This window comes from Myxococcus sp. CA040A, from assembly GCF_013336725.1.
Classification (GTDB): domain Bacteria; phylum Myxococcota; class Myxococcia; order Myxococcales; family Myxococcaceae; genus Myxococcus; species Myxococcus llanfairpwllgwyngyllgogerychwyrndrobwllllantysiliogogogochensis.
Genome location: NZ_JABUMR010000002.1, coordinates 995791 through 1053171, shown reverse-complemented (window position 1 = coordinate 1053171; position 57381 = coordinate 995791). Strand labels below are relative to the sequence as shown.

Here is a 57381-nt window from a genome sequence, read left to right as displayed (position 1 = left end):
CAAGGAGACCGGCACCCCCGAGGCCCACCGGGCCGCGCTCGAGTCCTGCGTGGACCGCTGGCTCAAGAAGCACAAGCTGGACGAGTACGGCAACGCCGAGGGCACCATGTACGCGGGCGGCACGCCCCTCTTCGACGAGCGCACCGGCGAATCCACGGACCGGCTGACCTACGTGTTCAACCACAAGCCCGAGGCCCGCAAGGTCTGCATGCAGCCCTCATCCCCCCGGTGACAACGCCGTCTCGCATGCCTCCCCGCCCGCCGGGGAGGTGGGCGAAGCACCCCAGGGATTCCCGCACACCCGGCGGCTCTCGTAAGCTGCCACCCAATGAATTCGAATCTCGCCCTCGGCGAGGAGACCCCGGCCAATGACCTCCGCGCGCGAGTGCGCGAGGTCCTCCTGCGCCGCAAGCTGACGGACAGCGTCTCCACGGAGCAGGCCACCGCGTCCTGGGAACAGGACCGGTTCGTCGCCCGGGCCCGCGCCCTCTTCTATGCGCGAATGATGTTCCTCACGCTGGGATTGCTCATCCTGGCGGTGCCCACCTGGAGCGGCTACTTCGGTCTCACCGGAGCCTTCTCCTTCCTGGGCTACTTCACGATGCTGCTCTACAGCGTCGCGAACCTGCTCGTCATCGACCACCCGAAGGCCGGCCGCTGGGTGACGTACACCACGCTGTGCCTGGACCTGGTCATCCTCGTGGTGCTCATCGCCAAGCCCGTGGTGGGAGGTGGCCTCCAGAGCCCCCTGCTGGCCACGCAGCTGCTCTTCACCACCCTCTTCTCCATCCTCTACCCCAAGCCGCTCGCCATCCTGCCGCCACTGCTGGCGCTGCCGATCACCACGCGGCTGGACCTGCTCCTCAACCGCTCCGTGACGGCGGTGGAGCTGCTCACGCTGCTCTGGTACCTGGCGCTCAACTTCATCATCGTCTACGTGCTCGTGTACCTGAACGAGCGCGAGGCCGCCGCGCACCGCGAGGTCGTGGCCCTCCAGGGAGACCTCAAGGAGCTGGCCGTGGTGGAGGAGCGCAACCGGCTGGCGCGCGAGATTCACGACGGCCTGGGCGCCTCGCTCTCGTCGATGATCATCCAGGCGGAGTACATCCTGAACCTCGCGAACGAGGACGGACTGCGCTCGGAGATTCGCGAGCTGAAGGCCACCGCCGAGGAGTCCATCGACGAGCTGCGCCGCAGCCTGCAAATGATGCGCGAGGACTTCGAGCTGTCGCAGGGCCTGGAGGACTACGCCAAGACGTTCCAGGAGCGCACGGGCCTGTCCATCCAGTTCGAGCGCACGGGCCCGCAGCGCAAGCTGTCCCCCGACACGCAGCTCGCCCTCTTCCGCATCCTCCAGGAGTGCCTCTCCAACGCGGTGAAACACGCCGAGGCGAAGCTCGTGCAGGTGAAGCTCGACTACGCCGAGGAGCACGTGCACCTCATCGTCCACGACAACGGCAAGGGCTTCGACCCGCAGCGCACCCCGCGCGGACACTACGGCCTGCTGAACATGCGCGAGCGCGCCATGAAGCTCGGCGGCCAGCTCATCGTGGATTCGTCACCGGGCTCGGGCGCCCAGGTGGCCTTCTCCCTCCCCAGCCCCCCGACATGACCGGAGCCCCCGTGGATGCCCCGCAGCCTCCTTCCACTCCCGCGCAGCCGCCCATCCGCGTCTTCGTCGTGGAAGACCAGACCAAGATCCTCAAGAACCAGCTGCGCCTCTTCGAGGGCCACGCGGAGATCGACATCGTCGGCACCGCGCTGTCCGGCGAGGCCGCCCTGGAGGAAGTCCCCCGCGTCATGCCCGACGTCCTGCTCTTGGACCTGGGCCTGCCCCGCATGAGCGGCATCGACGTGACGCGCGAAATCAAGGCCGTCTACCCGAAGATGGAGATCCTCATCTTCACCATCTTCGACGAGGAGGACAAAGTCCTCGAGGCCGTGAAGGCCGGGGCATCCGGTTACATGCTCAAGGGCTCGCCGGTCGACAAGATCATCGAGGCCATCAAGGAAGTCCGCGCGGGCGGCACCGTCATCCAGCCCAACCTCGCGCGCAGACTGCTGCGTCACTTCCGCGTCGACCCGGATGCCACCCCCATCCCTTCCGAGCCCGCGTCGCCTCCTCCCGCGGCCCCCACTCCCGCCGCGGCGAACCCCTCCCTCGAAGAGCCCCTGCTCAAGCCCCTGTCGGACCGCGAGCGCGAAATCCTCCAGCTCATCGCCAAGGGCGTCTCCAACAGCGAAGCCGCCCGCCTCCTCAGCCTCAGCAAGGCCACCATCCGCACCCACCTGGAGCACATCTACCGGAAGCTCGAGGTGACCAACCGCGTCGAGGCCGTCACCGAGGGCATCCGCAAGGGCCTCATTTCGGTGTGACGCGACATTTTCAAGCAGGGTCTAAAAACAGACATTCCCCGCTTTATCCCACTTAAGCCGCAACTCACGGACATGGGCACCGATAACCCTCTTGTACGAAGCCTTCCGCCTTCGGCGAGAGAAAGAGGCCCTCCATGCTCCAGGTCGGTACGCGCGGTTCGGATGTGACGCGGCTGCAGAAGACCCTGGCCAAGGCCGGTTACAACCCCGGCACGGCGGACGGAATCTACGGCGCGAAGACGAAGGCGGCGGTGACGGCCTACCAGAAGCAGCACGGGCTGAAGGCGGACGGCGTCGTGGGCAACAACACGGGCCGCTCCATCTTCAACTCGCGCAACCAGGACATGTGGGACGGCAAGCCGGATGGCACCAAGGGCCCCGGCGGCGTCCCGGGCAATTTCCCGGTGAACGGCACCAACCGCCAGAAGCTCGACTTCGCGTCGAACCTGGCCCGGCAGATGGGGCTCACCATCACCTCCACCACGGGTGGCCAGCACACGCCGGGCTCGTACCACTACAAGGGCCGCGCCATCGACGTGGCGGGCAGCCCGGCGAAGATGGCCGAGTACTACACGCGCCTTGCGGGCACGAAGCCCACCGAGCTGTTCTATGACCCGAAGGGCGGCATCAAGAACGGCACGCCCATTGGCGCCATCGGTGGCCACGGCGACCACGTGCACGTCGCGTACTGAGTCCCCGTCACTGTCGTGACACCTTTGGCCCGGTGGGAGCACGACTCCCAACCGGGCCTTCGTGTGTCAGGGCCTCGCCGCGCCCGCCGCTTCCACGACGAGGTCGGCATAGCGGTTGGCCGGGTCCTCCGGCCGCGTGCCATCGCGGAAGTAGAACGTGTGTTCGTCCCACGCGTCGGGCCGCGCGTCGTTGGCGAACATCCACAGCGCGCCAGCGCCCACGCCTGATTTGCGCATGCACTCCAGCCAGCCGCGATACAGCGCGCGGCGCTGGGACAAATCCAGGGCCCCTTCGTTGCGCAGCCCCAATTCGCCCACGAACAGTGGCTTGCCCAGCCCCCGGGCGATGTCCGCGTGCTCGCGAATCCACCGCGCTCCCGCCTCGGCCATGTCCGCGTCGTCCAGGCCCCAGGACTCCGGATAGAAGTGCACCGACGCGAAGTCGATGTACGGCGACGCGGTGTTGCGCGTGAAGCTGGAGCCGGGCGTGCGCAGCATCGTCGTGCCCGCGCGAGCCCAGAAGGCGCCGTCGTAACCCTCCGACGACGGCTCGAAGCCCTCCTCTCCCGTCCCCACCAGGTGGCCTGGCGCGCGGGACTTCACCTCGCGCGCCACCTCATCCACCCACGCCCGCATGCGCGCGCCCTCCGCGTCCAGGCCCCGGCCGCGCGGCTCGTTGAGCAGCTCCCACGCGAGCACCGCCGGATGGTCGCCATAGCGGATGCCATCCTCCGTGTTCACCCGCTCCAACATCCGCGCGATGTGCTCCTTGTAGAGCGCCACGACGACGGGGTCGGTGAAGAAGCGCGGGTCGCCCTGAATGGGAGAAGGCAGCCCCGCCCACGTCACATACTGGCGAGTGCCACCGTAGGCATCCCAGTAGTTGCCGAGCGTGAGCACCAGCCTGACGCCATGCACTCGCGCGCGGGCGAGCAGCCGGTCCAACCCTCGCAGGGCGACCTCGTCGTACTGGAGCGGCCCCACCTGGATGGTGCTGTCGCCCACCTTCTCCGGCGCTTCGTTGTGGCCATTGGTCCGCAGCGCCACGGCGCCGAGCGCCGCCGCCTTGGCCAACACCTCCTCGACGATGGGTGACTCATGCAGCCCACGGCGCACGTCGCGTGCGGCCTCCTCCTGGAGGAAATAGGAGTTGAGCACCATGCTGCCCACCGGCAGGCGCTCCAGGCGCAGGGGCTCGGCGCTCCCACAGTCGGCCGCCGCTGCCTCCAACATCACCGGCTCCCCCTCTCCACACGCGCACAGCAAGAGGACGGGCGCGAGGCAGGGACTCCAACGCGGCGAGAACATGGAGCGCATGGTAACGGATGGGCTAGGTTGATGCCCGACATGGAGCTCCGACTCGAAGGCGTGTCCAAGACGTACCCCAATGGAACGCGGGCGTTGCACGACGTCTCCCTCACCATTCCGCGCGGCATGTTCGGACTGCTCGGCCCCAACGGTGCCGGAAAGTCGACGCTCATGCGCAGCATCGCCACGCTGCAGGACGTCGACGGCGGAACGATGACCTTCGACGGCATCGACGTGCGCCGCGACAAGGACAAGCTGCGCGACGTGCTGGGTTTCCTGCCCCAGGACTTCGGCGTGTATCCCAAGGTGACGGCCTGGGACATGCTGGACCACCTCGCGCAGCTCAAGGGCCTGTCTCAGCGCGGCGCGCGCCATGACGCGGTGAAGGCGCTGCTCACCAAGACGAACCTGTGGGAGCACAGGGACCGACGGCTCGGCGGCTTCTCCGGCGGCATGAAGCAGCGCTTCGGCATCGCCCAGGCGCTGCTGGGAGACCCCAAGCTGCTCATCGTCGACGAGCCCACCGCCGGCCTGGACCCGGCCGAGCGCTTCCGCTTCCACAACCTGCTCGCGGAGATCAGCGCGGACGTCGTGGTACTCCTGTCCACGCACATCGTCTCGGACGTGGCGGACCTCTGCCAGAACATGGCCATCCTCGCCCAGGGCAACGTCGTGGCCAGCGGACACCCGCTGCGACTGGTGGACGCGCTGCAAGGGCGCGTGTGGAAGCGCTTCGTCACGAAGCAGGAGGAACTGGACGCGTTGACGAAGGAGCTGGAGGTCATCGCGGTAAGACGCGTGGCCGGCCAGCGGTTGGTGCACGTCCACGCGGAGAGCGCACCGGCGGGCTTCGAGCCCGCGAGCCCCGACCTGGAAGACGTCTACTTCCACGCGCTCTCACGCGCGTCGAAGAAGGCGTGAGCGAGGACACCCCATGTTCAGCGCTCTCGTGACATTCGAATTGCGGCGCCGGGTCAAGATGCTCTCGACCTGGATCTACGCCGCCGTGCTGGCGGGCGCCGGCATGCTGTTGATGATGGCCACCGGTGGCGTCTTCCGCAGCGTCTCCGCCAGCTCCGGCTCCGAGCGCGTGCTGGCCAACAGCCCGCACACGCTCCTGGGATTCACCACCACCATCGCCCTGTTCGGCCTCTTCATGGTCGCGGCCATCTTCGGACAGGCCGCGCACCAGGACTTCGGCCACGGGACGTGGATGCTCATCTTCACGAAGAACGTGAAGAAGACGCCGTACCTGCTCGGCCGCTTCCTGGGCGCGTATCTCTTCAGCGCCGGACTGATGCTGGCCATCATTCCCGGCCTGCTCGTGGGCGCCGGCGTCGTGTGGCTGGTCGACAAGACGCAGCTCGCGCCGCACCAGACCCTCGCCTACGTGTGGCCGTACCTGGTGGGCGTGTGGCCCACGCTGTTCTTCGCGGGCACGGTGTTCTTCTCACTGGCCGCGCTCACGCGCCGCATGGCCCCGGTGTACGTGGGCATGGTGGTGCTGGTGCTGGGCTACCTGGTCATCAGCTCCGCCATGTCGGACGTGGCCAACCAGGAGCTCGGCTCGCTGTTGGACCCGTTCGGGTTCACCACCATCGAGACGGTGACCCGGTACTGGACGCCCGCGGAGCGCAACCGGGACCTGATTCCGTTCACCGGCTGGCTGCTCATCAACCGGCTCGTGTGGAGCGCCGTGGGCGCCCTGCTGCTCGGCCTCACGGTGGCGCGCTTCCGGACCACCGTGGAGGAGCACAGTGGTGCTCGCCCCGCGGCACGCGAGGAGGCGCCCGCCGCGCCCGTGGCCATCCCCACCACGCGGCCCGCGCCCACGTTCGGAAGCTGGGTGCGCACGGCCATGTCCTCCGCGTGGCTGGCGTTCCGCGACGTGCTGCGCTCGCCGGTGTACTGGTCCTTCGTGGTGGCGGGCCTGGCCTTCGTGACCATCGCCTCGCTGATCTCCAAGCAGATCTTCGGCACCGCCACCCTGCCCGTGACGTGGCAGGCGCTGGAGATGGCCACGTCCACCTTCCATCCCTTCGTACTCATCACCCTGACGTTCTACGCGGGGGAGCTGGTGTGGAAGGAGCGGGACGCGGGCCTGGGTGACATCGTCGACGCGACGCGGGCTCCGACGTGGGTCGGCTACTCCGCGAAGTTCGGGGCGCTGCTGCTGGTGGTGCTGTCGCTCAAGGGCGTCGTCGCGCTCGCGACAATCATCTCCCAGGTGAGCCGGGGCTTCTTCGACATCGAGTGGTGGCTGTACTTCACGGACATCCTGCTGCTCGACTTCACGCACAACATCCTCCTGTGCGTGCTCGCCTTCTTCGCGCAGGTGCTCATCCACCACAAGTACGTCGCGTACCTGGTCATGGTGCTCTACTTCGCCTCGCAGGCCGCGTTGGGGCTGCTGGGCATCGAGGACCCGCTGGTGCGCTATGGCTCGGAGCCTGCGGCGCCCTACTCGGACCTGAACGGCTATGGCCACTTCCTGGCCTCGGTCGCCTGGCACCGCCTGTATTGGTACGGACTGGCCACGCTCATGGTGGCCGCGGGCGCGCTGCTCGTCGTTCGGGGACGTGGGACGGCCTGGAAGGAGCGGCTCGCTGAAGCGCGGGCCCGCCGCACCCCGGCCTGGACGGTGACCGCCATCCTCGCGGCGCTCGTGTTCGTGGGGACTGGCGCGTTCATCACCTACAACACGCGCTTCCTCAACCCGTACGTCACGGCGAAGGACAGCGAGCGCGCGCTCGCCCGCTATGAGAAGGACTACAAGTCCTTCGCCGCCCTGCCCCATCCGCGCGTCACCGCGGTGGACGTCACCTTCCACATCCACCCGGAAGAGCGACGCATGGAGGCGCTGGGCACCTATCGCGTGCGCAACAAGACGGAGCAGCCCATCTCCCAGGTGCTCATGGAGCTGCCGCGCGACGCACGCGTGCGCAAGCTGTCCCTGGCGGGCGTGGACACCCCGGCGAAGCGCGACGAGTCGCTCGGCCTCTTCGTCTTCCAGTTGCCCACGCCGCTGGCTCCCGGCGGCGAGGCGGACCTGGTGTTCGACCTGGAGTACGCGCCACGCGGCATGAGGCATGGCTCGACGCGCACGGACATCGTCGAGAACGGCACCTTCTTCAACAGCGGCAACCTCCCCACGCTGGGCTATCAGGAGGACGCGGAGCTGGTGGAGGACGGTGACCGCAAGGAGTACGGCCTCGCGCCCAAGGAGCGCCTGCCGGACCGGGATGACTCGAAGGCCAAGGGCAACAACTACATCACCCAGGACGCGGACTTCGTCAGCTTCCAGGCCACGGTGAGCACCTCGGCGGATCAGATCGCCATCGCCCCCGGCTACCTGGAGAAGGAGTGGACCGAGGGGAACCGGCGCTTCTTCCGCTACAAGATGGACCAGCCCATCCTCAAGTTCTACTCGGTGCTGTCCGCGCGCTACGCGGTGGCGCGCGACACGTGGAAGAACGTGGCGCTGGAGATCTACCACCACCCCACGCACGTCTATAACCTGGACCGGATGATGCGGGGGATGAAGGACACGCTGGAGTACTGCACGGAGAACTTCGGGCCGTACCAGCACCGGCAGGCCCGCATCCTGGAGTTCCCCCGCTACGGTGCCTTCGCGCAGTCCTTCCCCAATACGATTCCGTACTCGGAATCACTGGGCTTCATCGCCCGCGTGCGCGACGGCAGCCCCGATGACGTGGACTACCCGTACTACGTCACCGCGCACGAGATTGCCCATCAGTGGTGGGCCCACCAGGTGGTGGGCGCGCGCGCGCAGGGCAGCACGATGACGTCGGAGACGATGTCCCAGTACACCGCGCTGATGGTGATGAAGCACCGCTTCGGCGCGACGAAGATGAAGCGCTTCCTCAAGTTCGAGCTGGACGGCTACCTCATGGGCCGCGCGCTGGAGCGGAAGAAGGAAGTGCCGCTGTCCCGAGTGGAGAACCAGATGTACATCCACTACCAGAAGGGCAGCCTCGCCATGTACGCGCTGCAGGACTTCATCGGCGAGGAGCGCGTCAACCGCGCCATGAAGCGCTACGTGGACAAGGTCCGCTTCCAGGGGCCGCCGTACACGGGCTCCGCGGAGCTGCTCGGCTTCCTGCGCGAGGAGACGCCGCCGGAGTATCAGTACCTCCTGGAAGACCTCTTCGAGACCATCACCCTCTACGACAACCGCGCGGTGTCCGCGACGATGCGGCAGAACACCCAGGGGACCTGGGACGTCACGCTCAAGGTCATCGCGAAGAAGTTCCGCAGCGACGACAAGGGCAACCAGACGGAGCTGGAGTTCTCCGACTGGATGGACGTGGGCGCGCTCGACAGCAACGGCGAGGCGCTGTTCCTGGAGAAGCGCAAGGTGGGCAAGGGGGAATCGGAGATCACCTTCACCGTGCCGGTGCAGCCGGCCGAGGTCGGCGTGGATCCCCTCAACAAGCTCATCGACCGCCAGTCACAGGACAACGTGACGGAGCCCAAGGTGGCCGCGGCGCTCGCGATGGGGAGCCCCACCCAGCCCTGAGCAACCCCTCCGAGGGCTTCACCAGCGAATGCGCAGGTCGAAGCCCTCCGTCTCATACCGTTCGACGTCCACGGTGACACTCAGGGCGCCCGCCTGCTTCAGGGCGCCCTCGCACGTGCCGGCGGCGGCCTCCGCGGGGAACGGGTAGTCGCGAAACTTCACCCGATAGTCCTGGGGCGCGAGCAGCGCGGTCTGGATGTTCACCGGCTCGAACACGGAGCTGAAGCTGAGCGCCACGCGCTTCATCGCCCGCTCCGGCCCGGCCACCTTGAGGGCCATCCCCACCACGCGCCCCACCAGCGTGTCGAAGTACTGGCGGAGCAAATCCCGTCCCATCTCCCGCTGCGCCTGCTTGGACGCGAGCCCCCCATACGTCGTGCGCAGCACCAGCGACTGGCAGGCCAGGAACACGGAGCTGGGATAGCTGGCCCGGGGCTTGTCCACGTCGTAGCCCGCGGCGAGGAAGTCGGCGCGCATGGCCGCGTCGGGGTTCGCGCAACGGACCAGCGACTCGAACAACGTGGACTGGACTCTGACCTCGGTCGGCATGTGGGGCGACACCCTAGGGGAGCCGCGTCATCCGGTCATGACGCGGTGGTTCAAGACGTGGGCAGACCTTCGCCCACCCTCGACCGACAGCAGCGAGGCCCCGCTCACTCGGCTCCCGAAGGCGCGCTAGGAATCCACCCGCTCCGAGACCTCGAAGCGTCCCGCCGTGACGACGTGCTTGTTCTCCACGACGAGCTTCGCGGCGCGCAGGGTGCCCCGGACCTCCAGGGCGTAGTCGTTGTACTGCGCCGTGACGTGCGTGGCCTCCAGATTGCCGCCGATGATGACCGGGCCCTGGGACTTGAGCGTCTCGCAGGTGAAGTCACCGCCGACGAACAGCGAGGCGCCTTGGGGGTTTGCGGCCCCACCCTTCACCGTCAGGTTGCCCGTCACCATCAACGCGCCGACCTTCAGCGGGCCTTCGACCTCCAGGTTGCCGTGATGGACGTAGCTCGACTTGGAGACCTTCTTCACCTTCTTGTCCTTGGGCGGCTCCGCGATGGCCGCCTGGATGAGCTCGATGCCCGCGAAGACGAGGTCCGGGTTCATCGAGGACTGTTCCTCGATGCCCTCGAAGAACGCATCGATGGTGACGAAGTGCGCCTCCACGAAGACCGCGTCCATGATGAGGCGAAGCTTCTCCCACGAAGCGGGTCGCACGCCCGGCGGCGCGGTACCTTGGAGAAAGCGGACGACCTTCTCTTCCGACAGGCCCTTGGGCTTCTTGGGTGGAGGCGGGCGCTGGGACTTCGTCGGCAGCAGCAGCTCCACCAGCAGGGCTGGAACCTTGCGGCTGTGTCGAGAGGTACGCGCCGCGCCCAGCACGCTCTGCCCTCCTGGAGTCAGGCCGCGAGGGTCCGCGCCCTGCTCGATGAGGAACCGGACCACGCGGTCCGCGCCGAACTCCGCCGCGCGGTGCAGCGGCGTGTCGTAGCGGTGTGGCGCGAGGAGGTTGGCGCCGTACTCCTTCAAGAGCTGGAGGAGCTCCACGTTGTTCTGGGTGACGGCGAGCAGCACCGGCGTGTGCTGGTTCTGGTCGACGAAGTCCAGGCTCACACCCCCGGCGAGCATCTGACGGATCTTCCCGAGCGCCACCTCGTTCTCCGCACGCTCCTTGGCCAAGCGCTCGTCGAAGCTGTCCGCTTCGTAGACCTGAACATGGTCCTCGAGGTGTTTATGGCTCTGGACTTGTCGGAAGAGTTTGGTCAGCTCGTACTGCTGTTCCGTCATGGTGTGTGGCCTCGGCGCTTCGCGAATCCATCGCGTGACTCGGGCGTGAATGCAACCCCGGACACGGGCCGTGCCTCAGTCCGCGCGCGTTCCACCCAGCGCGGGCAATCGCCGACGGAGGAACTCTCCAGGAGGACCTCCCGTGAACTGCCGGAAATCGCGAATGAGGTGGGCTTGATCGAAGTAGCCCTGCTCCAACGCGAGGCGGGCCTGGCTCTCCGCCGCGCCGGACTTCAGCACCTGGATGACACGGTCGAAGCGGATGAGTCGCGCGAGCAGCTTGGGCGTCAGGCCCAGCTCCTGACCACATCGCGCGATGACGTGCTTCTGGCTGAAGCCCAGCTCCCGGGCCAGCTCACCAATCTCCACCTGTCCGCCACTGGCGCGCAGCCGCTGCCACGTCCAGATGATGACGGGTGAAGCCTCGGGCGCCGTGAGGATGCGTGAGAGGAGGAGCTGGTCCAGCAGCGCGAAGCGGGCCTCCCAGGACGGCGCCTCGACGAGCCGCTCCGTGAGCAGCGGCCCCTCCGCGCCGAGCACCGACTCCAGTCCGACGACCTGCCGCGCGAGGTGATGCAGCGGCATGCCGAAGAACCGTCGTGCGCCCACGGGCGTGAAGTTCACCTGCATGCCGTTCATCGACCCGGCCGTCTCGGTGATGGAGTACCCGTCATCCAGCCCCGCGACGAAGCCGACCGGATGTCGGCCGAGCGGTCGCCCCGTCCTCGGGTCGACGATGCGCAGCGGCGGGCCGAAGTCGATGATGAGCACGACTTGCGGCGCGGGAAGCTCGCGTCGACGCACCGGGCCAGGGGTGGATTCACGATAGCCGCAGTAGTCGTGGACGTGCTCGCGCAGTCGGGCGTCGGGAGTGCCGAACACCAGCTCCCAACCACCCTGCTCGGAGGCCTGCCGGACCACTCGCGCATGGGGGCTTTGCGTGGTCATGCGGCACCCTCCGAAGACACGCCGTGTTGACGCCTTAGCATGGCCACCGGTGCCAATAAGGGACTTCCGGTGCCCGCCAACAAGGACCGGCTTCACCTCGCCATTGCCGCGGCCCGTTTTTGCGCCTATGGGACGGGAACGGCCCGTCTCACGGTGCCACTCCCCTGCGAGGACACAGCATGTCGCAAGTGCCTCTTCACATCGCCACCGAGTTCCCGGCTCGCTCGCTCGAAGAGTGGCGCCGACTCGTGGATAAGGACCTGAAGGGCAAGCCCTTCACGTCGCTCCAGTCGCCGCTGGAAGGCGGGCTGACGCTCCAACCCCTCTACGATTCCCAGGACGCCGCGCCGCCGCCCCCGGGCGTCGCGCCGTACGTGCGAGGCACGCAGGCCCTGGGCCACACCGAGGGTGGATGGCTGGTGTGCCAGGAGTACGCCGAGCCCGACATCGCCGTCGCCGCCGAGGCCATCCGCAATGACCTGGAGCGCGGCACACTGGCGGTCTGGCTCTGCCTGGGCCCCACTCGCGGCATCCCCGTGAAGGACGAGGCCACGATGGAGCAACTGCTGGCCTCGGTGCTCCTGGCCCGCACTCCCGTGCACCTGGAGTCCGAGGCGGCGCCCGTCTCCATGGCGTCCCTGCTGTTGGGCGTCGCCACCAAGGCGGGTGTGTCGCGCAAGGCGCTGAGCGGCTCGCTGGGCATCGACCCGCTGGGCATCCTCGCTCGCACCGGCGCGCTGCCGGGTGGCGTCGACGCGATGTTCACCGAGGCCGCGCCGCTCGTCACTTCGCTGAGCGGGAGCACGCCGGAGCTGCGCGCGCTGCTCATCTCGACGCGGGCGTACTCGGACGCGGGCGCCACGTCGGTGCATGAGCTGGCGTGGGCCATCGCCACGGGCGTCGAGTACTTGCGCGGGATGGAGCGCGCAGGCGTGCCGCCGGAGGTCGCGGCGCGCTCGGTGCAGTTCGCGCTGTCCGTCGGCGGACAGTTCTTCCCGGAGATCGCCAAGCTGCGCGCCGCGCGGCTGCTCTGGGCCAAGGTCGTCGCCGCGTCGGGCGGCTCCCCCGAGGCGCAGGCCATGCGGCTGCATGCGCGCACCGCGAGCGCCACGAAGACACAGCGCGACCCGTGGGTGAACATCCTGCGCGGCACGGCCGAGTCCTTCGCAGCGGTCGTCGCGGGCGCGGACAGCATCAGCACGTCGCCCTTCGACGAGCCGCTGGGTGCTCCCGATGAAGGCGCGCGCAGGCTCGCGCGAAACACACAGCTCATCCTGCGCGACGAGTCCAGCCTCAACCGCGTCGCGGACCCGGCAGGAGGCAGCTACTACCTGGAGCAGCTCACCACCGAAATCGCGCGCGCGGCCTGGACGGAGCTGCAGCGAATCGAAGGCCTGGGCGGCATGGAGAAGGCGCTCACTCAAGGCGATATCGCCCGCGTGCTCACGGAGACGCGCGCGGCGCGGGACAAGGCCGTGCGCACGCGCAAGCAGCCCATCGTCGGAGTGAGCGAGTTCCCCTTCCTGGGTGAGACGCCCGTGAAGCGCGAGGCCCGCAAGGCCTTCGGCGCCGAGGAATCAGGGCGAGTCCCCGGCATCAAGGAGAGCGCGGAGGTGAGCAGGAGTGTGGGCCTCAAGCCCTCTCGCATCTCGGAGCCTTTCGAGCTGCTGCGCGACGCGAGTGATCGCACGCTCGCGGCGAAGGGCCAGCGCCCCACCGCGTTCCTCGCGAGCCTGGGCGCGGTGGCGGAGCACACGACACGGTCCATGTGGGTGGTCAACGCGCTGGCCGCGGGAGGCATCGAGTCGCGCGAGAAGCACGGCTTCGCCGACCCCGCCGCCGCCGTGGCCGCCTTCGCGGAGTCCGGCGCGTCCCTCGCGGTCATCTCCGGACCGGACGCGATGTATCCGGAGTGGGTGCCCGCGCTGACCAGCCAGCTCAAGGCCAAGGGCGCACGCGTGGTCGCCGTGGCGGGTCGTCCTGGTGACAACGAGGCCGCGTTCCGCGCGGCTGGTGTGGACCTCTTCATCTACGCGGGAGCGGACCTGTTCTCGCTCCTGTCCTCGCTGCACGCGCAGCTCGGAGTGGCCTGATGCGCACCCACGTCCCGAACTTCTCCGGCATCGACTTCGACGCACCCGAGACACAGGCGCCCACGCCCGCACTCAATGCGCAGGGCAGCCAGGCCGCCACCAGCCGGCGCGACGCCGAACACTGGGACACGCCCGAGGGCATCCCGGTCAAGCCCGTGTACACGCGCGAGGACCTGGCGGACGTCGAACACCTGGGCTCGCTGCCGGGCCTGCCGCCCTTCGTGCGCGGCCCCTACTCCACCATGTACGTGCAGCAGCCGTGGACGGTGCGCCAGTACGCGGGCTTCTCCACGGCCGAGGCGTCCAACGCCTTCTACCGGCGCAACCTCGCGGCCGGTCAGAAGGGCCTGTCCATCGCGTTCGACCTCGCGACGCACCGGGGCTACGACAGCGATCATCCTCGCGTCGCGGGCGACGTGGGCATGGCGGGCGTGGCCATCGACTCCATCAAGGACATGCGCATCCTGTTCGACCGCATCCCGCTCGACCAGATGAGCGTGTCGATGACGATGAACGGCGCGGTGCTGCCCATCCTCGCGCTCTACGTCGTCGCGGCCGAGGAACAGGGCGTCAAGCCCGAGCAGCTCAGCGGGACCATCCAGAACGACATCCTAAAGGAGTTCATGGTCCGCAACACGTACATCTACCCGCCGGGCCCGTCGATGCGCATCATCGGCGACATCTTCCGCTTCACCGCCGAGAAGATGCCGCGCTTCAACAGCATCAGCATCAGCGGCTACCACATGCAGGAGGCGGGAGCGACGCAGGACCTGGAGCTGGGCTACACGCTCGCGGACGGCGTGGAGTACGTGCGCGCGGGTCTCGCGGCGGGCCTGGGAGTGGATGCCTTCGCGCCCCGACTGTCGTTCTTCTGGGCCATCGGCATGAACTTCTTCATGGAGGTGGCGAAGATGCGCGCGGCCCGGATGATCTGGGCCAGGCTCATCAAGGGCTTCAACCCCAAGAGCGACAAGAGCCTGGCGCTGCGCACCCACTCGCAGACCTCCGGCTGGAGCCTCACCGCGCAGGACGTGTACAACAACGTGGTGCGCACCTGCGTGGAGGCGATGGCCGCCACCCAGGGCCACACGCAGAGCTTGCACACCAACTCGCTCGATGAAGCGATCGCGCTGCCCACCGACTTCAGCGCGCGCATCGCCCGCAACACCCAGTTGTATCTCCAGCTCGAGAGCGGGACGACGCGCGTCATCGACCCGTGGGGCGGCAGCTACTACGTGGAGCGGCTCACCCACGAGCTCGCGCAGAAGGCCTGGGGCCACATCCAGGAGGTCGAAGCGCTGGGTGGCATGACGAAGGCGATTGAAGCGGGCCTCCCCAAGCTGCGCATCGAGGAGGCGGCGGCCCGCACCCAGGCGCGCATCGACTCCGGCCGTCAGGCCATCATCGGCGTGAACAAGTACCCGCCCGAGCGCCCCGACAACATCGAGATCCTCAAGGTGGACAACTCCGCGGTGCGCGAAGCGCAGATCGCCCGGCTCAAGGAGCTGCGCGCGGAGCGCAACGCGGAGGAAGTGCGGCGGAGGCTGGACGCGCTGACGGAGGCGGGCCGACGCAACGAGGGCAATCTCCTGGCGCTGGCCATCGACGCGGCGCGGGCGAAGGCCACGGTGGGAGAGATCAGCGACTCGCTCGAGAAGGTCTTCGGGCGCTACGAGGCCACGGTGCGAAGCGTGTCCGGCGTGTATTCGAGCGAAGCAGGCAAGGACTCCCAGGGAATCATCCAGGCGCGCGCCGCCGCGGACACGTTCCTCGCGCGGTTCGGCCGTCGGCCGCGCATTCTCATCGCGAAGATGGGGCAGGACGGGCATGACCGGGGACAGAAGGTCATCGCCACTGCCTTCGCGGACCTGGGCTTCGACGTGGACATCGGCCCGCTCTTCCAGACGCCCGAGGAGTCCGCGCGTCAGGCCGTGGAGAACGACGTCCACGTCGTGGGCGCCAGCTCCCTGGCCGCGGGCCACCTCACGCTGGTGCCACAGCTCAAGCGCGCCCTGCGCGAGCTGGGCCGCGAGGACATCATGGTCGTCGTCGGCGGCGTCATCCCGGCGCAGGACTATGACGAGCTTCGCGCCGCGGGCGCCGCCGCCATCTTCGGCCCCGGCACCGTCATCTCGAAGGCCGCGGTGGAGCTGCTGGAGAAGCTCTCGGCGGCGCAGGAGGAGGCGTGAAGCTGCTGACGGCGGAGGCCTATGTGGAAGGCGTCCGCTCGGGCGACCGGTCCGTGCTGGCTCGCGCCATCACCCTGGTGGAGAGCGGGCACCCGCGCCACCAGTCGCTCGCCCAGGAAGTGCTCACCCGGTTGCTCCCTCACACGGGTGGCAGCCGACGGGTGGGCATCAGCGGCGTGCCCGGCGTGGGCAAGAGCACCTTCATCGACGCGCTGGGCATGCACCTGGTGGGCGAAGGAAGGCGCGTCGCGGTGCTCGCCATCGACCCGTCGAGCACCATCTCCGGCGGCAGCATCCTGGGCGACAAGACGCGCATGGCCCGGCTGTCGCGTGAGACGGCGGCCTATATCCGTCCCAGTCCCTCCAGCGGAACGCTGGGCGGTGTCGCGCGCAAGACTCGCGAGACGCTGCTCCTGTGCGAGGCCGCGGGCTTCGACGTGGTGTTGGTGGAGACGGTGGGCGTGGGCCAGTCGGAGACGGTGGTCGCCGACATGGTGGACTTCTACCTGGTGCTGATGCTCGCGGGTGCGGGGGACGAGCTCCAGGGAATCAAGCGCGGCATCCTGGAGGTGGCGGACATGCTCGCCATCAACAAGGCGGACGGTGACAACCAGCCCCGCGCCGAGCGCGCTCGCGCCGAGTACCGCGCCGCGCTGCACCTGATGCGTCCCGGCAACGAGCCCGTGGTGACGACGTGCAGCGCGATGGAGGGCACGGGCATCGCTTCGCTGTGGAGTTCGCTGGAAGCGCAACTGGACAAGCGCGTGGCCTCTGGAGCGATGGAGCAGCGTCGGCACGCTCAGCAGGTGGGCTGGATGTGGTCCATGGTGCAGGACGGCCTGCGGGCGGCCCTGCATGCGAACCCCACGGTGGCCGCCCTGTTCCCCCAGTTGGAACATGACGTGCGTGAGGGCCGTGCCACGGCGACGTCCGCCGCACTGCGCGTCCTGGGTGCATTCCTCCCGGAATCGAGGGCTTGACAGTCCGCGTCGAGCCTCGGCCGTCCCCGCTTCAATCGCTTGCCCGACACCCACCGCGCTCCTACTGTACGCGGCGTGCGAAACGTCCAGTTGACCCCGGTCCCCGGGCCCTACAAGCCGCGATTCCATGTGCGAATCGTGACGGCCGCCTCCCTGTTCGACGGGCATGACGCGGCCATCAATGTCATGCGCCGGCTGATGCAGTCCTCGGGCGCCGAAATCATCCACCTGGGACACAACCGCTCGGTCTCTGAAATCGTCGACTGCGCCATCCAGGAAGATGCCCAGGGCATCGCCATCACCTCCTACCAGGGAGGCCACGTCGAGTACTTCAAGTACATGATCGACCTGCTGAAGCAGCGCGGGGCGAACATCAAGGTCTTCGGCGGCGGTGGCGGCACCATCCTCCCCACGGAAATCGAAGAGCTGCATGCCTACGGCGTGACGCGCATCTATTCCCCGGACGATGGCCGCTCCATGGGCCTCCAGGGGATGATCGACCACCTCATCTCGGAGTGTGACTTCGAGAAGCGCCCCGCGGACTACGGGCCGGCCGTCGCGGCCATGCCGGTGCGCGACTCGATGAAGATCGCCTCGCTCATCACCATCGCGGAGAACTTCGCGAGCGCCGGAGACGCGCTGCGCGACGCGATGACGAAGCTGAGCGCGAAACAGCCGCGCGTGCCCGTGCTGGGAATCACCGGTACCGGTGGCGCGGGCAAGTCCAGCCTCGTGGACGAGCTGGTGCGCCGCTTCCTCGCGGACTTCCCGGACAAGACGCTGGCGGTGCTCTCCGTGGACCCGTCGAAGCGCAAGTCGGGCGGCGCGTTGCTCGGTGACCGCATCCGCATGAACGCCATCGACAACCAGCGCGTCTACATGCGCTCCATGGCGACCCGGCAGAGCAACCTCGCGCTGTCCAAGCACGTGGGTGACTCCATCGAGGTGTGCAAGGCCGCGGGCTTCGACCTCATCGTGGTGGAGACCTCCGGCATCGGTCAGTCCGACACGGAGATCATCGAGCACTCGGACGTCTCGCTCTACGTGATGACGGCCGAGTACGGCGCGGCGACGCAGCTCGAGAAGATCGACATGCTCGACTTCGCGGACGTCATCGCCATCAACAAGTTCGACAAGCGCGGCTCGCTGGATGCGCTGCGCGACGTGCGCAAGCAGTGGAAGCGCAACCACAACGCGTTCACCACGGCGGATGACTCGGTGCCCGTGTACGGCACCATCGCCTCGCAGTTCAATGACCCGGGGATGAACCAGCTCTACCGGGCCATCGTCGACACGGTGGTTCGCAAGACGGGTGCTCCGCTCCAGTCGCACCTGGAGCCGACGCCGGGTATGAGCGAGAAGAAGTGGATCATCCCGCCTGATCGCACCCGCTACCTCGCGGAGATCGTCGAGACGTGCGAGGCGTACGACAAGTTCGCCCGCTCCCAGGCTGCGGTGGCGCGGCGGATGTATCAGCTCCACGGCACCATCGAGGCGCTGCGACAGAACGTCGGCAAGAAGCGCCTGGAGATCGTCGAGCCGAAGGACACGTCCGACGTGGTGCACGTCACCGAGCGCGTCGAGGGCGAGCCCGCGTACCTGAGCGAGCTGGTGGAGCTGTACAAGGACCTGGAGTCCCGCCTGGACCCCGACTGCCGTCGGCTGCTGACGGAGTGGCCCGCGACAAAGCGGCGCTACGCGGCGTCCAAGTACCAGTACCAGGTGCGCGACAAGGTCATCGAGCTGGACCTGTTCACCGAGTCGCTGTCCCACCTGCGCATCCCGAAGATCGCCCTGCCCCGCTACGAGGACTGGGGCGACATCCTCATCTGGCTGCTGCGGGAGAACGCGCCGGGCGCGTACCCGTTCACCTCCGGCGTCTTCCCGCTCAAGCGCGAGGGTGAGGACCCGGCGCGCATGTTCGCGGGTGAAGGCGGCCCGGAGCGCACCAACAAGCGCTTCCACTACGTGTCACGCGGCCTGCCCGCGAAGCGCCTGTCCACCGCGTTCGACTCCGTGACGCTGTACGGCGAGGACCCGGACCACCGGCCGGACATCTACGGCAAGGTCGGCAACTCCGGCGTGTCCATCGCCAACGTGGACGACGCGAAGAAGCTCTACTCGGGCTTCGACCTGGCGGATCCGGCCACGTCGGTGTCGATGACCATCAACGGCCCCGCGCCGATGCTGCTCGGGTTCTTCCTGAACGCGGCGGTGGACCAGCAGTGCGAGAAGTGGATTCGCGCCAACAACAAGGTCGACGAGGTCGAGAAGAAGATCGACGCGATCTACCGGGAGCGCGGGGTGCCTCGGCCCCGCTACCAGGGTGACCTGCCGCAGGGGAGTGACGGACTGGGCCTGCTGCTGCTCGGCGTGTCGGGCGACGAGGTGCTGCCGCGCGACGTCTACGAGAAGATCCGCGCGACGACGCTCCAGCAGGTGCGCGGCACGGTGCAGGCGGACATCCTGAAGGAGGACCAGGCGCAGAACACCTGCATCTTCTCCACGGAGTTCGCGCTGCGGGTGATGGGCGACATCCAGCAGTACTTCACCGACAAGAAGGTGAGGAACTTCTACTCGGTGTCCATCTCCGGCTACCACATCGCGGAGGCAGGGGCGAACCCCATCTCCCAGTTGGCCTTCACGCTGGCCAACGGCTTCACCTTCGTCGAGTACTACCTGTCGCGCGGGATGCACATCGACGACTTCGCGCCCAACCTCTCGTTCTTCTTCTCGAACGGAATGGACCCGGAGTACGCGGTGCTGGGCCGCGTGGCACGCCGCATCTGGGCCAAGGCCATCCGCGACAAGTACGGCGGCAATGACCGCTCGCAGAAGCTGAAGTACCACATCCAGACGTCGGGCCGTTCCCTGCACGCGCAGGAGATCGCCTTCAACGACATCCGGACCACGCTCCAGGCGTTGCTGGCACTCAACGACAACTGCAACTCGTTGCACACCAACGCGTACGACGAGGCCATCACCACGCCCACGGAGGAGAGCGTGCGGCGCGCGCTCGCCATCCAGCTCATCATCAACAAGGAGTTCGGGCTCTCCAAGAACGAGAACCCCAACCAGGGCGCGTTCATCATTGATGAGCTGACGGACCTGGTGGAGGCGGCGGTGCTCACGGAGTTCCGCGCCATCTCCGAGCGCGGCGGCGTGCTGGGCGCGATGGAGCGCATGTACCAGCGGTCCAAGATTCAAGAGGAGTCGCTGTACTACGAGATGCAGAAGCACGACGGGACGCTGCCCATCATCGGGGTGAACACGTTCCTGGACCCGAAGGGTTCTCCGACGGTGACACCGCCGGAGGTGATTCGCGCGACGAAGGAGGAGAAGGACTACTCCATCACCGCGAGGGACGCCTTCTGGAAGCGCAACGCGGCGACCGCTCCGGCGGCGTTGGAGGCCGTGAAGCGCGCGGCGCTCGACAACGGCAACATCTTCTCCGCCCTGATGGACGCCTGTAAGGTCTGCACGCTCGGCCAGCTCTCCCGCGCGCTGTACGAGGTGGGTGGGCAGTACCGACGGAACATGTAGTGCTTCAGGGGCCCCGCGCGACACGGGGCCCCTGCCCTCCGTTCACTTCTTGGAGCGTGTGGGCCGTTTTTCGACGGACTGCCAGGCGGCACGCGCAAGCACCGGGATGGCCGCGCGCAAATCCGTCTTCGTCCGTCCCGCGAGCCAGTCGCGCACCAACTCCTGTGCGGGCCCGCGAAGGATGGCGAGGAAGAGTTCGAAGGACATCTCCTCGAACGCGCCGTCCCGGACGTGCGCCTGCCACCAGTCCTTCATCTGACGGAAGAAACCCTTGTTCTGCTCGCGGATGCTCGCCTCGGCCGCGACAACCGCCGCGACGCCTCGCGCACCCATGAGGAAGCGCGTCGCATCCGGCCGCGCCAGCGTCCACTCCAGATGGTGACGAACGAGCGCCTCGACGCCCTCCCGGGCTCCCGGCTGCGTCTTGAGCACCTCGACCACCCCTGACTGGTACTCGCCCAGGACGTCCAGGTAGAGCGCCGCGGCAATCGCGTCCTTGCTCTCGAACAGGTGGTAGATGCTCCCCGTGCTGGCCCCCGAGCGCTCACGGATGGCCGCCAGGGTCGTCCCCTCGACGCCCCGCTCCAGGAAACACTCCAGCGCCGCCTTGAGGACCTCTTCTCTCCGGTGACCCGGGTTGCGCATCCCTCTACCCTACATTAGAACACCATTCTAGAACGATATTCTACACAGCCGGGAGGCCGCCGTGGAGTCACTCATGGAGATGGGTCAGCAGGTGCTCAAGCAGCAGGCGTTCAGCACGCTGATGGGGACCCGGTTGGTGCATCTGACGAAGGGCGAGGTGGTTCTGGAGCTGCCGCTGCGCGAGGAGCTGCGTCAGCAGTACGGCTTCGTGCACGGGGGCGTGCTCAGCTACATGGCCGACAACGCGCTCACCTTCGCCGGGGGCACGGCGATGACGGGGCCCGTCATCACGTCGGAGTTCAAGATCAACTACGTCCGTCCGGCCCAGGGCTCCATGCTCATCGCACGGGCTCGCGCGCTGCACGCCGGGCGCAGACAGTCCGTCTGCCACTGCGAAATCTTCGTCGTCACGGAGAAGGGCGAGACGCTGGTGGCCGTGGCCCAGGGCACCATCGCCGCCATGGCGCCTCGCGAGGAGTCATGAACTCCGCAGCGGTGCCCGTGCCGCAAGGCCCACCGAGCACAACGCCAGCGCTTCACGAGCAGTGGCCCCGGGTGCGCCAGTTGTTCTCCAGCGCCTTCGCCAGCTCCCTGCACTTCGCCATCGCCAGCGTCGATGCGCGAGGAGCACCCCACATCACGCCCATTGGCTCCGTGCTGCTGGGTGAACCCGGGCGCGGCATCTTCTTCGAGGTCTTCGCCCGTCAGCTCCCAGCGAACCTCGCGAAGGACTCCCGGGTGAGCATCCTCGCCGTGGACAGCGGCAAGCTGTTCTGGCTTCGCTCACTCTTGGCGGGGCGCTTTACTCGCCCACCCGCGCTGCGACTCGTGGGGCACGTGCTCGGCCCTCCCCGACGCGCCACACCCGAGGAGCAACAGCGCTTCGCGCGACGCGTGCGACGACTCCGGTGGCTCAAGGGCCACGCGCGACTCTGGAGCCAGCTCGAACATGTGCGGGATTTCGAGGTCGAACGAATCGAGTCCGTTCACCTCGGAGCCATGACGGCGGGCCTGTCGTAACGGCCCACCCGTCACCGCCAACCAACACCTCGGGGCCCCGTGAGCACGTCGAGCGCGCATCACGGGCCCTCGGAGGGGCTTCAGCTCACAGCCACTTCGGAGACTGACGACGCGGAGGCGGCTCGGCCGCCTTCACGGGAGTCGGCGCCGGACCCGAGGACCGCGACGGTGCGCTGCCCCCACGAGACGGAGCACCGCCACCGCGCGACTGCTGTCCACCACCACGGCCCGAACCAGAGGAGCCGCCACCACCCCGCGCCGAACGGCCCGCCTCGGGACGCCCCTGGCCTCCGCCACCACCCCGGCGACGGCGTGACGAGCTACCGGGCTGGTTGCCACGGCCGCCACCTCCACCGCCCTGCCCGCCTCGCGACTGCCCACCCGAATTCGAGCTGCGCGCGACAGGCTCGTCCACCGAGGCCGAGGCCCCAGGACGCGGCGCCGCGAGGCCCGAGCGGTACGGATGCTCCTCCACCACCGGCACGCTGCGGCGGATGGTCCGCTCGATGTCGCGCAGGTATGCGCGCTCCTCGCCGTCGCAGAAGGACACCGCGGTGCCCGTCGCTCCCGCGCGGCCCGTGCGACCGATGCGGTGCACGTACTGCTCCGGCACGTTGGGCAGGTCGTAGTTGACGACGAAGCTCAACCCGTCGATGTCGATGCCGCGCGCCGCGATGTCCGTGGCCACCAGCACCCGGAGCGCGCCGTTGCGGAAGTCGTCCAGCGCGCGCTCACGCGCGTTCTGGCTCTTGTTTCCGTGAATCGCGGCGGCCGTGACGCCGGAGCCCTCGAGCTGCTTGGCCACCCGGTTGGCGCCGTGCTTGGTGCGCGTGAAGACCAGCGCACGCTCAATCTTGCCGTCCTTCAGCAGGTGCGTGAGCAAGCCGCGCTTCTGCTCGCGCTCCACGAAGTACACCTGCTGAGCAACGGTCTCCGCCGTGCTGGAGACCGGCGTCACTTCCACCCGGATGGGGTCCGTGAGGATGTTGCGAGACAGGTCGACAATCTCCGGCGGCATCGTCGCGCTGAAGAAGAGCGTCTGCCGCTTCGAGGGCAGCGCCTTGATGACCTTGCGCACGTCATGGATAAAGCCCATGTCCAGCATGCGGTCCGCCTCGTCGAGCACGAACACCTCGAGCGAGCGCAGCGACACGTAACCCTGGTCCATCAAGTCGAGCAGGCGGCCAGGCGTCGCCACCAGCACATCCACGCCGCTCTTGAGCGACTGCACCTGCGCGCCCTGGCCCACTCCGCCGAAAATCACCGCGTGGCGCAGCGGCAGGTTCTTGCCGTACGTCGCGAAGCTCTCGCTCACCTGCCCCGCGAGCTCTCGCGTGGGAGTGAGCACCAGGCAACGCACGGGACGCGCGCCCCCGGTCGGCGCCTTGGCGGACAGACGCTGGAGAATCGGCAGCGCGAACGCCGCCGTCTTCCCCGTGCCCGTCTGGGCCACGCCGAGCACGTCCTTCCCAGCCAGGGCGTGTGGAATCGCCTTCATCTGGATGGGCGTAGGCGTGGTGTACCCCTCCGCCTTGACCGCGCGCAGGAGGGTGTCGTGAAGCTGCAATTCGTCGAAAGTCATGGATTCCTAGTCGAAGTGAGTCTGCTTCCTCGCCAGGCAAGGAAGCCCGCGCAGCGAGCCCAATCGAGTTCAGTATCGAGGGCACCTGGCGGTGCGCGGTCCGGCCCGGCCGGCCGACCCGCTTGAGAATGTCGGAGAACAGGGGGGTCTTCCCGCCCATTCCACGCATTCGGCCGCGGACCCTGCCCTCTCCCGGGACGGATGTCCCGTGAAATCGAGCCCTTGACAGCCGCTTTTGTGGGGTGTCGGGCGAACGAAGAGGGCCCCGAGGCGTACAGCCCCGGGGCCCTCCTCACCCTTCCGTCATGCCCGTGCTTCGGACAGTGACGCCTGGAGCACTTCTGGCAGGGGCTCATACGTCCCCAGCCGCATGCTGGCCTGGGCCCGGCCCTGCGTCCTGCCCCGCAAGCCCGTCACGTAGCCAAAGAGGCTGGCCATGGGCACCCGCGCGGACACCACGCGGGCATTGCCCCGCGTCTCCATTCCCAGCACCCGGCCCCGCCGCGAGGCCAGGTCTCCCAACACCTCGCCCACGTACTCCTCGGGCGTGGTGACCTCCACGTCCATCACCGGCTCCAGAACCTGCACGCCCACCCGCCGCACCGCCTCCTGGAGCGCCAGGGAGCCGGCCATGGAGAACGCCTGGGGCGTGGAGTCGCGCACGTGCGTGTCTCCATCCACCAGCCGGACCTCCACGTCCACGAGCGCCACGCCGTCCCGCACGCCGCGCTCCATGGCACCCGCCACACCCTTCTGGATGGCGGGCACCAGCTCCCTCGGAATGGAGCCGCCCTTCGTGTCGTCCACGAAGACGAGCCCCGCGCCTCGCGCCGCCGGAGCCACATCCAGCACCACGCGCGCATACTGTCCGGGCCCGCCCGTCTGACGGACGTGCCGGTACTCCTGACGCACGGCGCGCTTGAGCGTGTCGCGGTAGGCCACCTTGGGCTGTCCCACGCGCGCCTCCACGCCGTACTCCGTCCTCAGTCGGTCCACGACCACCTCCAGGTGAAGCTCACCCATTCCGGACAGCAGCACCTGGCCGCTCTCCGGGTCCACGCCCACGCGCAGCGACGGGTCTTCCGCCGCCAGGCGATGCAGGCCCTCTTCCAGCTTCGGCAGCTCCGCGGGCGACTTCGCCTCCACGGCGAGGTGCACCACGGGCTCCGGGAAGCCGAGCGACTCCAGCACCACGGGTGCCTCGGGGTCGCTCAGTGTGTCTCCCGTGCGCACGTTCTTCAGGCCGAGCGCCGCCGCGATGTCTCCCGCATGGACTTCCGAGACCTCCTCCCTGCGATTGGCATGCATGAACATCAGCCGACCCACGCGCTCCCGCTTGCCGGTGGCGGGATTGAGCAGGACGGTGCCTGCGCGCAGCGTGCCCGAATAGACACGCAGGAAGACGATGTTGCCCACGTTCTTGTCACTCATCATCTTGAACACCAGCGCGGCCGGAGGACTGTCGTCCGTTGGCTCGCGCGAGGCACGTTGCTCCGTGCCCGGAACGAGTCCCTCCACCGACGGAAGGTCCGAGGGCGCGGGCAGGTAGTCGACGACGGCGTCCAACAGCATCTGCACTCCCTTCTTCTTGAACGCCGAACCGGCGAGCACCGGCACCAGCGTGCGCGAGAGGGTTCCCGCGCGCAGCGCACGCACCAGGTCCTCCTCGGTGATGTCTTCCAGACGTCCGTCCACGAACTTCTCCATCACCGCGTCATCCACGTCCGCCGCCGCCTCGATGAGCCGCAGCCGCAACGTCTCCGCCCGCTGCCGGACGTCCTCCGGCACGGACAGCTCCTCGCGGTACTCACCGGCCTCTCCGTCGAAGCGGAGGGTCTTCATGCGCACCAGGTCCACGAGGCCACGGAACTCCGCCTCCTCGCCCAGCGGCAGTTGCACCGCCACGGCGCGAGCGCCCAGGCGCTCACGGATGGATTCCAGGCTCATGACGAAGTCCGCGCCCACCTTGTCCATCTTGTTGATGAACGCGATGCGCGGGACGCCGTAGCGGTCCGCCTGACGCCACACCGCCTCCGACTGGGGCTCCACGCCCTGGCTCGCGTCGAACACGGCCACCGCGCCATCCAGCACGCGCAGGGAGCGCTCCACCTCGATGGTGAAGTCCACGTGTCCCGGCGTGTCCAGGATGTTGATGCGATGAGGAGCGCCCGCGGAGGGCCCGTGACGAGGCGACCAGAACGCGGTGGTGGCCGCGGAGGTGATGGTGATGCCGCGCTGCTTCTCCTGCGGCAGCCAGTCCATCTCCGTGGAGCCGTCATGCACTTCTCCCGTGGAGTGGATGCGACCGGTGAAGAACAGGACGCGCTCGGTGAGCGTCGTCTTGCCCGCGTCGATGTGCGCCATGATGCCGATGTTGCGGTACCGCTCGATGCGAGTGCTGCGGGACATAAAAGACTCCTGTTCCCGTCGGGCAGCGAGGCCCACGGGTGGCGATGGATGAGAGGAGCCGGTTGGAGACACGACGGGCGTGGAGCCGTCGGGCGCACGCACGCGCGACATGCCGGAGGGGCTCGAAAGGCCCGCTCAGGGACGCGTGAGGACACACGACGGCTCAGACGGAGCCAGGGCGGAACCGGGCTTCACGACACGCGGGAACCAGCGACCCGCGCGCCGGAAGGACTCCGGCCCGCCTGCTCAAATGTCGAGCAGAACCTCGTGACGGGGGGAAAGGCACACGTCCGCCGCCGGCGCGGGGAAGCGCGCAATCAGCAGGGCAGTGAAGGAGACGGGCCTCATGATGCGTATGAGTTAAGACAGACGACTGCCATTGTCAACTCACGGCCCTCGATAACCCCTGAAGCCCCCGCGCGCAACGCGCGCTCGGCCCGCGCATCGGCGTGGCGATTTCAGGGGAAGAGGCCTGGCTCAGTGCCCCGCGTCCTTGCAGAGGTCGTCCTGCAACTCGGTCAGCGCCTTGCGGGCGCGCATGGGCTGGCAGGTGTTCTCCAGGAAGTAGGCGGAGCCGCCCACCGTGGCCGCCTTGAGCTTCGCGCCCAGCGCCGCCCAGCACCGCTCGAACGCCACCTTCCTCGCCTCCGCGGCGCGAGCGTCCGCCACGGGCAGGTCCAGCGCCGCGAGCACCGTCTCCCCGAGCGCCTCGTCCTTGCAGACGCCGGAGTCCTTCCGCTCCCCCACCGCCATGACGAAGAGGGGCATCGCCACGTATGCGAAGCGGCCTTGTCTCACGAGCCGGGCGGCCTTCAGCGCGGACTCCGGCCCCGTGCCCACCGCGAGCTGCTGATACGTCTCGACACAGTCGCGCCCCTCCTGCGCGAGGCAGCGCTCCAGCCCCTTCACCGCGCTCGCGTCACGCGCGGCGGTGTAGGGAGTGGCCTTGGCGAGGAATGCATACCGCTGGCCCAGGGTCCGGGCCTTCCTCGCGGCGGCGAACGGCTCTTCGTCGGTGGGCGTCGCCGCTTCGACCTCCGCTGTCGCGGCATCCGTCACCAGATTCCGCCACGAGTCCGTGCGCGTCGCGGCGGGAACATCCTCCGCGCGCTCGAGCAACTCCGCCCAGGCCTTCTGTGAGGCCAGGGCCTGGAGGTCCGCGAGCGTCGCCGGGGGCCGGGCCGCGCCCACCGTCGACACCAGACACGTCAGCACCACCGCGCGTCGAATCATCGTCCGAGACTCCTGCCGAGGAACGCCGCCCCATCGGCCGCGCCCTCGCGGTGGGTGGTGAAGACGAGCGTGGACCCACTGCGATCCAGCGCGAGCGCGGGACCGAAGCGACACGTCAACGCCGTGACATCCTTCAGCGCGGCACAGCGAGCCCGCGCCTGGGTGAGCAGCGGCGCACAGGCCGCCCAGACATCCACGTCCGCCATCACCTCGTCACTGAACGTCTTCCAGTCGAAGGTGAAGGTCGCCGTCGTGCCACAAGCACCGCGCAGCGCCGTCAGGGCCTCGGCGGCGCGCGCGGTGTACTTCTTTTCCAGGTGGGGCCACGCTTTCTTCTCGAAGGCGGCGAGCCTCCCTGACTCACGTTGCAGGGAATGCGCGGTGAGCACCTCGGAGGCGGACGCGCGCTCCGTCGCCTCCGGGTTGAACCGCACGCGGAAGGCAGGCTTGCCCGGAAGGAAGACGTCATAGACACCGCTTTCGCGCTCGGACGCCAGCACCCAGTCCGCGCCGCGATGACGGGCCACGTAGTCGACGCCACCTCGCGTGCCGCGCGCCTTGCAGCGCACCGCGAGGCCGTCATGTTCGGAGTCGGCGCCCCGGACCTGGAGCACCGCCTCCGACGACTCGCGCGGAGCCAGCGCGACGACCTCCAGCGTCTGACCATCCTTGCCCCGGTACACCTTGAGGGACAAGGCATCCAGGGACTCCGCCGCCACGGCCCCCGAGGACAGGAGCAGCGTGAGCATCATCGCCAGCTTCCGCGCCATGCTCAGTTCAGCGCCTTCTCGAGCACGGCCTTGGTGTTGTCCTCGATGTTCGTGTGGTCTTTCCCCATGCGGTACGTGAGGGTGCCCTTTTCGAGCGAGATGTTCGCCTGCGTCGCCCCGTTGACGCTGTCGTCCTTCTTGTCCGCGGGCTTCACGCCAGCGAACAGGCACGACAAGCTGGTGACCTTCTTCGCGATCGACTTCTTGTACGCCGGGCGCTCACACAGGCTCGTCACCCCGTTGATCGCCGCTTCACAGTACGAGCTGAAGCTCGTGCCCGACCAGTCCTCCGGCTTGAAGTTCTGGAAGTCCGTCTTCACGGCGAGCTTCGTGCCGCACTTTTCGTTGGCCGCCTTCAGCGCCTCGGCGGTCGCCTCCTCGAAGGAGGCCTTGGCCTCCTCCTGCGCGGGCTTCAGGTCCTCCTCGGCGAAAGCGGACATCGACAGCAGGGTCACGACAGCGAACACGAGCTTCGAAGACATGCGGTGTCTCTCCTTGAAGTAGCGACATTCGCGAGTTTCGAAGTCTCCGGCTCCTGATGCAAGATTGGCCGAGGTCAACCCTACCTACCAGCGGGGGCGCCCCTCAGATGCTGAGGGCCCGCACGCGCGCGGCGAGGTTCTGGGTGAAGAGCCGGTAGATGCGCAGCGCGGCGGCCTCGTGCGTGTCCAGGTAGTGCTGGAAGCCGGCCCGGGTGATGCGCAGCGCTCGCACGGCCGTGCGCGCCTTCACCCGCGCGGACACGGGCGCGTCCTGGACCAGCGAGATTTCTCCCAGGTACGCCCCGGGCCCCAGCGTGTTGAGCCGGCGTGCGTCGTCCTCGGTGCCGCTGAAGACATCCACCGTCCCCTCCAGCAGCACGAAGAGGCCCACGCCCGCGGCGCCCTTCTCCAGCACCACCGCGCCCGCGGGGATGAGCACCTGACGGGCCACGCGATACAGGTCCTTCATGTCGTCCAGCGACAGCTCGCCGAAGATGGGAATCGCCTTGAGATACCCGTAGCCGTTGGCCTCGGGTGAGGAACTCTGGGATGGCAGCCGCGCGATGACGGCCTCCGCCTCCGCGTCCATGCCCATGCGGCGCAAGAGGCGCGCCTTCTCCGCGGCCAGCGCCGGGTCGCCTCGCGCGACCTCCGAGCCCCGCATCGTGTCCGCGAGCAGCGCCAGCGCCCGCCGCGTGAAGCCCTCCGCGTCCAGCAACATGCACATGCGCAGCACCGACTCCACGTGCCGCGCGTCCCCCGTCGGCACGCTGCCCAGCGCCTCGACCTCCGCGTGGGGTTGGCCCAGCTCGCGGTAGATGAGCGCGGCCTCGTACGGACGCCCCAGGCGGACCAGGCACTGGGCCACCGCCTCGCGCGAGCCCAGGCCCCGATACACCTCCAGCGCCCGCTCCAGCGCGCCACCGCGCTCGAAGGCCGCGGCGGCCCGGTCCGCTTCACCCGCGCGCAGGAAGGCCTCCGCCGCGTCCACGTACTGGCCTCCCTGGACGTAGAGCGCCGCCATGCGCGCATCCTCGCCACAGCCCACCAGGAGCCGCGCGGCACCGGAGAAATCCCGAGCCCACCGCAGCACCTCCGCCAACCGCTGGCGCACGTCCGGAGGCGTCAACGCCGCGTCACGCAGCAGGCGTTCCCGCTGCGCCGCGCCCAGCTCCTCGTAGAGCCGCGCGGCCGTCGCGGCCGACTCCAGCCCCATCAGCGATTGCAGCGCCTGGAGCGTGCCCTCCGCACCAGCGCGTTCCCCGCTCGACTCGGGCACTTCCGACTCGGACCCCGCCATTGCGCGTCCCCCTGGCCGGGAGATGAGACCCCCACGTCGACGACCCTACCCAAGGGCCTCGACGTCCCGGCAGACGTGCGCCGGCTATATCACCCCTCGCGGTGCCCCGGAGAGGCGGGTTCATGGGGTCCGCGCGCGACGACGGCGGCGCGGGCTTCAGCGGACGACGATGAGCTCCGTGTCGAAGATGAGCACCGAATACGAGGGAATGGCGCCGGGGCTGCCCTCCGCCCCGTACGCCAGCGACGAAGGGATGACGAGGCGCCGCTTGCCGCCCACGCGCATGCCCGCGATGCCCTGGTCCCAACCGTCGATGACCCGCCCCTGCCCCAGGATGAAGTCCAGCGGGGACTTGCCCTCCGACGAGTCGAACTTCTGACCGTCCGGCAGCCAGCCCGTGTAGTGCACATAGACGCGCCGGCCCGCGGTGGCCGCGTCGCCCGCGCCCGGCTCCCCGAGGTCCTGGAGATAGAGGCCGCTGGGCAGCAGCGTCATCGCCGCCAGGTCCACGTTCAGGCTCTCCGCGTACGTCACCTTGGTGGGGTCGCCATTGTCCGGGTTGCCCAGCGGCGGCGTATTGGGGTCCTCGCTTCCACAGCCCACCAAGGGGAGGAGCAGGGCGCAGAGCAGCAGGGAGCGAAGCATGGGGGTCCTCGAGAAGAAGGCCGGAGTCCGGCGATGAACGAGCCCCAGCCTGCCCCGGAGCGGCGGCCCGCGAAAGCAGAAGCGTGACCGCCTGCCTGCCGACACGGGCACCACACCCGTCGCGAAATGCACGGGCGCCCCCGACAGGCTTCCGCTATGCAGGAGCGCGATGCCACGCTGGCTCAGCCTCCTCATCTTCTTCGTCCCGGTCCTCTCGCTGCTGGCGACCGCGCACGTCTACCTCTACCGCCGACTTGTCCGAGACCAGACCGCGCGACGGGGGCTGCGCCTCGGCGCCCAGGCCGTGTTCGGCTTCGGCTTCCTGGGGGCCGTTGGCTTCCGCTTCCTCGGCACGCTGTTTCCCTCCGAGTTCGTGCGCATCCTGGGAATCGGCCTGCTCGTGTGGATGGGGCTGGTGTTGTACCTGCTCCTCTTCACGCTGGCCGTGGAGCTGGTCCAGCGCGCGGTGCGGTGGCGCGTCCGTCGCGCCGCGTCGCCACCGGAGCAGCCCTCACAGCCGCCTTCTCCCGAGCGCCGGGCCATCCTCACCGGAGGCCTGGCCGTGGGCGCGGGGCTCGCGGGCGCGGGCGTGAGCACGTTCGGGGCGTGGCGCGCGTTTCACCCACCCGACGTGCGCGACATCCCAGTGCGCCTGCCCCGGCTCCCCAGGGCCCTGGACGGGTTCTCCCTGGTGCAGCTCACCGACATCCATGTCGGAGACGTCCTCCAGCGCCACTTCGTGGACGAGCTGGTGGCGCGCACCAACGCCCTGAAGCCAGACGTCATCGCCATCACCGGCGACCTGGTGGATGGGTCCGTTGAGAGCCTGGGTGCCTTTGTCGCCGGCTTCGGAAGGCTGCGTGCCCGGAATGGAGTGTTCTTCGTCACGGGCAACCATGACTACTATTCTGGCGCATCGTCATGGGTGGCTTTCCTGGAGAGGCTGGGCATCACCGTGCTGCGCAACCGCGCCGTGTCCATCGGCGACACGGGTGCGTCCTTCATGCTGGCGGGCGTGGACGACTGGAGCGCGGCCCGGATGGGCGAGCCCGGGTACGACCTGGATGCCGCCCTGCGCGGAGTGAGCCCGGACCGGGCCTCCGTCCTCCTGGCGCACCAGCCGTCCAACTTCGACGAGGTCGCCCGGCGCGGCGTGGGACTCCAGCTCTCCGGCCACACCCATGGCGGGCAGATGTTCCCCGGCAACCTCGTGGGCGACGCCATCTGGGGCAGCCGCAACGCGGGCCTCAGCCGCACCGGCGACTCCCAGCTCTACGTCAGCCGGGGCTGCGGCTTCGTCGGGCCCCCGATGCGCGTGGGAGCACCGCCGGAGATTGCTCGGCTGGTGCTGCTGCCCGGGTGAACACTCCCGGCGCGGCGCTCGACATCGTCCGTGATTCCGCCGGGTTGAGAGTGAAGGACCGCGCGAACTCCGCGCTGGAAACACATTTCAGGGCGGGCCGTCCATGAGCCGGGTGATGGGGAGTCCCTCGGACGAAGAGCTCATGGAACGGTTCTGCGACGGAGCACCAGACGCCTTCGAGGCCCTCTTCGCTCGGCATTCCGGGCGGGTGCAGGGCTTTCTGACGCGGATGGTTCGCGACGGCCCGCTCGCCGAGGACCTCTTGCAGACCACGTTCCTGTCCGTCATCCGAGCCCGGGGCCGCTACGAGCCCGGAACCCGCTTCATCCCCTGGCTGATGACCATCGCCGCCAACGCCGCGCGAGACACCCTGCGTCATCGCCAGCATGTGGAGTCCTACTCCTCGGGCGAGGGCACAGCGGGCCCCACATCCGCCCCCCCACCCTCCGGGGACCCCTCCCTCCGCCGGCACCTGCTGGACGCGCTACAAAGACTTCCCCCCGACCACCGCGAGGCCGTGGTGCTCAGCAAGGTGGAAGGCTGGTCGTTCGACGAGATCGCCGCGCTCCGGGGAATCAGCGCGGGCGCGGCGCGACTGCGGGCACACCGGGGCTACGAAAAGCTCCGTGAGCTCCTCAGCGGGCTGGGAGAGGCGTGATGAAGGCGCCCATCGACATCGATGCCCTGCTCAACGAGACGCCTCGCACGGACGGCGCCTCGCTCGAACGCGCCCTCGCGAGCGCGCGCGGAGAGCTGGCCCTGCGCGAGCCCGTGCGTCGCTGGCGCACGCAGGCCGCGTGGCTGATGGCTTCGTCCGGAGGCCTGGCCATGGGGGTGGCCGGAGTGATGCTCGCCGGTGGCGCGCTCACGGGCTCCGCGCTGCTGGAGCGTGTTCCCCTACTGCTGCTGTTGCTGGCGACGAGTGCCGTGTGCGCCTGGGGCGCGCTGTCTCCACGAGGGCACGGGTTGCGTCGAGGCGGCGTGGGGCTGGCGATGGCCTGCGCGGCGACGCTCGTGCTCGCGCGCGGCTCTCCCAGCACCACACCTTCGCTGCCCGCCTGGGTCTGCACGGTGAGCCACCTGGCCGTCGGCGCCGCTCCGCTCGTGGTGGCGCTGTGGATGCTGCGCGGCGCGGCCTTCCAGCCCCTGCGCGCCCTGAGCGCCGGGCTGTCCGTTGGGACGACAGGTGCCTTCGTCGGCGAGCTGGCCTGCGAGCAGGACTGGCGTCACGTCGCCAGCTACCACCTGTTCGCCTGGGGGCTCATCTGTGTGATGGCCCTCGTCCTGTCACGTCACCTCAAACCCCGCTCCTACGCCCCATGACCCTGGACCCCTCTCTCATCGTGAGCACTGACGTGGACGGAGCGCCGGTGCGAATCGGAGAGCCCGTCACGGTCATCAGCGCGTCGTCGGACGGAACCATCAGCCCGGGCTTCCTCGGTCGCACCGGCACCGTCGTGGCCCTCGTCTACGACGACCCTGGCCTCCAGTACCCCTCCGACCCGCTCATCCAGGTGCGTGTCGACGGGTTGGGCGAAGACCTCTTCTTCCCGGACGAGCTGGAGCCCCAGTGGGCCCTGCAACGCGCCGCCCGCAAGCACCGCGAGCGGGCCGTGCCGGGAACGCATCGCGTGCAATAGCCAGCACCGCGACAAGCCAGGGCGACAATTCCTGGATTATCAAATTAAGATGAATTGCAGGTCAGGACTCACCCATACTCCCGTGCCACTCCATCGGAGGGGCCTCCGCGCCGGTGGAACGTGCCCGTGGCGGAGGCTGAACGCAATCGGGGGAGTCCATGAGAACCGTCATCCTGAAGTGGGTGCTGCTGGTCACCTGCCTTCAAGGCCCGTTGGCCTCGGCGCAGGCGCAGATCTCCGTCTGGCATGCCTTGAATGGACAGACAGAGGCAGCCTTCAACAGTTCGGTCCAGCGCTTCGAGGACAACAATCCCAGCCACACCGTGGCGGTGTCCCAGTTCTCCAGCCAGGAGGACCTCTACACGAGCCTCATGGTCGCCGTGGCCGGAGGCAACGCCCCGGACGTGGTGGTGGGCAATCACACGATGGCGCCCGCGCTCCTGGAAGCTGGCATCGTCGCGCCCTATTGCATCCCCGGTGAGTGCCCCGAGTGCGAGTCGGCGAATCCTCCCCGTTGGTGCGCCTATGCCTCCAACGGGATCTACAACGACTACTCTTCCTACGGCGATTATGGAGGCTTCGAGGCGAGCATGATTCCAGCGCTTCAGCTCGACTCCAACCGCTGCGTCCAGGAGGACTGCGCGGAGTGCGCCGCCCCCACGCCGACAGGCTTCGCTCGCCCCCTGTACTGCGATTACATCCATCGGTCCTCGAACCTCGACATCTTGCAGGCGGGGTTCGCGGTGTGGAACGACGAATGGGAATGGGTGTTCCCCATTGGCAGGCCCGCCTGGTGGAGCCACCTCGCCTACGCGGTGGACCTGAGCTGGCTCGAGCAAATGGGCCTCGAGATGCCCGCGACGATTCCCGACGCGGAAGAGACCCAGTCCCATGCCAGCGGCATCCACGCCTACGACCTGGATGGTGAGTACTGCGGCACCGTGCCCTACCGCTTCAAGATACCCGGGTGGGTGGGTGGCCCGCTTCCGGACCCCTGGGAGAATGCGAACATCTTCATCGTCCCCTCCGAGCAACTCGCGTTCCTGTCCGAGCACCGTCCGGGCTTGCAGGCCGCCGTCATCGAGGGGCACCGACCGGAGATCATCGTGACGGGCGCCTTCGTGCTCTCCACCACCCAGGAGCGGAGCGCCGCGCTCGAGTTCATGTACGAACTGGGGAGCGACGAGACGCAGCTCGAGGGCGCGCTGGGCACCACGTTCCTGCCCACGAACAACGGGGCCTTCGAGAACACGTTCGACCTGGTGCCAGGAGTCCGGGACTCCGCGCTGGGCGGAGTGCTCGCTCCGACCTACCAGCAATAGTCCGACGCCGAGGGCATAGTCAGGGGGTGGTGACATCCCCTGACGACGCTCCGCGCCCGCTGGGTCGCAAGGCCTACGGCTCGATTCCCCACCTGCCTGGCTCCCGCACCGGCCCCGCGGACAAACACCTGTCGCTGGAGCTTGCGCGAATCTGCACCGAGCGCCTCCGCGATGCGCGTGATTCCGTCATCGTCCTGGAGAAGCTGGACGGCTCGTGTGTCGCCGCGGCCCGACTGGGAGACGAGGTCATCGCGCTGGGACGCGAGGGTCGGCTCGCCGCCCACTCTCCCAACGAGGCCCGTCAGCTCTGGTCCTCGTGGGTCTCCACCCACGCCGAGCGCTTCAAGGCCGTGCTCCAGCCCGGCGAGTGGCTCGTGGGCGAGTGGCTCGCGCTCGCCCACGGCACCCGCTATGCGCTGGCGCACGAGCCCTTCGTCGCCTTCGATTTGATGCGCCAGGGTGCTCGCCTGCCCTGGGTCGAGCTCACCTCCCGCGTCCGCGCGGGTGGGTTCACCATGCCGGGCGTCATCCACGAGGGTGGCCCCCTGAACATCGACACAGCGATGGCACTGCTTCCACCCGGCGGGTTCCACCACGCCCTGGACCCCGTTGAGGGGGCCGTGTGGAGGCTCGAGCGCCAGGACGGCGCGGGTGTCAGGGTGGAGCTGCTGACCAAGTATGTCCGTCGCGACAAGGTGGATGGGAGCCTCCTGCCGGAGAACACCGGGCGTCCCGCCATCTGGAACTGGCGCCCCGCGGCGCTCCCATCGAAGGACGTGCTCCCGTGACTCGGGCCCTCTTCGTCACCGGTAACCAATACAAAGCCGACGAGGTCTCCCGCCTGCTGGCCGGCCTCGACATCACCTGGAAGAAGCTCGCCCTGCCGGGGCTCACCTCGGCGGAGGACGGCACTTCCGCCCCGCTGGACCTCGGCGGCATCGCGAAGCGCAAGGTGCTGGCCGCCCATGCACACCTCGGCGAGCCCTGCTTCGTGGAGACCACCGCCCTGGAGCTGGACGACGGAGAGTGCTTCACCGGCGCCCGCTTCAAGAAGGAGCTACTGGCCCTGGGTGAGCGCGCCTTCTTCGCGAAGCACGGCGGCCGCCGGGGCCGCACCCGCGTGGCGGTGGCCTTCTCCGAGGAAGGGGACCCGACCCGTGTCACCCTCTTCGAAGACGCCATCGAAGGCATGCTGCTCACCGCGCCCCGAGGCGACGGTGGCTACGGCTGGGACGGCGCGTGGTTGCCAGACGGCTACCAGCGCACGCTCGGGGAGATGGCTCGCAACAAGTTCTACCTCAACATGCGGCACCGCCCCTACCTGGAGCTGGCCGACCGACTGCGAATCGCATCTCCGGGTGGCGCTTACGAGGCGCACCTCACCGTCTCCGCCCGCACCGAGGAGGACCTCCAGCGCTTCCGCGCATTCTGCGACGCGGCCTCGGTGAAGTGCATCTTCATCGAGCTGGGTCGAGGCGCCGAGCCCTTCCAGCCCATGACGGCCTCCTACCACCACGGCACGCTCCGACAGGCGCTGGAGGAAGTCAGGGGCATGGCGCGCGCGCTCGCGAGCGAGGGCTTCGACGTGACGCGCATGAAGCTGGAGGCCCTCGGCAAGAACCGCGACATGCCCGAGGACGATGAGACCGCGCGCGCCCAGCCCGCCAACTACTTCGAGTTCCACGTGAAGGCCCTCATCCCCGCGAGCGGCGAGGGACTGGACACGCTGCATGCCCGCTGCACGCGGCACGGCGCCCACCTGTCACGCAACGCACGCAAGCTTCGCGAGGACGGCGCCAGCGAGCGCTTCGTCACGCTCCGCGTCCACCACCTGGGCAAAGCGAACGCCGACGCACGCTTCAACGCACTCCTCGAAGACCTCTCCGGGCTGGGCCTGACGCTGACGCAGCGACTGCGGGAGTTCACCGTCTACGACTCCAACCTCGGGCTCGACCGGGGCTGGCTGGAGACCGCGCCGTGAGCGCACACACCCTTCCCCTGCGCGCGGGAATCGCCGTCCTGCGCCGCCTCGCGCGCTCGCCCGACGCACCCGCTCTCGTCCTCCGGGGTGGGCTGATGATGCGCCGCTGGAGCGGCCCGGTGCCTCGCCCCGTCGAGGACCTCGACTTCCTCGCGGGCATCCCCTTCGACATACGCGAGTCCGTCGACCGGCTGGAGCGACTGCTGCGGGATGACACCGGAGATGGCTTCACCTTCGGCGCCCTCCGCTCCGAGGTCATCTGGGAGGAGACGGAGTTTCCCGGCGTGCGCGTCCACGTGGAGACTCAGTTGCCCGGGGTGCAGTCTCCCTTCGAGCTGCGCATCGACCTGGGCTTCGGCGACCCGATGGAGCCTCCTCCTGAGTGGATCGACTACGAGTCCTCGGACGCGGCTCCCGCACACGTCCTCGCCTGTCGCGCGGAGACACTGTTCGCGTGGAAGGTGCATGGCCTCTTCGAGCGCGGCAAGGGCCGCTTCCGCCCGAAGGACCTCTTCGACGTGTACCTCCTCACGCGGTACGCGCCCCTGGACGCCGCGCTCCTGCCTCCCGCGCTGCGCCTCGCGTTCGACGCACGCGGGGACTCGCTGGCGCTGATGGAGCGGCTGGTCGACAACGACTTCGGTCGCAGCCCGTGGAGCCTGGAGAAGTGGGCGCGCTACCGGGCCAGTGAACCGGAGGGACGCCCCGAGCAGCTCGCGGACGTGGTGACAGCCGTCGCCCAGGCGCTGCGCCCCGTGTGGGAGGTGGCGCGAGCACTACCGCCCCCGCGCCCCGAAGTCGCCCGCCGTGTCAGTACGACGCGGTGAGGCCCCAGTGGATGCTGGAGTACGTGTCTTCGGCCACTCCCCCGTTGTCCCAGCCCGTCCGCGTGCCAGGGCCACTGAAGGTGTCCTTGTAGCGCGACACCTTGAAGCGCACCTGGTAGCCGAACGGGCCCCACAGCTCGCCGGCCACGCCCAGCTCCGCTTCCCAGCCGAACGTCGACACCGAGGTACCGTAGTCACTCACTTCCAGGTCCAGCGCTCCGCCCTCGTCGTCGAAGCCGTGGCCGGGCTGAGGGCTGATGAAGAGCTGTCCCGCCGCCTCCAGGCGCACCTGGCGAATCAACGGCACCGACACCTCCAGGCCCACCGCGGGATACAGGCGATGGGTGCCCGACAGCGGGCTGTCCGCGGACTCGTCCACGTCGAAGGAGCGCGTGAGCAGGCCCGCACGCGCGCCCGCGTAGCCGAGCAGCTGCGACGAGCCCAGGCCGAAGTAGTAGCGATACATCGCCTGCGCGGTGAGGACCGAGTCGGTGGCCACCACCTCGCGCGTGACGGACTGGCCCGCATCGTTGAACAGCGTCACGTTCGTGGACGCGTACCCGCGCCGATAGCCCAGCACCGCGCCCAGGCCCCGCAGCGGCGAGGCGTGTCGGGCCAGCGGCAGCAGCTCCAGCTCCGCGGAGATGCCCAGGTACGGCACCGTCGACTCGTAGTCCGAGCGGTCCCCGAGCTGCTCGTCCTCGCTCTTCCGGTCGAACTCGTCGCAGGACTTCACGCCCGGACGCGCGCAGTACTTGCGCCACGTCGTCGTGCCACCCAGCGTGAGCCGGGCCAGCGGCGGTCGCACGGGCTCATTGCCCACCGTGCCGCCCGAGCCGGTATCCAGCGCCACCTCGAGGAACGGGTCCGTGGTGGTGTGCGACTCCGGGTCCTCGTCCATCGGAGGGGGACCGTCCGTCGGCTGCGGACCGATGGCCACGACCTCCGGCGTCTGCTCAGGCACCTTCGCGGGGCGCTCCGCCGGGGGAAGCGGCTTCGGCGACTCGACGGGGCGCTCCGCGACGGGAGCGGGCACCTCCGGCCTGGGAATCATGATGGAGCCGCCCTCGCCAGGGGCGGGCGGCGGCGTCTTCGGCGGCGGGGCCTCGGCCACGATGGGAGGAGGCGCCACTGGCTCGGCGGGCTGGATCGGCTCGGACGGAGTGACACTCGCGGGCGGCTCGAAGGCGCGGGGAGCGCCCGACAGCGACTCGACAACGGCGAGCACGGCGCTCTTCGCCTCGGCGGAAGACAGCTTGCCTCGGGTCAGCTTCACGTCCTTCTCACCGAGCACGGCGCCGCTTGCATCCAGCACTCGCACCGTCAGGACCGAGGGGCCCACCGTGCCCGTGACGGCCGCGTCCAGCTTCATCCTCGGCGCCACGGCGACGAGCCCTGCATCCGTGAAGAGGGCGGCGCCCTTCAGCCCGTCCTTCTTCGCCAGCGTCGCGTACTGCTTGAGCGACTGCACCTTCACCTGCTTCGCGCGGCGAAGGGCGGACTCGAGCTGTCCGCGCACCTTGCCGCCGCGATCACCCTCCACCGTCAGCACGACGAGGCGCTTGGGCTCCTCCCTGGGCGCGGCCGCCTTGCGAGTCTTGACGGCCTTGGGCTTTGCCTTCGCCTTGGGCGCCACCACCTGGGCTGGCGCCGCGCGCTTCTTCTTGACGACCTGCGCCGACGCCCCCGGAGAGGCCAGCGCCACCGCCACGAAGAGCACCAGGCCCCAGCGAACCATCGCGTGTTGGGTGTTCATCATTCAGGAGTGGAAGGTTCACCCACCCCGCACGCGAAGTCCAGGCTTGCCCGGCCGTCCGGTCAGGCGTTGAGGTGCGCCGGAGCTCCCACCACCGTCTGGCCGGACGCGGAGGACGGCTCCGAATCCAACCCACCGAGGTCCTCCGAGCGCTCCGTCTCCGCGACGTATTGCGCGCGGCCGATGCCCAGGAAGTCGCGGCGGTAGATGCGCACCATGGCCATGAAGATGGAGGCGATGAGCGGCCCCACCAGCAGGCCCATCATCCCGAACACCGCCAGCCCGCCGAACATGGAGAGGAAGACGAGCAGCGGGTGCAGCGCCATGCGAGAGCCGCACAGCCGGGGACGGATGACGTTGTCGATGCTCCCGACCAGGAACGTCCCCCAGGCCAGCAGGAAGACGCCCTCGCTCACCTGGCCCACCGCGATGAGCACCGCGCCAATGGGGCCCCACACCAGCGCCGTGCCGCCCACCGGCACCAGCGCCACCAGCACCATGGCGGCGCCCCACACCCCGGCATGCGGCACACCGGCGATGAGCAGGCCCACGAAGCCCACCGCGCCCTGGATGAGCGCGGTGATGGTGTTGCCGTAGACAATCGCGTAGGCGACGTCGGTGAACTCGCGCGCGAAGGCCTCGAAGTAGCGGCGGTCCAGCGGAATCAACCGCATGACCTCCGCCACCAGCCGGCGACCATCCAGGAAGAAGTAGTACATGGCCACGGTCATCAGGAACATGTTGATAATCAGCTCCGTGCCCGCGCCCACCACGTCCTTCAGGAGCGCCGCGCCGCCCGTCACCGCCGCCATCAACGTGCGCTCCGTCTCCGCGCTCTCCAGCTCCAACCGGATGTAACGGCTCAACCCCCGGGGCAGACTGGACGCGAACTGGTGGCGCAGGTCCACCTGCTCCAACAAATCTTGCGCCTGCCCCACGAACTGGAACACCTCACGCGCCACCATCCACCCCACCAGCGCCAGCGGTGCGAGGATGAGGAAGAACACCGTGAGGGTGGACAACCCGGCGCACAGGGGCTTGCGGCCCCGCAGCTTCTGACACAGGTAGTCCTGCACCGGCATGAACAGGACCACCAGGAAGCCGCCCAGCAACACGGGCATCAGGAACGGCAACAGAATCCTGGAGAACAGAATCAGCGCGAGCGCAAACAGCGCCGCGAACACGTAGTTCGACCACCGCCGCGAATCAGCCACCGCCCCACCCCACCCCGCCCGACGAGCCCACCGACCACCCCCAACCTAGGAATCGCGCTTCCCGACGGGAAGTCCGACATCCCGCACATGAAAACACCGACCCTGAATTCTGGACGTTTCACCCTGACTGGCGTCGCGGTCCTCGCCCTTGCCATGGGCCTGGCCGCCCCGGGTTGTGGAGACGGCGCCACCCCCTGCACCGAGTGTCCGCCCCTGGAAGGTCGCTACCGGATGGCCTTCGGCGACGGCGGCGTACCGGCCGACTGCACCCTGCTGGGCGTGGAGCTGCCCCGGGGACGGCCGCTGGACATCACCCGCTCCGGCGACAGGCTCATCGGCAACCTGGAGGGCGTGGGGCTTCTGGGGAATGTGTCCGCGGAGGGCTCATTCACCCTCGCCGGCTCCCTGGGCGGAGCCATGGATGGCGGGAGGATGGACACCCTGAGCCTCGCCGGTCGCTACACGTCCTTCGAGGGGGACGGCGGCACGGCGCGACTCGATGGGACGTATACCGGCAACTACTCTCGCCCGAGCGGAACGGCGCCCCAGCGGTGCAGCGTCATCGTTCCGTTTTCGGCGACCCGGGAATAGCGCCACGGGCCGCCAACGGAGGACGGGCCTACTTCTTCTTGCTCTCGGCGGCCTTCGCTTCGGCCTTGTTCTTCTTGGCCCGCTTCTTCCAGGCCTGCTTGATCTTCATCTGCACGCGGCGGTGCTTGCTCTTGCTGCGGGCCATCGTTGACTCCTGTGCTCCGGTGTGGAGACGTGAAAAGAGGCGCTTAACTATCAGAACCCGAGGGGCTGCCGGAAGAGGAACCCTCCGAAGGCTGGGAAGGGGCCTGCTCGGCCCCCGGCTCCCCCCCGGAATCGACCTCCGGGGCGGGCCGGGTCGGGAAGGGAATCCCCTCCGCCCCCCGGACCTGGGTGGGTCGGGCGGTGGACACCGTCACCTCCCCCTCCCGGTCCTCGTCGGTGGGCTTCTCCCGTGAGGCGGGGGCGCTGCTCTGCTGGGGCCGCTTCTTCACCGAGGCGAAGATGGGCTTGCAGGCGTCCACGAAGCGGCGGACCTCGTCCAGGGGGAGCGCCGGGCAGTGGTTCCCGTTGGCCCCCGTCATGGAGGTGGCCATGCAGATGGCGTTGAGGATGGCCTCCTCGGTGGCCTCCATCACCGCCTCGTAGAGCGGATCCAGCCGCTGATCCAACAGGAGCTTGAGCTTGTAGACCATCTTCTGCGTGCGCCGCGGGATGATGTTCGCGGTGGAGAAGCCGACGACGATCTCCCCCGAGCCGTGCGCCGCGTAGCTGCCCACCCGGCCGATGCCCAGCCCCACCCGCTTGCACAGGCGGTTGATCTGATGGCTCAAGAGCGGCGCGTCCGTGGCCACCACCGCGATGATGGAGCCGTAGGTCTTGCCCCGGGTGGGGGCGCCCTTGAACTTCTCCGCCAGCACCTCCCCCACGGGCAGGCCGCCCACGCGCAGGTTGTGCATCTTCCCGAAGTTGGACATCACCAGCACGCCCAGCGTGTAGCCGCCGAGCACCTCCGGAAGCTTGCGGGAGGACGTGCCGATGCCGCCCTTGAAGTCGCACGTCACCATGCCGGTGCCACCGCCCACGTTGCCCTCGGCCACCGGGCCGGAGGCGGCGTTGCGGATGGCCTCGAACACATGCTCCTCGCGCACGTGCCGGCCGGAGATGTCGTTGAGCCAGGAGTCGTCGCACTCGCCGACGACGGGGATGATGACGTCGTGCTCGTCGCCGATGCCCGGGTAGCGCTCCACCAGGTGGCGCGCCACGCCGTCCGACACCGCGCCCACCGCCATGGTGTTGGTGAGAAGAATCGGCGTCTCGATGAGGCCCCACTCCATGAGCTGCGTCATGCCGGAGACCTCGCCCGCGCCATTGAGCACGAAGCCTCCGCCCGTCATCCGCTCCATGAAGATGTTGCCCATGTTGGGCATGATGGCCGTCACACCCGTGCGCACCGGACCGTGGCCCGGTCTCAGCGGGCCCTCGCCCTTGATGAGCGTGCAATGGCCTACGAGCACGCCCTCCACGTCGGTGATGGCGTTGTATTTCCCGGGCTTGAAGCGGCCCAGCGGAAGACCCAGCTCGCGAGCGCGAACCCGCGGTCCCTTGTACTCGGGGATGTGCACCATGCCGGGCACACTAGCGGACCATCACCCACCGTCAACCACTCCGAACGCGTAATAACTTCAGGCGCACGAATGAAAACGCGGCCTCGCTCCGCGTGAAAACGGGAGCGGGCAGCGTGCAGGTCCGCGCGGCCCCGAACATCCGGGGCTTCACGCGCTGTCGTCAGGCCTTGGCTTCGATGCGCGGGGGCGCGTCACCGTGCTGCGAAGTCGTACCGTTGCCGTTCCCCCCGTTGCCGTTGCCACCGTTGCCGTTCGGCGTGGTGACGACAGGAGCCGCGACAGGCGCCGGGACGAGCGCGCCGGGCTCGTCCAGCGGGTGGGCCTTGTGGTGGTGGTGCGGCACGGTGGAGGCGTGCTCGGTCGCGGCGCGGCGGGCCTCGCGCTCCTTGTAGCGGCGGATGGCGGGGGCCATGATTTCGCCGATGAGCGCGCGGTAGTCCATGCCCGCGCCCTGCGCGATGAGCACCAGGTCGCTCCAGCCCGGCGTGAGGCCCGGCAGCGGGTTGCACTCGATGAAGTAGATGCGGCCCTTGTCGTCCATGCGGAAGTCGATGCGCGCGACGTCGCGGCACCCCAGCGCCATGAACGAGCTTCGCGCCGCCGTGCGCAGCTTCTCCAGCAGCGAGGGCTCCAGCTTGGCGGGCGCGTCGTAGCGGATGCGGTCCGTCCAATCCAGCTTGTGCTGGAAGCTGTAGACGGGGTTCTTCTCGCCCTTGTCCAGGAAGACGATCTCCATGGGAGGCAGCACGCGCGGACGGCGCTCGCCGAGCAGGCCCACGGTGAACTCGCGCCCGCCGATGTACTCCTCGATGAGCGCGGGCTGCTGGTACTTGCCGGCGATTTCACGCACGACTTCGCGCAGCTCCGCCTCGCTGTGGCAGACGCTCTTGGTGACGACGCCCTTGGAGCTGCCCTCCGCCACCGGCTTCACGATGAGCGGGAAGGAGGTGAACTCCTTGTTGAGCCGCTCCTTGCCCGTGGCCATCAGCTGGAAGTTGGGCGTGAGGATGCCCGCCTGACGGACGATCTTCTTCGCCAGCGCCTTGTCCAAGGCAATCGAGAGCGTGGCCGGATCGCTTCCCGTGTACGGGATGTCCAGCAGCTCCAGCATCGCGGGCACCTGGCTCTCGCGGTTGCGGCCCTTGAAGCCCTCGGCGATGTTGAAGACGATGTCCAACGGCGTGCTGGAGAGTACCGTGGGCAGTTCCGCGGTGGCCTCCAGGTCGATGACCTCGTGGCCCCAGGACGCAATCGCCTCGCGGATGGCCTGCAGCGTGTTGGGCGAGTCGTACTCCGCCTCGCTGTCCTCCACCGCCTCCGCGTTGGCCATGGGCTTCACGCGCTTGACGTTGTAGGTGAAGCCCACGCGCAAGGGCCCTGTCTTGCGAGCGGGCTTGCCCTGCCGCCGCGCGGAGTCCTTGATTTTGTACCGCTTCGCCGCGCTCTGGATGATGGAGTTGATGACGCCATCGAGGTGCAGACCGTCCAGCTCCGCCGACGCGTAGATGCCCGCGCCCGGCTCCAGGCTGGGCAGCGCGTTGATCTCCAGGAAGTACGGCACGCCCGCGTCGCTGAGCCGGAAGTCGATGCGGCCCAGATCGCGGCAGTCGAGCGCCTGGTAGATCTTCTGCGCCATCTTCCGGATGTCTTCCGCCGTGCGGAGCGGAATCTGCGCCGGAGCGCGCACGGTGACGGCGTTGTCCTTCTTCGTCTTCAGCTCATAGTCGTAGATGGCGTACCGGCGGCCCGCGGTGACGGCCGGGTCCACCACGTACTCCACCGGCGTGAGGACGCCGTCGTAGTCGTTGTCCACCGCCGCCAGGAAGGGCACCGCCAGGTCGCGGCCGGGGATGTACTCCTCCACCAGCACGCCCGCCGGGTACTTCTCCAGCGCGATGGCCACCTTGGCGCGCACCTCGTCCAGCGTCTCCGCGATGGAGTCCTGGGTGATGCCCTTGGAGGAGCCCTCGAAGTTGGGCTTCACGATGACGGGGAAGCGCAGGTTCTCCGCGGTCAGCTCGCTGAGCTTCTCCACGTACTGCCAGCCCGGAGTGCGGATGCCCTGCTTGGCCAGGACGAGCTTGGTGAGCTGCTTGTCCAGCGTCACCGCCAGCGCGTACGCGTCCGAGCCCGTGTACGGGAAGCCCAGCTCATCGAAGAGCGCGGGATAGAACGCCTCACGGAAGCGCCCCCGGCGTCCCTCGGCGGTGTTGAAGATGAGGTCGGGGCTGTAGGCCTCCAGCCGCGCCACGGTGCGCGAGGCGGGACCACTCACCTCGAAGCGCTCCAGCCGATGCCCCAGTCGCTCGATGGCCGCCGCCAACGCGTTGACCGTCTCCTGGGTATCGAACTCCGCTTCCTCTTCCGAATCAGACAGCCGCAGGTTGTGGGTCAGCGCGATGCGCACGGGAGCCCCCTTCTCTTCTTGAGCGAGCGACCGCGGCGCATCTTCGCCGCGGACATGAGTCTGCCCGGTGCACGCTGGTGCGCCACGGGGTCGCGGGCTGCAACGGTTGCGCCCGCCACAACCTTCCCATCCACCACCTGCGTCTGCGCCCAGGTGTCACCGAGCCGCCAGCCAAGCGGGTCTCTCACCACGCGCCACGCCTCGATGCCGCCAATGACGACGAGCCCCGCCACCGCCGCCACCGCGCCCAGCGGCGCCGGCATCATCCCCAGGAGGACGATGAGCGACAGCGGTGCGTTGCGAAGCGTGCTGTCCCGGTGGCGCGCCGCCGAGCGCGTGGGCAGGTGCATCACCTTCACGCCGAAGATGCGCTTGCCCACGCTCTGGCCCTGAATCATCCCGTCCGCGAGAAGGAGGAACAGCAGCGCCACCACGGCGCCCGCCGCGCCACACACCACGTACAGGCCCCAGGCCACGCCCACGTCCACCACGCGCGCGCCCAGCCGCAGCCACAGCGACGCCTTGGGATACGGCGAGCCCGGCGCGGCGTCCTCCACCACCAGCCGCAGCGCACGCCCACCTCCCCGGCTGGAGGCCATGAAGATCCGCTCGCGTTGCGCGCTCACTCCTCGGGCTCCAAGGTGAGACCCTCCTCGTGAGGCTCCGGCTCGTCCAACCCCGCCAGCCGCGCGAGCCGCTCATGCGCGCTCAACGGATGGAAGGGAGCATGGGAACCCGAGGCGGGCGCCCAGGCATTCCCCGCCGCCGTCGGTCCCGACTCGGACAGCCGCAAGAGCTTCGAGCGCGCGGCGTCCACGTCCGGCTCCGCCGCCACACCCTCACGCGTGAAGAAGAGGAACGCCATGGCTGGCCGCTTGGAGGACTCGCGCATCGCGAACTGCACGCCGTCCAGGTTCCAGCCCTTCGCCGTCCACTCATTCAGGGTGCGCTCCAGCGCTCCCTCGTCCACCGTGGACAGCTCCACCACTTTGTACTGCAACGAAACAGAAGTACGAACCACGGGGGAACGCCCGGTACCGGGGCGCCGAGCCGAGCCGCGCCTGCGTTGGGGCGGGGGCTTCTCCGACTTGCGTCTGGGACGCTTCTTCTTGGTGGGCATCGTGCGCGAGCTATTTGGACGCAACACCCGCGGCGGATCAAGCGGCAACCCGCGCGCGGGGGCGGCGGCTGTTGCCTACAGGAGCTTCGCGGCTTCCAGCGCGTGGTAGGTGATGATGAGGTCCGCGCCGGCACGCTTGATGCCGGTGAGCGTCTCCAGCATGACACGCTCGTAGTCGATCCAACCGTTCTGCCCGGCGGCCTTGAGCATGGCGTACTCGCCGGAGACGTTGTAGGCGGCCAGCGGCAAGTCGAAGCGCTCGCGCACGGCGCGGATGACGTCCAGGTAGGCCAGCGCGGGCTTCACCATCAGCATGTCGGCGCCCTCCTCCACGTCCAGCGCCACTTCGCGCAGGGCCTCGCGCACGTTGCCCGGGTCCATCTGGTAGCCCCGGCGGTCGCCGGACTTGGGAGCGCTCTGGGCGGCCTCACGGAAGGGGCCGTAGTAGCCGGAGGCGTACTTGGCCGCGTAGGAGAGGATGGGGATGTCGGTCAGGCGCACCTCGTCCAGCGCGCGGCGGATGGCGCCCACCCGGCCGTCCATCATGTCCGAGGGCGCGATGATGTCCGCGCCCGCCTGGGCGCAGGTGACGGCCATCTGCGCGAGCAGGGGCAGCGTGGCGTCGTTGACGACGTGGCCCCCCTCCAGCACGCCGCAGTGGCCGTGGTCGGTGAACTCGCACAGGCACACATCGGCGATGACCTGGAGGTCGGGCTCGGCGGCTTTGATTTCGCGGATGGCGCGCTGGACGATTCCGTCGCGCGCGTACGCCTGGGAGCCGAGGGCATCCTTGTGGTCGGGGATGCCGAAGAGGATGACGGAGGGCACGCCCAGCGACTTCGCCTGGCGGGCCTCGGCGACGGCGTGCTCCACGGACAGGTTGAAGATGCCCGGCATGGAGGTGATGGGACGGCGCACGTCCCGGCCTTCCACGACGAAGAGGGGGTAGATGAAGTCCCCCGGGTCCAGGCGCGTCTCGCGGACCATCTCACGCAGGACGGGCGAACGGCGCAGGCGGCGGGGGCGATGGACGGGATGGGCCATGGTGGACGCCGATATAAACCGACGACGCCCGACCTTCATCGTTTCCGTGTGGCCGCCCGGCCGCTCACCCTGCGGCGGGCCGCCAGCTGTACTGATGGCGCAGCCGCTCCCGGGCGTGGCGCTGGGCCCGCACCTCCGCGATGTCCGCCTCGTGCAGCGCCCTCGCGTAGCGCACCCGCGCCGCCTCGGTGCCCGCCGACAGGCCGCGCTCGGCGGCCACCAGCTCCCGACGGGCTTCGTCCCGTTGCTGCTCCACGCGTTCTTCGTACGTCATCATTCCTCCTGCCTGGGGTGTGCCGTGGGGGATTGCACGGGACGGACCACCCGCAACCCCACCGCAAGCTGGCGAAACGACGAGGTGTCGCGGCGCGGCAGGGACGGCAGGCGTGCGAAACCCATTTCCCAGGGCCGCGAAAACGCCGTCGCGGAAGACAGCGGCGTGCGCCCGCCCGGCCGCCCTTTCCGACCGTCCGCTCGGAAGCAATCGCCGCCCGCCCCGCTCGTCTACATTCGTGACCGTGACAGACAGCACACCCGCCATCGAAGTGACGAACCTGAGCAAGACGTATCGCCGCGCGTTCCGGAAGACAGGGACCGTCGCCCTCAGGGGCATGGACTTGTCGGTTCCCCAAGGAAGTGCCTTCGGGTTGATTGGCCCCAACGGCGCCGGCAAGACGACCTTCATCAAGAGCATCCTCGGCATCGTCCAGCCGACGGAGGGCACCGTGCGCGTGCTGGGGGGCTCCCCCGAGGACGCCCGCATCCGAGCGCGCATCGGCTACCTGCCCGAGCGCCTGCACCTGCCCCACGCATGGACGCCCACGGCGTTCCTCGCCACGGTGGGCCGGCTCAAGGGGCTGGCACCGGATCCGGCGGGGAACCTGCGCCTGCTGGAGCGGGTGGGCCTGTCGGACGCCGTGGACCGGAAGATTGGGGGGTACTCCAAGGGCATGCGTCAGCGGCTGGGTCTGGCGGCGGCGCTCATCGGGAAGCCGGACTTGCTGGTGCTGGACGAGCCCACGGACGGCATCGACCCCATGGGGCGCATGGAGGTGCGGCGCATCCTCCAGGAAGAGGTCCAGCGGGGCACGACGCTCTTCCTGAACTCGCACCTGCTGGCGGAGACGGAGCGCGTCTGTGATCGGGTGGCCATCCTCGCGGACGGGCGCGTGCTGCGTGAGGGGCGGCTGGACGAGCTGGTGAGGGGCGAGTCGCGGTGGTTGGCGCGCTTCGCGCCCGGGGTGAGCGTGGAGGCGCTGACGCAGGCGGGCTTCGTGCAGGGCCGGGCCGACGGCGTGTACCACGTGGACGCGGGGGACCCCGCGGTGCTCAATGTCGCGCTGGACCGGGCGCGCGCGGCGGGGGCGCTGCTGGTGGAGCTGCGGCGAGACGGCATGGATTTGGAGTCGGTGTTGCTGGGCACCGTGGGCGCCGGGGCGTCGCGGGTGGAGGTGGCGGCATGAGGCCGGTGCTGGGAATCGCCGGGTACGTGTTGCGCGAGGCGGCGTCGCGCAAGTTCATCCTCGCGTTCATGGTGGGAATCACCCTGGTGCTGGCGGTGGTGGCCGTGAGCCTGCGCCTGGAGGTCATCGACGGGGCCCTGGCGGCCTCACGCCTGTTCGGCAAGGAGCTTCGCGGGAACATCCAGTCCATCGACGTGGCGCTGCGCCCGGTGTACCAGGCGGCGGCGTTCATCGTGTTCTATGGCGGCATCCTGTTCGGCATCGTCGCGTGCTCGGACTTCGCGCCGGGGTTGATGTCGCCGGGGCGCATCGAGCACCTGCTCGCGCTGCCCATCCAGCGCTGGCACCTGCTGGCGGGGACCTTCCTCGGGGTGATGACGCTCGCGCTGGGCGGAACGCTGTATGGCACCACGGGGCTGGTGCTCATCTTCGGTGTGAAGGCGGGGTACTGGACGGTGGGGCCACTGGTGGCGGGGCTGATGGCGTGCGTGGGCTTCGCGGCGGTCTACGCGGTGATGTTGACCACCGCGACGCTGGTGCGCAGCGCGGCGCTGTGCGCGGCCTCGGGCTTCGCCTTCATGGTGGGAGGCATCATCGCCGGACACCGGCAGGACATCTCGACCTTCTTCGAGGAGGGCTTGAGCCGGAGCGCCTTCCTGGCGGTGACGCTGGTGCTGCCCCGACTGTCCGCGCTGGCGGAGGCGGCGGGAGACATCGCGTCGTCCACGCCCCTGGAAGTGCGCTCGCTGGGGACGCTGCTCCTGGGCGTGTTCGTGTTCGGGCTGGGGGCGCTCGCGGTGGGCTTCTGGCGGTTCGAAGGAAAGGATTACTGACATGGAGAAGCGCCAGAAGCGGCGGGTGTGGTTGGTGATGGCGGCGCTGCTGTTCGTCGTGGCCGCGCTGCTGATGTTCCTGGGTCAGGGTGAGGAGAAAGGGCCCGCGGCCCTCGAGGTGGACTTTCCCCGACGGATGCGCGCGCCGGACCGCGAGCGCGCGGAGCGCCGGAGGACCCAGGTGCTTCCGACGGTGGCACCGACGGACTCGGGGACGGCGGCCGAGCCCTCGCGCCCCAGGGACCCGCTCCTCGCGGCGCTGCCTCGTGGACCGGGCAAGACGGCGGTCATCATCGAGGCGAACGCGCTGAGGCACTCGCCCATCGGCGGGCTGCTGCTGGACTGCCTGATGCGGGACGGCGGCAAGCAGTTGGAGGAGTTCCGGCAGAAGAGCGGCGTGGACCCGCTCCAGGACCTGGACCGGCTGGTCGTCACGGATGAGGGGATGATGCTGTCGGGCAACTTCGAGAACGCGCGGTTCAAGGACTTGCTGGGCGAGCGCGTGTCCGCCGACTACGGCGAGGGCGCGCGGGTGTACGAGGCGGGCGAGTCCAGCGTCACGAACCCGGACGGCACCACCGTGAAGCGGCGGGACACGTCCGCCATCGCGACGTGGAACAACCAACTGCTCGTGGTGGGCAAGTCGCCGGACGAGGTGAAGGCGGCCATCGACCGCGTGGAGGGGCGCGGGCCGGACGAGCCCCCCGCCATCTCCGAGAGCAGCACGTATGGCGAGATGTACGGCGTGCTCTCCGTGGAGATGATCGCCCGGCTGTTTCCTCCGGAGCAGGCCGCGCTGGCCCAGCGGCTGCGCGACGTGGCGCAGAACGTGGAGTTGCACCTGGACGCCAGCTCGGACGTGGCGCTGGTGGCGGAGGTGAAGGGCCCGAGCGCCGACGACGTGACGGACCTGGGCAAGTCCCTGGGCGCCGCGCTCTCGCTCGCGCGCATCAAGGCCCAGGCGGGTGAGGACAAGGACCTGGCCCAACTGCTCGACTTCGCCAAGGTGAAGCCCGACGGAGACTCCTTCACGCTGGAGATGGCCGTCCCCCTGGCCGTCATCCAGGAGCGCCTGGCCTTCTGTCGCGAGGAGCGTCGGGCCGCCGAAGAGGGCCGCGCCCCCGAAACGGGAACCCAGGCGGGGGTCGAGCAGGCCCCGGCGCCCGTGCGGTAGTCAGGCCGCTCACGTCGGGCCTCCTCCCCTCCTCGGAGCCACCGAGCGGATGCCCCCCGAGCGGACGAGGGGTCGGGCATTGTGGCCAAGCCGCTGTGATCTCTGCGACACTTCGCCGCGCCCGGCCTGCCTCACTTCTCGAGGCAGCCCAGTCCGACGAGAGAACGGCTTGATGATTTCGCGTGTGTCGAGGGTGGCCCCGCTGCTGTTCGGCTCGGGCCTGTGCGCCCTTGTCTACCAGACGGTCTGGCTGCGGGAGTTTCGTCTCATCTTCGGCGCCAGTACGGCGGCGTCGGCGGCCGTCCTCGCCATCTTCATGGCGGGCCTGGGCCTGGGGGGAGTCCTCCTCGGCGCTCGCGCGGACCGGCAGCCGCGTCCCCTGAACTTCTACGCCAACCTGGAGTTGCTCATCGCCGGCACCGCGGCCCTGAGCCCCTTCCTCGTCGAACTGGCGCGCGCGGTGTACATCGGCGTCGGCGGCACCACCATCCTCGGCATCGCGGGGGGCACGGTGGTCCGACTGGTGCTGTCCGCGCTCGTGCTGGCCGTGCCCACGGTGCTGATGGGCGGAACGCTTCCGGCCGCGGCTCGCGCGGTCCAGTCGGATGAGGACCCGGCCCGCCGCCACCTCGCCGTCCTCTACGGCGTGAACACGCTCGGCGCCGTCACCGGCGCGACGCTCTCCACCTTCTTCCTGCTGGAGGTCTACGGCAACCGCACCACCCTGTGGATTGCCTGCCTCCTCAACGCCGCCGTCGCCATCACCGCGCGCAGCGTGAGCCGGTCGATGGAGCCCGCCGAGGGCACCGCGCCCCCGAAGTCGGAGTCCCCGTCGGCCGAGGTCGTCGCCCCCGTGGCCGCGAGCCCTGCCGCACCGCTCACGGTTTCCCTCTCCGCCACGCGCTACGCGCCCCAGTTCGCGCTCGTGTCCGCGATGCTGGTCGGCTTCGCGTTCCTGCTGATGGAGCTGGTGTGGTACCGGATGCTCGGCCCGATTCTCGGCGGGACGACCTTCACCTTCGGCCTCATCCTCGCGATGGCGCTCCTGGGCATCGGCCTGGGTGGCGCGACCTACTCCATCGTCTTCCGTCACCGCCCCGCCACGCTGTCTGGGTTCGCCCTCACCTGCGCGGCGGAGGCGCTGTTCATCGCCCTGCCCTTCGCGATGGGAGATCGCCTGGCCGTCGTCGCCGCGCTGCTGCGCCCGCTGGGAGGCATCGGCTTCGGTGGGATGATGATGGGCTGGGCGCTGGTGGGCGCGGTGGTCATCCTTCCCGCCGCGTTCGTCTCCGGCATCCAGTTCCCGTTGCTCCTCGCGCTCGTGGGCAAGGGAAGTCACGACGTGGGCAAGCAGGTGGGTCAGGTCTACGCCTGGAACACGGTGGGCTCCATCGTGGGCTCGCTCGCGGGTGGCTTCGGCGTGATTCCCCTCCTGACGGCGCCAGTGACGTGGCAGCTCGTCGCGGGCATCCTCGCCGTGCTCGGGCTCGCCTCGGCCACGCTCTCGCTGCGCGTCGAGCGACTGCGAGCGGGCCTGTGGGTACCCATCTCCGTGGCCGCGCTCGCGCTCGTGCTGCTGACCGCCCACGGCCCCACCGCGGCGTGGCGGCATGGCAGCGTCGGCGCGGGTCGCTCCGGGCTCAAGGACCCGACCATCAACCACATCGAGGCCTGGGTGCGCGAAACGGCCCGTAGCATCGTCTGGGAGAAGGACGGCGTCGAAAGCAGCGTCGCGCTCAGCTCCGCGAATGGCCTCTCCTTCATCGTCAACGGCAAGGTGGACGGCAACGCCATTGGAGACGCCCCCACCCAGGTGATGAGCGGGTTGCTCGGCGCCCTGCTTCACACGGACGCGAAGAACTCGCTCGTCATTGGCCTGGGCACCGGCAGCACGGCGGGCTGGCTGGGCGCCATTCCCAACATGGAGCGGGTGGACGTGGTGGAAATCGAGCCCGCCATCCTCGAGGTCGCCCGGCGGTGCCACTCGGTCAACGCGAACGTGATGGACAACCCGAAGGTCCACACGGTCATCGCCGATGCGCGAGAGGTGCTGCTGACCACCCGGCAGCGCTACGACATCATCTTCTCGGAGCCCTCCAATCCCTATCGCGCGGGCATCTCCAGCCTCTTCACGCGTGATTTCTATCAAGCCGTGAAGGAGCGCCTGGCGGAGGGCGGAATCTTCGTCCAATGGCTCCAGGCGTACGAAGTGGACGCCCTCACGGTGCAGAGCGCCTATGCGACGCTGGCCTCGGAGTTCGAGGCCGTGGAGACCTGGCAGGTCCACTCCGGTGACCTGCTGCTCGTGGCGACCCGCAAGCCGATGGTGCACGACATCGCGCGGTTGCGCGCCCGCATCGCCGAGGAGCCCTATCGCACGGCGCTGCGCGCCACCTGGCGCACGGACGAGGTCGAAGGCGTGCTCGCACGCTACGTGGCCACTCCAGCCTTCACCACGCGCGTGGCGGAGGCGAGCCAGGCCCTCATCAACACGGATGACGTGTCCTTCATGGAGTTCGCCTTCGCGCGCAGCCTTGGACGCGATGCGGGCTTCTCGATGCTCGCCTTCTGGAAGACGACACACAACCTGGGGACCGGCCGGCCCCAGGTCGTCGGCGAGGTGAGCTGGGAGCGCGTGGGACAGCACCGCGCCTGGACCAGCACCCCGCTCTCCCGCGCCGAGGCCAGCAGTGCCTCCGTGAAGGCGCGCGGGCCCTTCATCGACGCGTACACCCGGGGGCAGTTCCCCGTCGCGCGCGCGCGTTGGCAGCAGGCGCGCTGGGAGCCCGTCGGCCCTCGCGAGCAGTTGGCCCTCGCCATGGTCCTCGCCACTACGGGTGACGAAGAGGCACTGAAGTACACCGGCTCCCTGCGTGCCACGTTGCCCGTGGAGGCGGACATGCTGGAAGGACTGGTGCACCTGCGCCAGAAACGGTTGGAAGAGGCCACCACCCTGTTCGAGCGCGGCTTCGTCGCCATGCGTGACAACCCGTGGCCGGCGCGGGAAGTCGTGGGCACCATCCTCCCCCAGCTCGTCGGCATCGCTCGCGCCGACAAGGCCCTGGGCAAGCGGCTCCTCGACGTCCTCGCCAAGCCCTTCGCGGCGGAGTCCATGACGTTGGCGCGAGAGGAGACCCGTGTGGAGTTGGCGCAGGCCCTCGACTGGCTGGGGCTGTGCGTCGAGGTGCTCGCGCCCATCGAACCGCTGACCGTCTGGGACAGCAAGCACCTGGATAATCGGCGCCGCTGCTACGAGCACCACCGGCACCCCCTGGCGGCGGTGGCCGCGGGAGACCTGGAGCGACTGCTCGCCCAGTCTCCCGCGGTGTTCATGCTCGAGGCCTTCCAGCTTCCGGAACCCCAGACGCCCACCGAGCCCGCGCCGCCCACGACTCCCGCTCCGCCCCAGGCGGGCGAGTCCGCGCCGTAAGGCGGGTGGCCTGAAACACCGGGCGCCCAGCCGCGCGTCCAGGGATGCCTCACCCGGCCTTCCCTGGCGTGCCGGCGCGTCAGCGCTTCACACCACCATCGACAGCACTTCGGGCGTGAAGGCGTGCGCGCCGCCTGGCGTCAGCTCCCTCACGCGAAGCTAGGTGTCGGTGTCGAGGAACAGCAGGCCCGCGGGTGGGAGCGGGTCCACCCGCAGGGTCCGCGACGGCAGCGTGGCCTGCGCCTCCATCACCGCGCGCACCTCCCAGATGGGCGGCGGATTGAGCGCGAAGCCCGCCTGGAACGTCCCCGACTCCACCCCCTTCACCAGGGACTCCAATCCCTGCACCGGGAAGACGTGGGGATGTCCCGCCGCCTCGGGGTCCTGGATGCCCAGCACCGTCCGCAGCACCAGCGCGTTGAGCAGCGCCAGGTCCAGGCTGCGCAGCGTCGGGTTGCGAGGCGCGCCCTTCAAATGGGCCAGGTCCAGCCCCTGTCGGAAGCGGAGGATGCGCCCCCGTCCCCCAGGCAGCACCAGCAGCACCGCGTGGTGGCCGGAGATCAGCGTCGCGAGCCGCTCGCGCGCGGCCACCAGGCCCCGAGGCGTGTCGAGCGGCTCATCCAGCTCGTACACGCGCGCGTACGCTGTCACCAGCGTGAGGAAGGTCTCTTCCTTGAAGGTCGCCACGCCCTTGAGCGCGCGGTGGATGGGCAGCAGCTCCAGTCCCGGGTCCGACAGGGGGACCACCGCGGCCAGCGTCGGCCCGTTCTCGGCCAGCGCGGTGAGCGGGCGCATGGGCGCCTCGTCCAACACGGCCTGGATGCGCTTGGACACAGGGGACGGTTCGATGCGGCGCAGCGCGAGGGTGCGGCCGTCAAACTCGCCTTCCCACACGAGGACGGAGCGCTCGCTCGCCTCGGCGAGCAGTCCTCGGAACACGCCATGGTCATCCGCGGTGAGCGTGACGGCCGGCTCGGCCTCCCATGAGCGGGGGCGATACGGGTCGAACTCCAGCGGCGTCCCCGCGTCCTGGCGCAGCGCGCACAGGAGGTAGCGCACCGGAGGGCCTCCCAGCTTGCCCGCCTGGCTGTGGACCTCCACCAGGTACAGGGCGGGCCGGGCGTCGCGCAACAAGACGCCGGACTCGCGCTGTCGGCGCAGCTCCGCAGAAGGGTTGGCGGCCTCCAGGAGGGGCCGGACGTGGGAGGGCTGGGGCACCGCGTTGCTGCGCGGCACGTAGCCGCTGGGCTCGAGGGTCCGAGCCAGCGGGGTCAGCAGGGCCGTGAAAGGATGGACGCGCGCCATGTCGACGGAAGGTGGTGGCTGCCACCTCGCGTTGCCACGGCGCCCGCTCGCTCGCCTGGGGGCCCGTCTACCACCAGACGTTGCGGTACGGCCGGTCCTTCGCCGACGACTTCAGCGACGAGCGGTCCACGCTCTCCTCCCACAGCAGGCTCACCGTGGTGATGGCGCCCGCCGAGCCGAGGAAGGACAGCACGTACGGCGTGGACTGGTCGAACCCGCCCAGCACCAGGCCGGAGATGAGCAGCACCGCCGCGCCCACGCCCGCGCCGAAGAGGTCCGCTCGAAGAATCTGCGACGGCGTCGGGTCATACCGCATGGTGGCCAGCGCCAGCGCGCCCGCGCCGATACCGGGCGCCAAGAGCAGCGTGTCCCGCCACGTCTTCGAGGAGATGTCCGTCCCGGAGAAGTGGATGACGGCCAGCAGCAGCGCCGCGTAGGCCGCGCCCCAGCCCGCGCCGGAGGCCATCAGCAGGCCGTCGTTGAGCGGAAGCTGTCCGCCCCCGAGCCCCGCGGTGAGCCACGCGCCCAGCTCCGCGCCGAGGAACGCCGACCAGGTCAGCACACCCGGGTCCTGGGTGAAGAGGTCCATGAAGCCGGCCATGAACATGCCGCCCACCACGGAGTTGCCCATGCCGAAGGTCGACATCGGCCGGTCCACCCAATTGTTGAATTGCCACCACGCCGAGGCACCAAAGCCCAGGCCCGCGCCAATCAGCGTGCCGGCCAGCATCGCCTCGCGCGAGCTCTGGTCGAAGCTGAAGTCATTGGCGAACGCCTGCGTGAAGAAGCCACCCAGCGCGCCCAGCGTGGTGTGGTGGGCGATGAACTTGAAGCTGCCCGGCCCGGACAGGAAGGGCCCCAGGCGCTGGCGGCCGTCCAGCACGGCACCACTGTCCACGTAGTCGGCCTGAACGGGCGTCGACGCCGGGGACAGGGTGGGACGCAGGCCATCCTGCGTCACCGGCGCCAGGGGCGAGGTGCGCGACGAGTCCGGCTCCTGGGCCAGCGGCGCATCCCGCGTGGGGACATTGCCTTCGTCCGGTGGGGAGGCCTGCTCCTGCTGCGCGGAGATGGGCTGCCCGTACCCGGGCTGGCCGGCCGCGGAGTCCCCGGGCTGTTGCTCCGTGGACGGCGGGGACGACGGCTCCGAGGGCGCGGCTTGCTGTGAGGGGTACGAGGGCTGCGCCTGGGACGGCTCCGTGTACGGATACGAGGAGCCCGTCTGTGCACGCGCGGCCTCGGGCGAAGCGAGCACGAGCGCGAGGACGGCGGGAAGGCAGATCCAGTTTCTCAGAAGTGACACGCAAGCAACTCCTTGGGTCCGTCCGCCACAAGACCACAACCCACGCCCCCGTGGTGTTTTTTGCATCCACCTGGGCCCACTCGCCACGACGGAAGCGCCCCAGGTGGGTGGAACCGTCATGAGCACGGCATTCCTCCGCGCGTGCTTCAATTCTTTCGCGACGCGGATGGCGGTCGGGCATCCCTGCGCATCATGCCCATCGGGTTTTCGTGGTCCGAGCTCGACGTCGACTCCGCGCGCATTCTCGTCGTCAAGGACGTGCCTCTGCCCGACGCCAGTCGAGACTTCGTCTTGTACTGGTGCATGGTGAACCATCGCGCCGAGGAGAACCACGCGCTCGACACGGCCATCGCACTGGGCAACCACCTGCACCTGCCCGTCGTCGTGTATCACGCGCTGCGCCCGGACTATCCCCACGCCTCGGACCGGCTCCACGCCTGGGCACTGGAAGGCATGGCGGACCTGACCTCGGCCTTCGCGTCGCGCGGGCTGCCGTACTGGGTGGA

The 57381-nt window shown here is 69.0% G+C and carries 49 protein-coding genes (2 of these 49 cut by a window edge); 26 read left to right on the top strand and 23 right to left on the bottom strand.

The window, feature by feature from the left end:
* From HUA75_RS11015 to HUA75_RS11000, 4 genes are all read left to right on the top strand, one after another.
* Nucleotides 1-232: the 3' portion of a hypothetical protein gene (locus HUA75_RS11015; protein WP_174486334.1), read on the top strand. The gene continues 269 nt to the left of window position 1, outside the view; only the last 232 of its 501 coding nucleotides appear in the window; its start codon lies off the left edge, out of view; its stop codon occupies nucleotides 230-232.
* A 96-nt stretch (nucleotides 233-328) separates the two neighbouring features.
* Entirely contained in the window at nucleotides 329-1612 is a 1284-nt protein-coding gene (locus HUA75_RS11010; protein WP_174456627.1) for a sensor histidine kinase, read from the top strand.
* Complete coding sequence (locus tag HUA75_RS11005) at nucleotides 1609-2376, top strand: response regulator transcription factor (RefSeq protein WP_174486333.1); 768 nt, start codon at nucleotides 1609-1611, stop codon at nucleotides 2374-2376. Before HUA75_RS11010 ends, HUA75_RS11005 begins: the two co-directional genes overlap by 4 nt.
* Before the next feature lie 134 nt (nucleotides 2377-2510).
* Complete coding sequence (locus HUA75_RS11000) at nucleotides 2511-3068, top strand: peptidoglycan-binding protein (protein ID WP_141645629.1); 558 nt, start codon at nucleotides 2511-2513, stop codon at nucleotides 3066-3068.
* Nucleotides 3069-3134: 66 nt separating this feature from the next.
* Here the strand turns inward: HUA75_RS11000 and HUA75_RS10995 are convergent, their stop codons facing one another.
* Nucleotides 3135-4301 (bottom strand): cellulase family glycosylhydrolase, encoded by a 1167-nt coding sequence (locus tag HUA75_RS10995; protein WP_254627491.1) that lies wholly within the window; start codon nucleotides 4299-4301, stop codon nucleotides 3135-3137.
* Nucleotides 4302-4415: 114 nt separating this feature from the next.
* On the opposite strand from HUA75_RS10995, the gene HUA75_RS10990 reads away from it, so the two are divergent.
* Together HUA75_RS10990 and HUA75_RS10985 are read left to right on the top strand one after the other, a co-directional pair.
* Nucleotides 4416-5297 carry an ABC transporter ATP-binding protein gene (locus HUA75_RS10990; RefSeq protein ID WP_141645627.1) on the top strand — a complete coding sequence of 294 codons (882 nt, stop codon included), beginning with the start codon at nucleotides 4416-4418 and terminating at the stop codon, nucleotides 5295-5297.
* Between the two features lie 13 nt (nucleotides 5298-5310).
* Nucleotides 5311-8916, top strand: coding sequence for a M1 family aminopeptidase (locus HUA75_RS10985; RefSeq protein WP_174486331.1), 3606 nt, complete (start codon nucleotides 5311-5313; stop codon nucleotides 8914-8916).
* A gap of 18 nt (nucleotides 8917-8934) precedes the next feature.
* Here HUA75_RS10985 and HUA75_RS10980 read toward each other — a convergent pair whose 3' ends face one another.
* The 3 genes from HUA75_RS10980 to HUA75_RS10970 all read right to left on the bottom strand — a co-directional run bounded on the left by HUA75_RS10980 (nucleotide 8935) and on the right by HUA75_RS10970 (nucleotide 11643).
* On the bottom strand, nucleotides 8935-9465 hold the full coding sequence (locus HUA75_RS10980; RefSeq protein WP_174486330.1) for a DUF2378 family protein: 531 nt from the start codon (nucleotides 9463-9465) through the stop codon (nucleotides 8935-8937).
* 126 nt (nucleotides 9466-9591) lie between these two features.
* A complete protein-coding gene (locus tag HUA75_RS10975) occupies nucleotides 9592-10695 on the bottom strand; it encodes an ankyrin repeat domain-containing protein (RefSeq protein ID WP_174486329.1) in 1104 nt (367 codons plus the stop codon).
* Nucleotides 10696-10770: 75 nt separating this feature from the next.
* Entirely contained in the window at nucleotides 10771-11643 is an 873-nt protein-coding gene (locus tag HUA75_RS10970) for a helix-turn-helix domain-containing protein (protein WP_141645623.1), read from the bottom strand.
* Nucleotides 11644-11822: 179 nt separating this feature from the next.
* Here HUA75_RS10970 and HUA75_RS10965 point away from each other — a divergent pair, with 179 nt between their 5' ends.
* The 4 genes from HUA75_RS10965 (at nucleotide 11823) to HUA75_RS10950 (ending at nucleotide 20448) form a co-directional block, all read left to right on the top strand.
* Entirely contained in the window at nucleotides 11823-13736 is a 1914-nt protein-coding gene (locus tag HUA75_RS10965; RefSeq protein WP_174486328.1) for a methylmalonyl-CoA mutase subunit beta, read from the top strand.
* Nucleotides 13736-15925 carry a methylmalonyl-CoA mutase gene (gene scpA, locus HUA75_RS10960; RefSeq protein ID WP_174456635.1) on the top strand — a complete coding sequence of 730 codons (2190 nt, stop codon included), beginning with the start codon at nucleotides 13736-13738 and terminating at the stop codon, nucleotides 15923-15925. Before HUA75_RS10965 ends, scpA begins: the two co-directional genes overlap by 1 nt.
* A complete protein-coding gene (gene meaB / locus HUA75_RS10955; RefSeq protein ID WP_174456636.1) occupies nucleotides 15922-16905 on the top strand; it encodes a methylmalonyl Co-A mutase-associated GTPase MeaB in 984 nt (327 codons plus the stop codon). Before scpA ends, meaB begins: the two co-directional genes overlap by 4 nt.
* 75 nt (nucleotides 16906-16980) lie before the next feature.
* Entirely contained in the window at nucleotides 16981-20448 is a 3468-nt protein-coding gene (locus tag HUA75_RS10950) for a methylmalonyl-CoA mutase family protein (RefSeq protein WP_141645619.1), read from the top strand.
* A 42-nt stretch (nucleotides 20449-20490) separates the two neighbouring features.
* Here the strand turns inward: HUA75_RS10950 and HUA75_RS10945 are convergent, their stop codons facing one another.
* Complete coding sequence (locus HUA75_RS10945) at nucleotides 20491-21093, bottom strand: TetR/AcrR family transcriptional regulator (protein WP_141645618.1); 603 nt, start codon at nucleotides 21091-21093, stop codon at nucleotides 20491-20493.
* A 73-nt stretch (nucleotides 21094-21166) separates the two neighbouring features.
* Here HUA75_RS10945 and HUA75_RS10940 point away from each other — a divergent pair, with 73 nt between their 5' ends.
* Nucleotides 21167-21577, top strand: a complete 411-nt coding sequence (locus HUA75_RS10940) for a PaaI family thioesterase (protein ID WP_141645634.1) — start codon at nucleotides 21167-21169, stop codon at nucleotides 21575-21577.
* On the top strand, nucleotides 21574-22113 hold the full coding sequence (locus tag HUA75_RS10935; RefSeq protein WP_174486327.1) for a pyridoxamine 5'-phosphate oxidase family protein: 540 nt from the start codon (nucleotides 21574-21576) through the stop codon (nucleotides 22111-22113). Before HUA75_RS10940 ends, HUA75_RS10935 begins: the two co-directional genes overlap by 4 nt.
* Before the next feature lie 85 nt (nucleotides 22114-22198).
* Here HUA75_RS10935 and HUA75_RS10930 read toward each other — a convergent pair whose 3' ends face one another.
* The 7 genes from HUA75_RS10930 to HUA75_RS10900 all read right to left on the bottom strand — a co-directional run bounded on the left by HUA75_RS10930 (nucleotide 22199) and on the right by HUA75_RS10900 (nucleotide 30534).
* Entirely contained in the window at nucleotides 22199-23695 is a 1497-nt protein-coding gene (locus HUA75_RS10930) for a DEAD/DEAH box helicase (RefSeq protein ID WP_174456639.1), read from the bottom strand.
* A 303-nt stretch (nucleotides 23696-23998) separates the two neighbouring features.
* Nucleotides 23999-26104, bottom strand: coding sequence for an elongation factor G (gene fusA, locus HUA75_RS10925; RefSeq protein WP_174486326.1), 2106 nt, complete (start codon nucleotides 26102-26104; stop codon nucleotides 23999-24001).
* Between the two features lie 477 nt (nucleotides 26105-26581).
* Entirely contained in the window at nucleotides 26582-27337 is a 756-nt protein-coding gene (locus HUA75_RS10920; RefSeq protein WP_217446017.1) for a hypothetical protein, read from the bottom strand.
* Nucleotides 27334-28107: a hypothetical protein gene (locus HUA75_RS10915; protein ID WP_254627490.1), complete on the bottom strand. Its 774-nt coding sequence runs from the start codon at nucleotides 28105-28107 to the stop codon at nucleotides 27334-27336. Before HUA75_RS10915 ends, HUA75_RS10920 begins: the two co-directional genes overlap by 4 nt.
* 2 nt (nucleotides 28108-28109) lie before the next feature.
* Nucleotides 28110-28589: a hypothetical protein gene (locus HUA75_RS10910; protein WP_141645614.1), complete on the bottom strand. Its 480-nt coding sequence runs from the start codon at nucleotides 28587-28589 to the stop codon at nucleotides 28110-28112.
* A gap of 103 nt (nucleotides 28590-28692) precedes the next feature.
* Nucleotides 28693-29889, bottom strand: a complete 1197-nt coding sequence (locus HUA75_RS10905) for a cyclic nucleotide-binding domain-containing protein (RefSeq protein ID WP_174486325.1) — start codon at nucleotides 29887-29889, stop codon at nucleotides 28693-28695.
* Between the two features lie 156 nt (nucleotides 29890-30045).
* Entirely contained in the window at nucleotides 30046-30534 is a 489-nt protein-coding gene (locus HUA75_RS10900; RefSeq protein WP_141645612.1) for an FKBP-type peptidyl-prolyl cis-trans isomerase, read from the bottom strand.
* Between the two features lie 169 nt (nucleotides 30535-30703).
* Between HUA75_RS10900 and HUA75_RS10895 the strand changes: the two genes are divergently transcribed.
* The 8 genes from HUA75_RS10895 (at nucleotide 30704) to HUA75_RS10860 (ending at nucleotide 37667) form a co-directional block, all read left to right on the top strand.
* A complete protein-coding gene (locus tag HUA75_RS10895) occupies nucleotides 30704-31897 on the top strand; it encodes a metallophosphoesterase (RefSeq protein WP_174486324.1) in 1194 nt (397 codons plus the stop codon).
* Between the two features lie 115 nt (nucleotides 31898-32012).
* Nucleotides 32013-32555 carry an RNA polymerase sigma factor gene (locus HUA75_RS10890; RefSeq protein WP_174456855.1) on the top strand — a complete coding sequence of 181 codons (543 nt, stop codon included), beginning with the start codon at nucleotides 32013-32015 and terminating at the stop codon, nucleotides 32553-32555.
* Nucleotides 32555-33220 carry a DUF1109 domain-containing protein gene (locus HUA75_RS10885; protein WP_174486323.1) on the top strand — a complete coding sequence of 222 codons (666 nt, stop codon included), beginning with the start codon at nucleotides 32555-32557 and terminating at the stop codon, nucleotides 33218-33220. The genes HUA75_RS10890 and HUA75_RS10885 overlap by 1 nt, the downstream gene beginning before the upstream one ends.
* Nucleotides 33217-33537 (top strand): Carotenogenesis protein CarS, encoded by a 321-nt coding sequence (locus HUA75_RS10880; RefSeq protein WP_174486322.1) that lies wholly within the window; start codon nucleotides 33217-33219, stop codon nucleotides 33535-33537. The genes HUA75_RS10885 and HUA75_RS10880 overlap by 4 nt, the downstream gene beginning before the upstream one ends.
* A gap of 158 nt (nucleotides 33538-33695) precedes the next feature.
* A complete protein-coding gene (locus HUA75_RS10875; RefSeq protein WP_174486321.1) occupies nucleotides 33696-34859 on the top strand; it encodes a hypothetical protein in 1164 nt (387 codons plus the stop codon).
* A 29-nt stretch (nucleotides 34860-34888) separates the two neighbouring features.
* Nucleotides 34889-35647, top strand: a complete 759-nt coding sequence (locus HUA75_RS10870) for an RNA ligase family protein (RefSeq protein WP_174486320.1) — start codon at nucleotides 34889-34891, stop codon at nucleotides 35645-35647.
* Nucleotides 35644-36840, top strand: coding sequence for a non-canonical purine NTP pyrophosphatase (locus HUA75_RS10865; RefSeq protein ID WP_174486319.1), 1197 nt, complete (start codon nucleotides 35644-35646; stop codon nucleotides 36838-36840). The genes HUA75_RS10870 and HUA75_RS10865 overlap by 4 nt, the downstream gene beginning before the upstream one ends.
* Nucleotides 36837-37667: a nucleotidyl transferase AbiEii/AbiGii toxin family protein gene (locus tag HUA75_RS10860; protein WP_174486318.1), complete on the top strand. Its 831-nt coding sequence runs from the start codon at nucleotides 36837-36839 to the stop codon at nucleotides 37665-37667. Before HUA75_RS10865 ends, HUA75_RS10860 begins: the two co-directional genes overlap by 4 nt.
* On the opposite strand, the gene HUA75_RS46595 is transcribed toward HUA75_RS10860, so the two are convergent.
* Together HUA75_RS46595 and HUA75_RS10850 are read right to left on the bottom strand one after the other, a co-directional pair.
* The gene (locus tag HUA75_RS46595) at nucleotides 37651-39426 is read right to left on the bottom strand and encodes a hypothetical protein (RefSeq protein WP_254627489.1); all 1776 of its coding nucleotides are present in this window, start codon (nucleotides 39424-39426) and stop codon (nucleotides 37651-37653) included. The two genes, HUA75_RS10860 and HUA75_RS46595, sit on opposite strands and share 17 nt — an antisense overlap.
* A 59-nt stretch (nucleotides 39427-39485) precedes the next feature.
* On the bottom strand, nucleotides 39486-40637 hold the full coding sequence (locus HUA75_RS10850) for an AI-2E family transporter (RefSeq protein ID WP_174486317.1): 1152 nt from the start codon (nucleotides 40635-40637) through the stop codon (nucleotides 39486-39488).
* A gap of 153 nt (nucleotides 40638-40790) precedes the next feature.
* Between HUA75_RS10850 and HUA75_RS10845 the strand changes: the two genes are divergently transcribed.
* On the top strand, nucleotides 40791-41228 hold the full coding sequence (locus HUA75_RS10845) for a hypothetical protein (protein ID WP_141649536.1): 438 nt from the start codon (nucleotides 40791-40793) through the stop codon (nucleotides 41226-41228).
* Nucleotides 41229-41256: 28 nt separating this feature from the next.
* Here HUA75_RS10845 and HUA75_RS10840 read toward each other — a convergent pair whose 3' ends face one another.
* From HUA75_RS10840 to HUA75_RS10810, 7 genes are all read right to left on the bottom strand, one after another.
* Nucleotides 41257-41373: an aminopeptidase gene (locus HUA75_RS10840; RefSeq protein WP_141649535.1), complete on the bottom strand. Its 117-nt coding sequence runs from the start codon at nucleotides 41371-41373 to the stop codon at nucleotides 41257-41259.
* A 43-nt stretch (nucleotides 41374-41416) separates the two neighbouring features.
* On the bottom strand, nucleotides 41417-42796 hold the full coding sequence (locus HUA75_RS10835; RefSeq protein ID WP_174456650.1) for a P1 family peptidase: 1380 nt from the start codon (nucleotides 42794-42796) through the stop codon (nucleotides 41417-41419).
* Between the two features lie 160 nt (nucleotides 42797-42956).
* Nucleotides 42957-45203, bottom strand: a complete 2247-nt coding sequence (locus HUA75_RS10830) for an ATP-grasp domain-containing protein (protein ID WP_174456651.1) — start codon at nucleotides 45201-45203, stop codon at nucleotides 42957-42959.
* The gene (locus tag HUA75_RS10825; protein ID WP_141647270.1) at nucleotides 45188-45802 is read right to left on the bottom strand and encodes an RDD family protein; all 615 of its coding nucleotides are present in this window, start codon (nucleotides 45800-45802) and stop codon (nucleotides 45188-45190) included. Before HUA75_RS10825 ends, HUA75_RS10830 begins: the two co-directional genes overlap by 16 nt.
* Before the next feature lie 23 nt (nucleotides 45803-45825).
* On the bottom strand, nucleotides 45826-46224 hold the full coding sequence (locus HUA75_RS10820; protein WP_246137646.1) for a hypothetical protein: 399 nt from the start codon (nucleotides 46222-46224) through the stop codon (nucleotides 45826-45828).
* Between the two features lie 174 nt (nucleotides 46225-46398).
* A complete protein-coding gene (gene hemB, locus HUA75_RS10815; RefSeq protein ID WP_254623826.1) occupies nucleotides 46399-47367 on the bottom strand; it encodes a porphobilinogen synthase in 969 nt (322 codons plus the stop codon).
* 64 nt (nucleotides 47368-47431) lie between these two features.
* On the bottom strand, nucleotides 47432-47641 hold the full coding sequence (locus tag HUA75_RS10810; protein ID WP_141647261.1) for a hypothetical protein: 210 nt from the start codon (nucleotides 47639-47641) through the stop codon (nucleotides 47432-47434).
* 238 nt (nucleotides 47642-47879) lie between these two features.
* Between HUA75_RS10810 and HUA75_RS10805 the strand changes: the two genes are divergently transcribed.
* The 4 genes from HUA75_RS10805 to HUA75_RS10790 all read left to right on the top strand — a co-directional run bounded on the left by HUA75_RS10805 (nucleotide 47880) and on the right by HUA75_RS10790 (nucleotide 54267).
* On the top strand, nucleotides 47880-48830 hold the full coding sequence (locus tag HUA75_RS10805; protein WP_371746088.1) for an ABC transporter ATP-binding protein: 951 nt from the start codon (nucleotides 47880-47882) through the stop codon (nucleotides 48828-48830).
* Nucleotides 48827-49663, top strand: a complete 837-nt coding sequence (locus tag HUA75_RS10800) for a hypothetical protein (RefSeq protein ID WP_141647260.1) — start codon at nucleotides 48827-48829, stop codon at nucleotides 49661-49663. The genes HUA75_RS10805 and HUA75_RS10800 overlap by 4 nt, the downstream gene beginning before the upstream one ends.
* Nucleotide 49664: 1 nt before the next feature.
* On the top strand, nucleotides 49665-50837 hold the full coding sequence (locus tag HUA75_RS10795; RefSeq protein ID WP_254627488.1) for a hypothetical protein: 1173 nt from the start codon (nucleotides 49665-49667) through the stop codon (nucleotides 50835-50837).
* Between the two features lie 172 nt (nucleotides 50838-51009).
* Nucleotides 51010-54267 carry a fused MFS/spermidine synthase gene (locus tag HUA75_RS10790; protein WP_174486316.1) on the top strand — a complete coding sequence of 1086 codons (3258 nt, stop codon included), beginning with the start codon at nucleotides 51010-51012 and terminating at the stop codon, nucleotides 54265-54267.
* A gap of 159 nt (nucleotides 54268-54426) precedes the next feature.
* Here the strand turns inward: HUA75_RS10790 and HUA75_RS10785 are convergent, their stop codons facing one another.
* Nucleotides 54427-55572: a DUF1015 family protein gene (locus tag HUA75_RS10785; protein WP_174486315.1), complete on the bottom strand. Its 1146-nt coding sequence runs from the start codon at nucleotides 55570-55572 to the stop codon at nucleotides 54427-54429.
* Between the two features lie 67 nt (nucleotides 55573-55639).
* Entirely contained in the window at nucleotides 55640-56875 is a 1236-nt protein-coding gene (locus HUA75_RS10780; protein ID WP_246137641.1) for a hypothetical protein, read from the bottom strand.
* A gap of 192 nt (nucleotides 56876-57067) precedes the next feature.
* Between HUA75_RS10780 and HUA75_RS10775 the strand changes: the two genes are divergently transcribed.
* Nucleotides 57068-57381 carry the start of a deoxyribodipyrimidine photo-lyase gene (locus tag HUA75_RS10775; RefSeq protein WP_174456858.1) on the top strand. The gene runs 1153 nt beyond the window's last position, so only the first 314 of its 1467 coding nucleotides appear in the window; it begins with the start codon at nucleotides 57068-57070; its stop codon lies beyond the right edge, outside the window.

Coding starts and splice junctions, on each gene's coding strand:
- HUA75_RS10940 (WP_141645634.1), top strand. CDS start 21,167: ATGGAGATGGGTCAGCAGGTGCTCAAGCAGCAGGCGTTCAGCACGCTG.
- HUA75_RS11005 (WP_174486333.1), top strand. CDS start 1,609: ATGACCGGAGCCCCCGTGGATGCCCCGCAGCCTCCTTCCACTCCCGCG.
- HUA75_RS11000 (WP_141645629.1), top strand. CDS start 2,511: ATGCTCCAGGTCGGTACGCGCGGTTCGGATGTGACGCGGCTGCAGAAG.
- HUA75_RS10795 (WP_254627488.1), top strand. CDS start 49,665: ATGGAGAAGCGCCAGAAGCGGCGGGTGTGGTTGGTGATGGCGGCGCTG.
- fusA (WP_174486326.1), bottom strand. CDS start 26,104: ATGTCCCGCAGCACTCGCATCGAGCGGTACCGCAACATCGGCATCATG.
- HUA75_RS10800 (WP_141647260.1), top strand. CDS start 48,827: ATGAGGCCGGTGCTGGGAATCGCCGGGTACGTGTTGCGCGAGGCGGCG.
- HUA75_RS10790 (WP_174486316.1), top strand. CDS start 51,010: ATGATTTCGCGTGTGTCGAGGGTGGCCCCGCTGCTGTTCGGCTCGGGC.
- HUA75_RS10995 (WP_254627491.1), bottom strand. CDS start 4,301: ATGTTGGAGGCAGCGGCGGCCGACTGTGGGAGCGCCGAGCCCCTGCGC.
- HUA75_RS10920 (WP_217446017.1), bottom strand. CDS start 27,337: ATGATTCGACGCGCGGTGGTGCTGACGTGTCTGGTGTCGACGGTGGGC.
- HUA75_RS10885 (WP_174486323.1), top strand. CDS start 32,555: ATGAAGGCGCCCATCGACATCGATGCCCTGCTCAACGAGACGCCTCGC.
- HUA75_RS10905 (WP_174486325.1), bottom strand. CDS start 29,889: ATGGCGGGGTCCGAGTCGGAAGTGCCCGAGTCGAGCGGGGAACGCGCT.
- HUA75_RS10840 (WP_141649535.1), bottom strand. CDS start 41,373: ATGGCCCGCAGCAAGAGCAAGCACCGCCGCGTGCAGATGAAGATCAAG.
- HUA75_RS10930 (WP_174456639.1), bottom strand. CDS start 23,695: ATGACTTTCGACGAATTGCAGCTTCACGACACCCTCCTGCGCGCGGTC.
- HUA75_RS10965 (WP_174486328.1), top strand. CDS start 11,823: ATGTCGCAAGTGCCTCTTCACATCGCCACCGAGTTCCCGGCTCGCTCG.
- HUA75_RS10985 (WP_174486331.1), top strand. CDS start 5,311: ATGTTCAGCGCTCTCGTGACATTCGAATTGCGGCGCCGGGTCAAGATG.
- HUA75_RS10945 (WP_141645618.1), bottom strand. CDS start 21,093: ATGCGCAACCCGGGTCACCGGAGAGAAGAGGTCCTCAAGGCGGCGCTG.
- HUA75_RS10785 (WP_174486315.1), bottom strand. CDS start 55,572: ATGGCGCGCGTCCATCCTTTCACGGCCCTGCTGACCCCGCTGGCTCGG.
- HUA75_RS46595 (WP_254627489.1), bottom strand. CDS start 39,426: ATGATGAACACCCAACACGCGATGGTTCGCTGGGGCCTGGTGCTCTTC.
- HUA75_RS10935 (WP_174486327.1), top strand. CDS start 21,574: ATGAACTCCGCAGCGGTGCCCGTGCCGCAAGGCCCACCGAGCACAACG.
- HUA75_RS10910 (WP_141645614.1), bottom strand. CDS start 28,589: ATGTCTTCGAAGCTCGTGTTCGCTGTCGTGACCCTGCTGTCGATGTCC.
- HUA75_RS10970 (WP_141645623.1), bottom strand. CDS start 11,643: ATGACCACGCAAAGCCCCCATGCGCGAGTGGTCCGGCAGGCCTCCGAG.
- HUA75_RS10890 (WP_174456855.1), top strand. CDS start 32,013: ATGGGGAGTCCCTCGGACGAAGAGCTCATGGAACGGTTCTGCGACGGA.
- HUA75_RS10975 (WP_174486329.1), bottom strand. CDS start 10,695: ATGACGGAACAGCAGTACGAGCTGACCAAACTCTTCCGACAAGTCCAG.
- HUA75_RS10990 (WP_141645627.1), top strand. CDS start 4,416: ATGGAGCTCCGACTCGAAGGCGTGTCCAAGACGTACCCCAATGGAACG.
- HUA75_RS10835 (WP_174456650.1), bottom strand. CDS start 42,796: ATGGTGCACATCCCCGAGTACAAGGGACCGCGGGTTCGCGCTCGCGAG.
- scpA (WP_174456635.1), top strand. CDS start 13,736: ATGCGCACCCACGTCCCGAACTTCTCCGGCATCGACTTCGACGCACCC.
- HUA75_RS10895 (WP_174486324.1), top strand. CDS start 30,704: ATGCCACGCTGGCTCAGCCTCCTCATCTTCTTCGTCCCGGTCCTCTCG.
- HUA75_RS10845 (WP_141649536.1), top strand. CDS start 40,791: ATGGGCCTGGCCGCCCCGGGTTGTGGAGACGGCGCCACCCCCTGCACC.
- HUA75_RS10915 (WP_254627490.1), bottom strand. CDS start 28,107: ATGGCGCGGAAGCTGGCGATGATGCTCACGCTGCTCCTGTCCTCGGGG.
- HUA75_RS10810 (WP_141647261.1), bottom strand. CDS start 47,641: ATGACGTACGAAGAACGCGTGGAGCAGCAACGGGACGAAGCCCGTCGG.
- hemB (WP_254623826.1), bottom strand. CDS start 47,367: ATGGCCCATCCCGTCCATCGCCCCCGCCGCCTGCGCCGTTCGCCCGTC.
- HUA75_RS10980 (WP_174486330.1), bottom strand. CDS start 9,465: ATGCCGACCGAGGTCAGAGTCCAGTCCACGTTGTTCGAGTCGCTGGTC.
- HUA75_RS10825 (WP_141647270.1), bottom strand. CDS start 45,802: ATGGCCTCCAGCCGGGGAGGTGGGCGTGCGCTGCGGCTGGTGGTGGAG.
- HUA75_RS10880 (WP_174486322.1), top strand. CDS start 33,217: ATGACCCTGGACCCCTCTCTCATCGTGAGCACTGACGTGGACGGAGCG.
- HUA75_RS10900 (WP_141645612.1), bottom strand. CDS start 30,534: ATGCTTCGCTCCCTGCTGCTCTGCGCCCTGCTCCTCCCCTTGGTGGGC.
- HUA75_RS11010 (WP_174456627.1), top strand. CDS start 329: ATGAATTCGAATCTCGCCCTCGGCGAGGAGACCCCGGCCAATGACCTC.
- HUA75_RS10875 (WP_174486321.1), top strand. CDS start 33,696: ATGAGAACCGTCATCCTGAAGTGGGTGCTGCTGGTCACCTGCCTTCAA.